Here is a 53,655-nt window from a genome sequence, read left to right on the forward strand (position 1 = left end):
CTTCCATCGTTACGAACATAGCCGGTCAACCGATCCGAACCGCCGTGTACGGACCCGTACGCACGGTGGTGTGGGAGGGGTCGGGCCGCGAGGCCTGCCCCTATCCCGATCGTTTCATGCGACCGCGACTGGCCGGCTCCGGGTGCGCCTTTTTCTGTCAGGATGAGACTGCCGCTGTGCCCGCCCATGCTGGTGAGACTGTTACGACATGCCCTTCACATGATGATCCGCCCGTACGGCCACCAGCAAAAAAGCCGACCCTTTCGAGGCCGGCTTCAGTGCCGTCTTTCAGGCATGCCGGTTCTTGCTGCTGCGAAGATGCACGGCACTACCGGCCCCGTGCGGTGAGTACTGCTTTTGACGAAGTTGCCGCCCCGTCAGGGTTCGCGGGCACACGATACCGCACGATCCGTTGCCCGCTCCAGCCATGACCGCAAGGCGCAATGCGCGCCGAACGCGTCTTCCCGTCGCCGGCTTCGGCCCGTTCGCAGTATCACCTTCGCCATTCCGAAGGGACTGCTGTTCGCGCCACAGCGCGTGAGCGGTTTGCCGTACATTTTGCCTGCAATCAGTCCGTCAATCATCACGTTGTTTCGCTGCCAGGCCCATTGCCCTCAGCAACGGGCCGATACGTGTGCTTCAGCATCGCGCCGATTTCTTCCACGGAAATGAAAGTCATCGCCTCATGGGCCAGCGCAACCGCGTGCGCCGACCGGTCGCCCCTCGCAAGCAGCGTTCGCAACGTGTCGGTCCGCGTGAAGCCGTTGGCACTTGCGGCAGCCAGCAGTTCATCGAGCATGGCCACAGCCTGCGCACGCTCGTCCGCCGTCATTTCGTTGTCGTGCGTCCTGTCACCGCTCAGCAGCAGTAGCGGCATCGTGGTCGGCGTGCTTCCAATGGTTTCGGGATGGCAGCGCCGGCGCATCAACAGTTTTCGTTTCAGTATCAATGCGCGTCTCATAATTTCCTCCTGTCCCGGGCACTCGGTTTCGGGGCGGCGCTTCGATTGAGGGGCGTATGGTGCGCCCGGCGCACCGATATCGGCGCCCTGCATGGCAGCAAAATCCGCTCGTCGATGGCGAGCTGCGTCGAGACCGGCCGCGTGCCCCGCGTCGACCACGGGAGCCAGGTGTCGCGCTGCACGTGAAACAGGGCAAGCAGCACGCCTGTGGCGACCACCGTTTCGACCAGCACATCCAACTTCTGTTTTTTCTCCAGCCGGCAGCAGTATGCCGACGCGGAACGGTTAAGTACGACGAACATCCTGTGTACGTTCGCCGCCTGGTTGCGTCGGCACTACGCCGCACCGAATCGAGCAAAGTCAGCCAGAGTCAAGGGCAGCCCCCAGCGAAAGCCGGGAAGAAGGTCACCCCCATCCGATCACACGACTTGCCGGAAGAACGGCGTGATGTCGTGGTGAACGCCACGGCGACGCTGTTTGACGGCACGACGTACTTCCGCCTGCGATGGAAGCTGACAGGCGCTATGCGGTCCCCCGCTTGAACGCGACCGACGCGAGCCTTGCGTAGCAGTTCGACCAGTATCGTCGGCGCAACCGTTCGAGAGCAATGGAAGCCCGTCTGCCGATCATCCACCTGACGGCTTTAGCGCGAAGCATTAGCGACGCGCGCATGAAGCGGCGAGTGGACTCAGGTCGGCCAGCTTTCATTGCATGTCCTCCCGCCGGCCAGGTAGCCCGTCGCTGCCCATTCCACCCTGCACGATTTGCAGCTCGCGAGTGCGTAGTGGCAACCCACATTGCGCGTCGGTCAGCGTTTTCCGCACTTTTCGGGCGAGGTCCCAGCGCATGTCCCAGAACACGTCGATGTTCGCCCACACGCGGACATTCAGCACCGCAATGCTGTCGTCGAAGCGGCTGACCATCACCCGCGGCACGGGGTCTTTGAGTGCACGCGGATCACCGGCAGCGAGCGTATGCAGCGCAGCGAGTGCGCGATCCACGTCGTCGCGCATGGAGATTTCCACTTCGAGATCGAGACGGCGCGTCGGATTACTGCTGTAGTTGCGGATCGAATTGCTCCACAGCGCACTGTTCGGCACGTATTCGCAGATGCCATCCGGCTTGGTGAGGCGCGTCGTGAACAGGCTGACTTCCTCGACCGTGCCCGCACCGCCGTCGATATAGTCGCCGACCTTGAACGGCCGCAGCAGCAACAGCATGATACCGGCTGCGATGTTCTGCATCGTGCCTTGCAGCGCGAGACCGATCGCGAGGCCGGCGGCGCCGAACACGGCGACAATGCTCGCGGTCTGGATGCCCACTTGCGACAAGGCTCCTACGATCGCGATGACGCGAATAGCCCACAGGCTTGTGTCGCGCAGGATCGGGCCCAGTGTGGCGTCGACACGCGATTGACGGGTGAGCAAGCGGCTCAGCCAGCGTGAGACGCGGCGTGACACCCACCAGCCTGCTGCCAGTACCAATATCGCAGCAAGCAGGCGCATCGAGAATGACGCCAGCGCATCCCAGAGGAAATTCCACTGAGGTGTCGGGACTTCGGAGAAAAGCTTTTGCATGGTCTGGACAATCATTGAGACACGCGTCGTACACCCCATGGGGTGGCACCAGGCCGGGCGGCCTCCTGATGCTCAGGGTCGCACATACCCGCGCACCAGCTCCGGCAGATTTGCGGCACACACGTGCAGCGCGAACATTTCATGTATCCCGCCGATCATGCCCATGGCAACCCCCGCTCATCAAACCCTTCCCCGGGTCATGTCATTCCTGATCCCGCGCGACGTCGGGATCGTCTTCGGGGACCGGTCCCAGACCGGTGAGCTGGTCGAGGGCCTCGTCAGCTCGCAGCCACCAGACGGCGATTGCAGCGATCACGATGACAATTAGCGCTGCCATGAGCAGCAGCCCAACGACGATCAGAACGAAGGGGTTCACGTCCGGATTTCCAGGGCGCATGCAATGATCATATTGTCAGATCAACACGGCTGATGCTATTGGACCTTGGTCCCATGAAAGCACCGGACGGCGGTGCTAGAGCATCCCGCAAAAGCTCACGATGAAGTCAGTATGACTTACGCTATGGTAGCCGCCGCTTCGCAGCCGGGCATCGCAGCGCGTTCAAACGGTTACTTCGTATTCAGAAATAATTCGTTTCGGATTGCGATCAGGTTCGAAGCGAGTATCCCATGAAGGACTATCTGGCTTCGGGCGAACTGGCTACCCGGCAGCGTCCCCAGCCTTGCGAAGCTGATCGAGAAAAATGTAGCCCGCCCAGGTTAGCCGCTCGATGGAAACATTCACCTCAGACCGGGCGTCCACATGCGCGACAATGAATCCGGCTTCGCGTAACAGCACAATGTGCAGCACGACCACACCCTGGTCATAGCCGTCGAACGTCTTGAACTCCAGCTTCGGCGGAATCTGGATCGAGGTGTTGGCCTCGACGTGCTCGAGGATCTTGCGGATCAGGACAAGGTCACGTTTGCCATTCACGTTAGCGCTTCCTTCAAAAAGGCCCACCCGCAACAGAGGGCGGTCCACGCGGCTCGATACCCAATTCCTCGACCGGTACTTCAGCCGACGCGCCTCAGATCACCTGACAGGTAGGTCCGGGCATCGTGAAGCGGTGAAGGTGCGCCATTGCCGCGACGATCCGCCGCCGGCTCGCGATGCTCCTGTGCGAACCGCCTGATGGCCTCGTCAGCGGGCTGTGGAACCGGCGCCGTCGACACGTTCCTGACCGCCCTCGTCCCGGCGCGCTGGGCGAGGGTGGCGCACTCGCGGTCGATCCATTGACGTGCCCAGTCGAGCGCGTACCGTTCTGCCGCTTCCGTGTCAGCAAAGCGCGGGCCGATCAGTCCGGAACGCTCGACGCGCTGGCCGTCCTTCACGATCTGCACGCACGCGCGATACATCTGCTGCGGTACGGGCTGCGCCGATGCGTGGATCGTGTGGTCCCGGTACGCTTCGATCTGCGCGCTGCTCCATGCAGGATTGGTCCACAACGCACCGCAGCGAGGGTCTGGCTGGCAGGGCGCGGACAGGTTTGCGCGCGCGCAGGCGGGTGAGTTGCGCGGGATCAGATCGTCCTGATCCGTCGTTCCGGACAGTTGCCGGGTCATCGCGGAAATCGCATCGGCCGGCTGGCAGGCGTTGGCATCAACAGCTGAGGTCCGCCAACTTTCGGGACTCGTCCAGACGATGCCATGCGGGCCGTCCGCGTCGTGCACCCGCCCAGACCGTGCGGCGCGTGCCACCGACGCCTGCGGAATGCAGGCGAACGTGCGCCCGAAGCCCGACAGCACGCTGATCATCTGCGCGAGCGTACCGGCACCCAGCCACTCCTCGAAGCGGTGCCGGCACGTCGGACCGGAAGGATAGCGGCCGGGTAACCTGGACCAGGGTTCACCCGTCGTCATGATCCACAACACCGCATTGGCCACTGGCCGGGCCTGGGCACGAGGCCGCCCCCGCCGGTTCAGGGAGCCGGGTTCGTCAGCCAGGAGTGTCGCGAGGCAGGACCATTCGTCATTACTCAGTTCATCGAAGCACATGAGTGTCTCCACGCAGCCAGGCCGGGCCGCGACCAGGGCGAATCACGAACCGGTCATTCGTGTTGCGCCACTTCGGTTGCACAGTTCTGCTGTACGCCCTTGGGGAACATCCGCGAACACTGCACATCGGCAGGGCGGATTTGCCCACGAATTGACGCACGCAACGGGGTCTCACTCGTGCATGGAGATTTTGTGCCGGCAGCCTACCATTGCCAATAGCCTGGCCGAATATCCATTTCCATATACTGGGTTTGGATACAAATATGCGTGGCAAGTCATGACAGATTTATGACTTCAATTTTTATTCCATCTTTACGATTCGTAATGAAAAGCAGTATAGCGTGGCATAACACGGCCGACTGGAGAGACGTTTACATGTCCTTGCATGAATCTCCCCCCAAAAAACGAAAGCATCCTGAAATATTGATCTGTAATTTCGAATCGCTACGTGGCTCGCGCGACGTCGCCCCTGATACCGGGTCGTAAGCAGCAATCGGGGCGCGACGCCCATCCGCCCCGTCATGGTGAAACCCGTCTTCCAGAATTACCTGCGATTTTTTGCCGATTTATTGAGCATTTTCTTTTTGCTTTTTCGTCTACTTTCCTGCATGTGGCAGTGTGCATTGCATTCGCAGAACGCACCGGCTGCCGTGCCCCTCCCCAGCATCGAGGCGAAGTCATGACGACACCCTGCAAGGTCTCCATCTGTTTACCAACCTGTAATCGCCCGGAACTGATCGTCCAGTGTCTCGAATCGTGCCTCGCGCAAACGCACGCGAACATCGAGATTGTGGTTGGCGACGATTCGAAGGATGACCGGACGCAGCGGCTGATGGCCGCGCGATACCCGCATGATCCGCGCATCCGCTACGTCAGAAACGAGCCGCCGCTCGGCCAGGCGCGCAATGTCGCCAGCCTGTTCGCGCGCGCCAGTGGCGACAGGATCCTGCTGATCCACGACGACGATTACCTGGTTGAAGACGGTGTCGAGCGGCTGGTTTCGCTATGGGAGCGTCATCCCGATCTGGACGTCGCGTTTGCCGACCAGTACGAGGTCGATCAGGCGGGTCATGTCGACCGTGCGGTCAGCGACCGGCTCAACGCCGATTTCCATCGCACGAAAAGCGCGGAGGGACTGCAGAACCTCCCCGGCCGGACAGGCCTGATCCAGATGTTCCCGAACAACGGCTGGCTCGCGAAGGCGGAGCTCGTCAAGCGGATCAGCTACAGGGAACAGTTCGGGACGTGCTGCGATTTCGTGTTCGGCACCGAGCTGTGTCTCGCAGCGCAGCAGGTTTACTACCTGAACGAATATGTCTCGTACTACCGCAAGACGGACATCTCGATCTCGACGGACACGCGCGGCTCGACCCGTGCCGCCTCGGTGTCCGCCTATGCATTTGTCACCAGCCTGGCACTGGACCGTCAGCTGGAGCCCGCCCGCACGCTCGCGTTGCGGCGCCTCGTGCCGATCGTCGTCTCGGTCCACTCGAAGAATCACGCGCCGCTGAAGGGATTGCGGATCGCGCTCGGGCACCTGTCAGCGTACAACTACGGATTCAGTGCGCGCCTTTATTACCACCTGATGCTGATTGCCCGATCGCTGTTCGGTCTCATGGTGCGCTGAGCTGCGGCTGCAAAAACGCAACCCCCGATCCGCCAGCGAAGAAGCGTGATCGGAAATGTTGCTGCCGGCAAAGCTGTAGCGAGACGCCGGCGGCAGGTTGTCCTCTCCAGATGTGTTCAATAACCTGACGTTCACGAGGTGTCTCATGACCAGTGCACCCTTCCACTCCAGACTTGCAGGACTCGTCGCCGCAGTGACTTTCGTCATTTCAGCCGGTCCAGGCGCCCGGGCGCAAACCCCGGCGGAGACCGCGCCAGTGGAGGATGCGCCGTTGCTGGCTCCAGTGGCTGTGAGCGCCGCGACACGCGCGATGACGCCCGGCGCAGCTCTCGCCCCGTCCTTCACTGCGACTGACTGGCCCACGTTCGGCATGAATGCCCAACGGACCGGGAACAATCCCGTCGAGACCGTCCTGGCGACATCCAATGTGGCGAGTTTGCGGACCCACTGGACGACGGATCTCGGTGGGCCCATGCTGACCCAGCCGACACTGGCGGCAGGCGTCAGCATCAACGGGGTGCTGACCGATGTTGTCTATGCAGCGACGCTGCAGGGGGACATGTTCGCGCTGAACGCATCCACCGGGGCTACCATCTGGAAGCAGCACGTCGTGCCCGTGCATACCACCTGCAGCGACTTCGCCGCATCAGGCGGCAACATCGGTTTCATCGGAACGCCGACCATCGACCGCAGCCGGAACCAGATGTACATCGTGAGCGGGGACGGTTTTCTGCACGCGTACAATCTGGCCACCGGCGCGGACCTGCCCGCGCTGCACGTGATGATCCCCGATCCAGCGAATGTGGCTCCGAAGACCTACGTCTACGGCAGCCCGACCCTCAGCGTGAGTACGCAGTTCGGCACCTCGCTGTACCTCACGACGGCCAGCACCTGTGATACCACGCCGTACCACGGACAGGTCGTGCGCGTATCGATCCCCGACGGCGCGATCCTGCAGCGCTGGTACCCGGATGGGGCCAGCGGGCCCAACGGCGGCGGCATCTGGGGACCGGGCGGCGTCTCGGTCGTGCGCGGTGGATCAGCGGTCTATGCGCTCACGGGAAACGCATTCGCCAATCCGCAGAACGCGGCGTTTGCCGAACACGTCGTCGCACTCACCAGCAGCCTGGCCGTGACCGCATCCAACTCGCCGATGGCCCCCACAACACAGGACGCGGACTTCGGTGCGACCGCGCCGCTGTTCCAGCCCCGAGGCTGCCCGCCCATGCTCGCAGCGTTCCAGAAGACCGGCAACCTGTTTATCTATGACCAGGCCACCATCCAGTCAGGCCCGACGCAGACGCTGAATATCAGTCAGCCCAGGGATTCCGGGACCAACATCGGCCTGCCTGCGTATGATCCGGTGCTGAAACAGCTGTACATGGCGGCGCCGTCCCATTCGCCCACCGGTTTCGACAACCACGGGCTCCTCGCGCTCGGCATCAGCAGCACCTGTTCCGTCAGTCTGGCCTGGCAGCAGCCGGTCGGCAAGGATTCGATTTCTGACAACCCGGCCATTTCCCCGGTCGTTGCAAACGGCGTGGTGTACTACGCCGACGGAATCGCCGACCAGGTGTTCGCTGTGGACGCAAAAAGCGGCCAGATACTCTGGAGCACGGATAGCCTTCCGGTCGCCGAGCGCCCCGCAGGGCCCATCCTCACGTCGCCGACGGTCGTGAACGGGCAGCTTTTTGTGGCAGGCATGGACCACAAGCTTCGCGCCTTTGGCCTGTAGCCCATCCGGTCGAGCAGAACCATGAGGAGACGACCGATGTATTGCGCGACACTTACCCGACGGAACCCGTTTCACGATTCGATTCGTGAAACAGTCAGGGCAGAGCCGCGCGCTTTGTCCGAGGCTGACATCGACGCCCTGGCCCGGGTAATGGATACGTTCGGGGTCGCCGTCCTGCGTAATGTCGTTCCGGCGGCGGTGCTCGCCCAGATGCGGGATTTCATCGAGAACGAAATGCGGCAGAACGGCCAGGGTTCTGGCCTTGCAGGCAGTGACTGGGTCAGCGCAAGCCCACTGGCGGCGCTGGGCTGCTCGCCCGCATTTCACGATATCCTCCTCGCTTTATGGGAAAGGGCGATGCAGCGTCTGGCACCTGACGTTGAAGTCGCCGCGTCTCTCAGGGTGCTGGGCGGAACGGTCAGACTCCGGCATCCATGGCGTTTCCACTACGATTCATGTGTCGTCACGGCCCTCATACCGCTGCCGGGTCGAGATCGTCCTGACGAGCCATACGGAGTCGTGCTGGACCCCGGCTGGCGTCCTGTGCGCCGCCGGTCAAGTGCCACTACTCCTGAGAATGCGGTGGTCAATCATCCTCTGGTTCGCCCGATCTGGCGGACGCCGACTGTTCGGGACCGGCTGTCCCCGCACGTAATTCCAGTTCACCCGGGGAACATCTACTTCTTCCGGGGCATGCAGTCGTTACACGGCCACCCGCCGCGCCTGCCTGAGCGCGTGCGCAGCATCGCGCTGTTCCACTTCGGAGACCCGCATGCAGCCAGTTTCCTGAAACGGCTCAGCGCGCGATACCTTCAGCCCAACCTCAGGCGCAAAAACAGCGCTCCATGAATTCGGGTCCCATCGCACTCAGGAGCGCAAAGCGAACGGAATCAACATTATCAGGAATGCTTCTATAACTAATCAGGATTACATGACAAATGAAATTTACATCAACGTGGTGCTGGCCGAGGTAAGGGGCAGCCTGCATGGTCCTTGCGTCTGGCGTCCGGTAACGCCTCACGTCACTATCCCGCCGCAACCACCGGGAGTGGCATCGACGCCCGTTGTGGTGGATCGAAACCCGATATGATCGACCGGATCTGACCGGTGGCCCTTCAGAATTCTGGCCTTCGCCGACAGGAGCGTGTCACTCATGATCAGGAAACGAATCTCTGTCGCATTTCTCGCCGCTGTACTGATCGCGACGATTGCGCCGGCATGTCGGGCCCAATACACCACCGACTGGCTGGCGAACACATACGGGACCCTTGCCGCTCACGTGGGTAACGCCGCCCGTTCCATGTGGGTCGCGCCCGAAGGCGTCATCTATACGGCGTCGATGTGGGACGAAAACGAGGGCGGAGTCGCCATGTACCGGAATGGCCAGAGCGCAGGTTCCATAGGACTTCACAACGAGTTTCAGGGCGGCGCCATTACGGGTAATGCCACGTCGATCTTCGCGGCGTTGCAATTCAGCACCAGCTACGGCAGTGGTGCGGTGGGACGATACGACAGGACCAGTCAAAAACGCGACATTCTCATCTCCGTCAGCGCAACCACGACCGAGCGGCGGGCTGATGTCATCACAGGACTCGCGACGTCGGGCTCACTCCTTTACGCGAGCGACTTTCCCGGCAACCGGGTCCGGGTCTTCACCACCGCCGGTGTCTGGCAGCGGGATATCAACGTCCCGGGTCCGGGCGCGCTCGCCGTGGACGGCGCAGGAAATATCTGGGTGGCGCAGAAGAGCGCGGGCACGATCGTCGGATTCAGTCCGGCCGGCACGCCGCTGAACACCATCCAGATGTCCGCAGCCTCCCGACCATCCGCGCTGTATTTCGATGCGGCGATCGGGCAGCTCATGGTCGGCGACGAAGGGCCCGACATGAATATCAAGCTCTACAACATCTCGGGCATTCCACTGCTGGTCGGCACGTTTGGCATTCAGGGCGGATATCTCGACACCACGGCCGGAATCAAAGGCCAGGTGGGTGCGAAGCGGTTCACCCGCATCGCCGGCATCGGCAAGGACTCCGCCGGCAACCTGTATGTGCTCAACAATCCGTGGGGCGGAGGCTGGGATCTCGGTCGCAACGGCGGCACCGACCTTCACGCGTACGACACTGCCGGCAACCTGCAATGGACGCTTCAGTCCCTCAACTTCGAGGGGGTCGCCGCGCCAGACCCGGCTACGGATGGCACCTGGTTCTATGGCGGCACCAACATCTACACCGGTACCGCAGGAGGCACCTTCGTCGCGAACACCGCCGATCCGTTCGACTACCCATCCGATCCACGACTCGACATCAACGATATCCAGCGCGACGAGCACTTCGGCCAACTCGCCACCGTCGGCGCCAACCGGATCCTTGTGGCGTCCGGCCAGAACCCGCCAATCTTCTACTTCTTCCATTTCAATGCCGCGCATGGCTACATCGCCATTCCGGACGCGTCGATTCCGGGCCCCGCGTTCAATACAAACCGGCAGGTCACGGGCGGATTCTGCCTCGACGGCAGGGGCGATGTCTGGGCCGATCTGGACAGGACCAACCACATCTACCACTATCCGTTGACCAGCTTTGATGCGAACGGCAAGCCGACATGGGGAGCAGCAATTGCAACGCCCACTCCGGGGACAATCCGGCCATTGGCGCGGATCATCTACCTGGCGGATAGCGACACCATGATCCTCGCACAGGGCATCGCCGGGAGCTGGGACTGGACGGCGATGAAAACAAGGATCGAGGTGTATCACGGCTGGCTCGCAGGCAACACCACCCGGCCTGATCCGGTCATCAGCCTTAGCAGCGCCAACGCCAAGTCGATCGCGGCAGCCGGCAACTATCTCTTTGTCGGCTACGTCCACACCGTGCCCAACATCGACGCCTTCAATCTCAGCACCGGCCGCATGGACACCACGTTGACCAGCAGCAGTCCGGATAAGGTAGACGTCGGCAATGACGTGGATTCGATGTACGGCATCAGGGCGTACCTTCGATCGACCGGCGAGTACGTGGTCACGAAGGATAACTACAACGGCTCGAGCATCGTTGTTTATCGCTGGACGCCCTGATCACCCGTGCCCGTCGCGCCCGCTCAGCGACCGGACTTCCTGCCTGACGCTCTCCACGTACCGTGAGTCCAGGCTTTCAACTGTCGGGGGGAGCCCACGCGCTCCCGAGTCAGCGAGTAGCTTAAGGTGATGGCCTATGTGCCCAGTCATGATGGATGTTGCTTTCCCTGACGCGCGGTCGATCGTCGCGATTCTGGCCGTGGCGATGATCGTTACGTTCCCTGTCCGGAGGTGGCAGGCCTGCGACGGCGAATGCACGGATCGCGTATGAAAGAAATCATTCTGACTGTCGGCCGCGTGCTGCTGTTCGCCGCGATCATGATCCTGATCACCGGGGTCGGGGCCGTGATGATCCCGTGGTTAACGCGAGTCCTGTATTCCATTTTCCAGACCGGATGATGATTCCACGGCGAGCCGGGCGCTGATTCCGCGCAGGGAATCGCCTTTTCGCGCGTGCTCCTGCGTGCCGCGATGCGCGGTTCACCGGATCAGTGACTCGTTTTCGGGGGTGATAACAGGACCGTCGGCTGAATTTCCAGCCCGCCGGATCCCGGTGAGCACTTATCGTGGCCTTCGATATGCGTGGCGACTGCGGCCTCGTTCTTCCGCGCTGCACGGTGCCGCGCCGCCGCGCTCTTCATGCCAGGCACAGGGCGTGCGCAGCTCCCGCCGGTTCCATCCTCGCATTCTCGATTCGCGAAGCGACCCGGTTCAATGTCAGGATCCTGATCGCTGGCGACCAGCAGCGGCTTGCAGTGCGTAACCGTTACGCACTGCAAGCCGCTCGCCACCTGCGATGACCCGGTTCCATCAGTCGAAGTTCGAGCGTGTCGATGGCGCGCCGGACGATCTGCATAACGAGCCTTGCTGTCCCTGCAAAACAGCCGTTGGCGAGACGTGAGTGCAGGTTGATAGAACTAGGGTGCGCGAGCCGTTTCTGCGTGCCTGCATCAACTGGAAATTCACCTTCCTGCTCGCAAGGGACGTCCGGTTTCGGACCGCGCCCGCGTTTGCGCCGTCGTCCAGAACCCAGCCTGGTTTACGGTCATGCTGAAATACTCGCCGCAGGTCGGGCTCGGGTTGCGCTCGCCTGCCAGTTTTCGCTTCACGCTGTACACCTTCACGCTGTGTGCGCCTCGGCGGCTTCAACGACTTCCGTCGCAGGAGCGTCAGTTGCGGTATCGGCAACGGGACCGGTCACCGGGTCGCCGACGATCCCGGTCTCGCGCAAGGACACGTCGATGCGCGCGAGCGCATGGTCGAACGCGCCGCCCTGATGCCGGGTGCCCATCAGCGCGGTAGCGAGGATCGCCGTGTGTTCGGCCACCGTTTGCCGGTTCACGCCGCAGCGCTGCGCGAGGTCCGTCTGGGTCTCGGCGGTACGGGTGAGCAGGTTGTCCACGATCGCCGTGCGCAGCCGGATATCGGGCCGGTGGCCGCTCAGCAGCGGCGCGGTGTGCGCCACCACTGCCTCCAGCGCGCGTGCCCATTCGGGGTTCGGATAATGGCCGCTGCAGCAGGGGCGGCGGCACGGGCACGAGATGTTGCGCGGCGCGAAGGCGACCGTGAGCAGCGCCTGCTGCTCAGGTGGCAGCTGTTCGAGCCGGCGCCGGATGAAGCCGACCTGCGCGCTCGCTTCACCGGACGAAGTGCCCCCAGCGGGCGGCGCATGGGCGAGCGCTGCCTTCAGCGCATCGTCGGGGCACCGGTAGCGGGTTTTCATGGCAGTGGGGTGTGTTGCGCGGGAAAAAGCCACGCAGATACGACAAAATCCGCCGGAGGTTGACTCGGGCGGATTTCGGAGATACGGATTCGATGGCCATGTTAGACGCGTTTTGCCGGCTGTCAAGCGGCAGGACTGCGTCATCGCGAAAAATTCCGGATTCCCGGGCGTTGCAGCGCCAGGGCGATCCGCCCGGGTGCGGTCTTGGACGACCGCCCACGCGACCATCACCGTCCCGCAAAACAGCCGCTCGCGCGGCCCGGACGTAGGTTGATACCCGCCAGGGGCCGCGAGCGGCTTCTATGCGTCGGCGGAGGACCGCAAAACGCCTTTCTGGCCGGGAGGCTCCCCCCGATTTGCGACCGTCGGCACCTGTTCGCTGATCCGCAACCATGCCGGGATCGTGGCGCTCATGCAGCCCGACGAGTCCCGCATTCGAGCGCCAACACAGAATTTTACAATTTCGGACCGATCTGATTTTCTGGCAGGGGGGGCGCAGTTCAGAATCGCGTCCTGGACCAACTGCCCGGACATCACTCATGCGTATCGCCATCCTTCAGCGCGACCCCGTTCAGGGCAGGCTGCTCGAAAAAATCCTCGTGCAGGCGGGGCACGGCTGTGTCGTCTACGACGACGGCCTGAGCCTGTCGAAAGCGCTCGCCGGTTCGACAGTCGATCTGCTCGTGCTCGACTGGCGCGGGATGCGGCTCCCGTGTGCCGACATGCTCAAGGCAGTCCGCGCGGCGGGCGGTGACCGGACGCCGGTGATCTTCGCGTCGGCGGACGTTTCCGAAGTGAGCGTCGTGCGCGCGTTCGCCTGGGGCGCCGACGACTACATCGCGTTGCCCGTGGGTCACGCCGAATTCCAGGCGCGGGTCGCAGCACTCCTGCGCCGCGCGTATCCTGCGGACTACGGCGATGAAAGTTTCAACGCCGGACCGTATCACTTCGACCGGCGTCGTCAGATTGTCACGCTGCGCGGCACGCCGGTGCACCTGTCGGTTACGCAGTTTCGCCTGGCGTCACTGTTCTTCTCGAATACCGGTCGCGTGCTGTCGCGCGATCATATCTTCGCGATGGTGTGGGGCCGCGAGTGCCGCGAAGTGACGCGCACGATCGACAGCCATGTGTCGAGTCTGCGGCGACTGCTTGAGATCGGCCGGCACAACGGCTTCCGTCTGCAGGCCGTTTACAGGAGCGGCTATCGCCTGTTGCAGTTGCACATAGACGATGTCATCTGCGCGCCCAGGGCTGCAGCAGCGTGAGAGGCCGGTAGCGAACCGTTCAGGCCGTGTCTTCGGCCGCTGCATTTTTTTCGTGGGCCGTCGCGGTTGTGACGCCAACTGTGGCTGTATCGGCTTCCGGCGATAAGTCTTCGCAGCACCTGCTGCGATCACCGTCCCGCAAAACAGCTGCTCGCGTGGCACGGACGAGCGTCAGGCCTGTTGAGCGGTAGTCCGCAATCAGATCCTGTCCTTCCGTTGGTGCCGTTAGCGCCGGCGTGTCTTCCTCGCGCGCGGTGGCGCGCAACAGATCTTTGTCCGGCACCGCAGCGACCGCTTCCCACAACGCCTTGCGCCGATCGCCGGCAAGCTCCTTGAGCGCATTGGCGGCCGCGAGCACCTGAAGGTCATGACGGTCAAGTTGCGCGCGGTTCGCAAGATCCGCGACATCGCGGAACGGCCTGACAGTGCGTGCGGCTTCGATGCGGCGCGCCGTTTCTTCCCGCATGCCACGGATGACAGACAGGCCGAGACGGACGGGCGCCATGCTGCCATCGCCTTCCATCGTGGAGTCCCAGCCGCTGATCGTCACGTCAACGACAAGCACGCCGACGCCGTGACGCTTTGCGTCCTGCACCAGTTGCGACGGCGAATAGAAGCCCATAGGCTGGCTGTTGAGCATCGCGCACAGGAACGCAGCAGGCTCGTGGCGCTTAAGCCAACAGCTTGCGTAGACGAGTAGCGCAAAGCTCGCCGCATGACTTTCAGGAAAGCCGTACTCGCCGAAGCCCTGAATCTGCGCAAAGATCGACTCCGCGAAGTCGCGGTCGTAGCCGCGCTGGAGCATGCCTTCAACGATGCGGTCGTGATAATGCTGCAGGCCGCCCTTGCGCTTCCATGCCGCCATTGCGCGGCGCAACTGGTCGGCCTCGCCGGCGCTGAAGCCCGCCGCGAGCATGGCGACCTACATGACCTGCTCCTGAAAGATCAGCACGCTGAGCGTGCGCTGGAGCGCCTGTTCGACGTCCGGACCGGGGTAGCTGACCGGCTCGAGACCCTGTCGCCGGCGCAGGTACGGATGCACCATGCCACCCTGAACCGGGCCCGGTCGCACAATCGCGACTTCGATCACGAGATCGTAGAACTCTCGCGGCCGCAAACGGGGGAGCATGCTCATCTGCGCTCGTGACTCGATCTGGAACACGCCAACCGTGTCTGCCGCGCAGATCATGTCATACGTGGCTCCATCTTCGGGCGGGATATCTTGCATCTCGAACGGCTCGCCGCGCTGCCGCGACACGAGATCGAGCGTGCGCTGGATGGCCGACAGCATGCCGAGTGCGAGCACATCGACTTTCAGCAGGCCGAGCGCTTCAAGATCGTCCTTGTCCCACTGGATGACGCTGCGATCAGCCATCGACGCGTTCTCGATCGGCACCAGCCGGGACAGCTTGCCGCGCGCGATTACAAAGCCCCCGGTGTGCTGCGACAGGTGGCGAGGAAAGCCAAGCAGCTGCGCGGCGAGCGTCGCCCACTGCTGGATCATCGGCGTCTTGGGATCAAGGCCGCTATCGACGAAGCGACAGATCAGATCTGCGCTCGAGTCGAACCAGTGATGCTCCTTTGCAACCCGATCAACGATGACGGGATCAACCCCGTATCAGAGAATGGACGATCGAATGAACGGCTTGATGTTACAGAAACAGTTGTTGATTTCCTCGCTTATCGCGCATGCGGATCACCATCATGGCGATACGGAAATCGTGTCAGGCCGGGTAGAGGGTGACATCCATCGCTACACCTTCCGCGATTGTCACCGCCGTGCCCGTCAGATGGCCAATGCGCTCGTCAGCCTGGGCGTCAGGGCGTCCGATCGCATCGGCACGCTGGCGTGGAACGGCTATCGCCACATGGAGCTGTACTACGGCATTTCCGGCATGGGCGCGGTGATGCATACGATTAATCCGCGCCTGCACGTGGATCAGATCGCCTACATTGTCGACCATGCGCAGGACCAGCACCTGTTCTTCGACCTGACCTTCCTGCCGTTGGTGAAGGCCATTGCCAGCCGCTGCAGGTCGATTAAAGTGTTTATCGCCATGAGCGACCGCACGCACATGCCACCCGATTCAGGCATTGCCAACCTGCTGTGCTACGAAGACCTGATCGAAGGGCATTCCCCCGACTACGTGTGGCCGAATTTCGACGAGGATACCGCCTGCACGCTGTGCTACACGTCGGGCACGACCGGCAACCCGAAGGGCGTGCTGTACTCCCATCGCTCGTCGCTGCTGCATACCTTTGCGGCCGCGCTTCCAGACGCGCTGAACTGCTCGGCACGCGATGTGATCCTGCCGGTGGTGCCGATGTTCCATGTCAACGCGTGGGGTCTGCCGTACGTTGCGTGCATGGTCGGGGCCAAGCTGGTTTTCCCCGGTCCCGCGCTGGACGGCAAATCGCTGTACGAGCTCTTCGAAGCCGAACAGGTCACCTTCTCGGCCGGTGTGCCGACCGTATGGCAGGGCCTGCTGACCTGGCTCGAACAAGGCAGCCTGAAATTCTCGAGCATGAAGCGCACCGTCATTGGCGGTGCGGCCTGTTCGCCCGCGATGCTGCGCAAGTTCCAGGACGGGTACGGCGTTGAAGTATTGCACGCATGGGGCATGACCGAACTGAGTCCGCTTGGGACCGTCGGCGCGATGAAAGCCAGACACCTGGCCATGCGTCCGGAGGACCGTTGCGCCGTGCAAGCCAGGCAGGGCCGCGCGGTGTTTGGCGTCGATATGAAGATCGTCGGCGCGGACGGTCAGGAACTGGCCTGGGACGGTGTGACCTCAGGGGAACTGCTCGTACGCGGACCATGGGTTGTGCGCAACTACTTCCGGAACGAAGGGGGAAACCCCTTGCAGATCGATGCCGATGCACATGGCTGGTTTCCGACCGGCGATGTCGCGACCATCGACGCCGACGGCTTCATGCAGATCACCGATCGCAGCAAGGACGTGATCAAGTCCGGTGGTGAGTGGATCAGCTCGATCGAAATCGAGCACATCGCAAGCTCGCACCCCGCGATAGCGACCGCGGCGTGCATTGCGGCAAAGCATCCGAAGTGGGATGAGCGCCCGCTGCTGCTCGCCGTGAAGCAGCCCGATGCACAGGTGTCCGTTGAGGAATTGCTGGCCTTCTTCGAAGGAAAAATTGCGACGTGGTGGACCCCCGACGCCGTCGTGTTCGTCGAAGCAATGCCTCTCGGCGCCACCGGCAAGGTGCTGAAGAACCAGCTGCGCGAAGCGTTTCAGGACTACCTGCTGGCGTGATAAGCCAGCTCGCGATCTTTTGGGTTGTATAGCGACGTATGTCGTTACGGGTTGTTTAAAGCACAAAAACTGGAGACGCAATGAAATTGAAATGCATCGCGGCGGCCGCATTGGTTGCTACAGGAGGCGCGGCATACGCGCAATCGTCAGTCACGCTGTATGGCACCATCGATTCTGGATTGCTGTATCAGAGCACGTCGGCGGCTTCGTTCTCGCCGAAGGCGCCGAATACCGGGAAGGTGTACGCGTTCAAGGACGGCGGCATCTATGCGAGCACCTGGGGTCTCAAGGGCGTCGAAGACATCGGGGGCGGCTACAAGATCAACTTCAAGCTGCAGGGGGTGTTCAACAGCGGTACCGGGAAACTGGGACTGGCCGACGCACCGGGCGCTTCCGCGGTCTTCAATCAGCAAACGACAGTTGGCGTGTCGGGTCCGTTCGGCACCTTCGACGCGGGCCGGCAGATCGTGCCGATGATCTATGCGATGTATGACACCGACGTACGTGGCGCCCAATATTTTGGCAGCATCCTGACCGCGTGGCTTGGCATGAACCAGGCGGCGGGCTGGCCGGGCACCAGCACGAACGGCCCGATCGGCGCGCTGTATGACGACAACGCGCTGGTCTACCAGTCGCCGAAGTTCTATGGTGCAGCCTTACAGCGCTTCGGAAGCTGCTTCCTGACATCGCCGCTGGCCAGCCGGTCGACCTGTCGATGCGGCGTCCCAACCCTATCGCTGCCCGCGAGCGTCTGCGAGCCAGCGGGAATGATGCTGCGGCAACGCCGAAAGCGACGCTGGGGTTCCTTTCAGAAAAGCGCGTCATGGCAAAGGGCAAAACTGGATCAACGTGTCGGGCCTTCGTCGTCGGTCGCCGTCACTCGGCGGCCGTGCCGGGCGTACGCGTTGATTGAATGACGATCAGCATATCGCCCTTATCGATCGTGCAGGGCGCGTCCTCATAGAACGACATCATGGTCCCGTCGCGCACCAGTCCGACCACAAGCGCGCCTGCGACCGCGTTTGTCGCGCAGCCGATCTCGTGCGTCGCAGCTGGTCGCTCGACCAGGGTCACGCGACCGCGCGCCGACAGCAGGTCGTTGATGAACGGGACGAGGTAGCGGCTCTGTACCGCGTCGGCGAGCAGCAGCCCGCCGATCTTCGTTGACGATACGATGACGTCCGCCCCCGCCTGCCGCAACTGCCGCTGAAAGGTGTGCTCCTGAATCCGCACGACGACCTTCGTCGTCGGCGCGACGTTGCGAACGCTGAGGGTCAGGAGGATCGCGGTCGGATCGTCCGATACCGCGATGATCACCGCTTTCGCCGCGCGCACCTGAGCTTGTTGCAGCATGTCTTCGCGCGATGGATCGCCGAGTAGACCGGCGACCCCGAGCGCGGTCGCCGCTTCAAGGGCCGCCTGGTGCTGATCGATTACGACGATCGATTCGGGATTGACGCCGCTTTCCAGCAACTCGCGCACAGCGACTGAGCCACTCAGCCCATAGCCGCACACGACCACGTGATCGTGCAACTGTTTTTGCAGACGACTCATGTGGAACTCCTCGATCGCGCGTTGAATGACGAACTGATAGGCGGTGCCCAGAAAGACGAACCAGATGATGATGCGAATCGGTCCGATGAAGAACGCAACGATCAGCCGTGCGCGGGCTGTGATCGGCACAATGTCGCCGTAGCCGATGGTCATGACCGTGACCATCGTGAAGTACGCCACGTCGATGACCCCGAGTGCTTGTTTCGTCGCGTCTTGCAGACCATTGCGGTCGAAGTACAGCACGAGAAATGCGAGCGCGCACAGCCCAGCCACGAAGTAAAGACGCTGCAGCAGCACGCGATGCGGCGGATTGGTCGGCCGCGTGAACAATATCCTGGCGCGCGGCGGCTGCCATGGCGGACGGGTGCGCCGCGGCAGGCGAAAACGACGAGCCAGATTGCGGCGCCCGGTTGGCACGCGCACCTCCTCAATGAATTGCGCACGCATGGGATCCATGCGGTGGGCAGTAATGGCATTTCTACCGCGATATCGGGTGCGTTCAGGGGGCCTTCGGGATTCGGCAATTGAACCACGACAGCCGCATCGCACGATCAATATAGTCGATGGATGAAGCTTCGGTGGAATAGTGCGGTTGGACATCTGACAGCATGATGTGCACCATGGCTTACGCGACAAGGTCGAACCCACGCGTCACCGCCACTCGATGATTGCGGTCTCCTCGGCGCTGACGTTGCTGACTAATGCAGTCATTGCGTGGGATACGCAGCACATACAACGCGCACTCGACAGGATCGAGAAGCCCGGCTACCAGCCTGTGTTAACTGAACACCTGCGCAGCATCGCCCCGATATCGCTGGAAGATATCAATCTGCGCGGCACCTTCGACTTTCCGATCGCCGACTATGTGCATCGGCTTATGCCGAGTCTCGTGGTGGGTGTGGCGTCACCTTCGCAGCGCACGGGCTGAAACTTCGTCGACGACCCAGCCGGGCCGTCCTGCCGACCTGATTGTCGAGGCTCTCAGGAAACAGCTGCGACAGACTGTCGAAGTCGTCGTTATCCTTGAGGGTTGCGCCTTGCGTGCGTTCGCCATGATGGTTTCCGGAGATTAGTCGACGCAATGAGCACGCGGTGCGGACCACTATCGGCGAAAGCCGCCGCCACCGCCACCACGGCGCTCGCCTTGGGCATAGCGTTGGTTCTGGGCGGCACCTCGCTGCCGATTCTGCATTTGCTGGTTCAGTTCACCGGAGGGCGCCTGTCCGCTGGCCCGGTTAAAGCCACCCGCAGGACTTTGGGGAGAGCCGCCGCCCGGCCCGTTCGCAGCCGATGGAGTTTGACGCTGCTGTTGAGCGCTCTGCGCTCTTTGCTGAGCGGCCGCTGAATTGGCAGGCTGGGTTCCGGTAGGACGCTGCTGCTGGGCGATCTGTGCTCTTTGCTGGGCAGTAGCGGAATTCGCGGTCTGGGCCGCGGTGGGACGCTGCTGCTGGGCGCTCTGTGCCCTTTGCTGGGCAGCGGCGGAATTCGCGGTCTGGGCACTGGTGGGGCGCTGCTGCTGGGCGCTCTGTGCCCTTTGCTGGGCAGTGGCGGAATTAGCAGTCTGGGCACTGGTGGGGCGCTGCTGCTGGGCGCTCTGTGTCCTTTGCTGGGCAGTGGCGGAATTGGCGGTCTGGGCCGCGGTGGGACGCTGCTGCTGGGCGATCTGTGCCCTTTGCTGGGCAGTGGCGGAATTAGCAGCCTGGGCACTGGTGGGGCGCTGCTGTTGAGCGCTCTGTGCTAGCGGTTGCGTGCCCTGTGGCGTGGGCTTGTTGACCGAAGACCAGGAGCCATTTTCGTATTTCTGCCAGCTACCATTGGTGTTTTTGTAGACATTCCCGTCACGGCCCGCATACAGGTCGCCACTCGCGGTTTTGCCTGCCACCGCACGGCCATTGGCGGTCGTGCCAGCAATGGCCTTGCCACCTGCGGAATTCTGATAGGTACCAACCGAGCCCCTGGCCGTTGTCGAATGCTGCGTCGCCGCCCACTGGTTGCCCTTCACGACGACGGAACTTCCCCATTGGCCATACGCATTCGAGCCCTGACGCGTAGCCGCATAGGTGCCGGTGTAGGGATTGTAGGCCTGCGCAATACTTCCGCTGCCGTACCTCCCTGAAGCCGTCGCGCCACGTGCGTAGGTACCTGTAGAGGGATTGTACGAGGTCCCCCATTGCGCGCTGCCGTTCGGGCCGTAAGCGACGCCTCTCACGCCGCTGGCTCCCGTATAAGGGTTGTAGGTGCGATAACCGTAGGGTGCGGGACGCGGATAGTAAACCGGGTAACGCCCTGGACCCACGCCCACGTAGGGCGGATAGTAGTACCCATTGCCCTGCGCGATGATTGCGCCGACTGCCGCGCCTGCGATGAACACACCGAGATACCCGGCTGTGTAGCTCGCCTGGACGGTGCCGGCCGGCGTCACCTGTTGCGTGACGTAGGTCACGTTATAGACCGGCGAACTCGGCGGGATCGTATAGATGACCTGGGGCACGGACGTACTGGTTTGCCATGGCCCCGTTGGCGACGGAGAATCGAACCACACGCCCTGAGAGCAGGCGTAGTAGCGATTTTCCACCTTGATCACCTTGTCAGGCGTGTTCGCAGCGTATGAGAGCGGCGTACCCTGGATTGGCTGAAACTTGGGTTCGCCGCTGTACGAAACCTTGACGGCGGCCGCGGCCGCAGTGGGATTGACCTCGACGGTCGTCGGGACCTGCGCGAGCAGCACCGCATCTTCCGCTTCCGGCGTCCCAGGCACGGAGCTCAGGACTCTCGCAGCCACGCTATCGCGCGGAATCTTCGCGAAATCCGCCGGCAGATCATTGGTCGCGAACGTCCACGGCCCGCTTGGTCCGGGTGCGGAAAACCACCGGCCGCCGGTCAGATAGTAGTAAGCCCTGGTCGGTGAATAGACGAATACATCGCTATCGGTATTCTTTGCGAAGACCAGCTGGGTGCCAGGAATCGTTGCATAGACCGGTTGCCCGTCGAAGACGATCAGCTCAGCGGGGGTATTGCTGAAGAACACGCCCGGAGCCTTGCCCTTGTTCCCTTTGGACGGGGGGATAAAGGGCTTCAGGTCTGCCCAGGTGGGATCGGCAGGAACCTTCGACATCTTCGCAGGGAGCGTTTTCGTTTCTGCCCATCCGCTTTTCAGGTCGGTCGACGCCATCCACGACTGCCCGGTGAACAGGTAGTACTGGTGGCCGGCGCTATCGAAGAAGAGGGGCCAGCTCGCGTTGACGACAAACGCGAGGTCCGAGTTCTGAACCGGCGCGAGGACCGGTTCACCGTCGACAAATAGCAGGATCGCCGGTCCGAAACTGGCAAAGATGGCGGGCGGGTCATTCTTGACCGCCGCAACCGGGGGAGGGTTCTTTTTCTCCACGCTTGCGACGAGGCGGTCGACCGATATGGTCAGCGAAGCCTCAGGATTGAGGAATTTGCGTACGAGCTGATCCAGCCTTTTGGCCGTTTCCGGGTCTGTGTCAGGAAAGGTCGTACCGGTAATTTGCGGATTGCTCAGGAGCACGTTACGGCTATCGACATCAACATCCGTGTGCATCTGCACCGTGATAATGCCTACCTGCGGCTTGCCACCACGTGGCGTTACGCTAATGGCCATTCGACCGGTCACTTCCCTGAAGTCTTTCCAGTCGTCGATCTGTGGCTGGTAATAGACGAGTGTTGCGTCGTCTCTCGTTAGCTCACGCGGCCAACCCGGGTCTTGTGTCGCGGCGCGGATTGGCTGGATGGCCGACAACGCCAGTACCAGCGTCAACACGCGGATGGGCAGTCTGGAAGTCACGATGCTTTGCTCCTGTCCGCCTCACGGCACTTCCGCAGCGCGACCCGTGCCAGGGACGGAAGGCGAATGAGCAGACACGGGGTACCGATGTTGGCGGCCGGGTCGCTGTTGTCGTCAGTGGTGCAGCTAAAATGATAGGTTCACTACGGCGCGCATGCAATTGGACCTTGGTCCAATGCAACGGCTATCCAGTACAGAGTCATCGAGTTGAAAGGTAAAAAGAATACGAGTGCACGTCATTTACTATTTTCTCACTGCGTACTAGGATTACTTTGCAATTCAGTCTTATCCGGTCCTGGAAGTTTTTATCGGGATTTCTATCTGGCCGGCGGTGTCCACGTCCAGCCCTGCCATCTGCCACGCCAGCAAATCTCCGGACGGGCGGCGCATAACAAAGATGACGACTCGAAAGCTTGCCCATGACGCGGGCTTGGAGCACGCTCTGACGAGCGAACCACGATGCCGAGTTTCCGGCCCGCTTCGCAACATCTGGCGGCGGTAACATGCGGCGGGGTCAAGGGGCCTTGCCCTTGTCGAAATCCAGAGCGAATTTTTTGTCAGCCCATCTTTCGGTGCCGACATTTGAGAGGCAGTTCGGCCATGAGCATCTTCGTGCCAACTATTGTTGTTCTGGAAACGGCAATCATTTTGTGGTTAGGGATGGCGCTGGTGCGACGCCGACGGGCGGGGGCATTGATCGCTAGTCACAATCCGTCACGTCTGTCAGCGCGTTACGCTGCGCGCGCCATGCTCGGCCTGCGTGTAGTGCGGGCACGCTTATCGAGGATGGCCAGGAGAGCCAGTCCTTTCGACGCGTTGGCGAGAGCAGGCTCGTCAGGAGAGACATGCGAGACACGCGCGGAGAACCTTCGCGTCGCGGAAGCTTCCCGTGTGCCGGAAGCGGGTCAACGTGGGGCGCGCGCCGGGCATCCATTTGCGGAGCGACTCCTCAGGACGGCTTCCGCAAGATTCGTTCACCGGGGGCCCTCTGATAGTGGCGGACGAGCGGTGGGCCTGGCGGGTTCACACGCCGGCGCGGTCGAGCGAGGGAGCGGTGAGCGTTACTTTCGCGAGGCACTGGCGCTATTGCCGTTTGCGATTCTGATGCTCGGCGAGCATGGCCTCATGGTGATGGTCAACCCGCAAACTGCGAAGCTGTTTGGATACGAATCCGACGAAATCATGGGGAGATCTGTAGAACTGCTGGTGCCTGAGTTGCACTTCGACAGCAGTGCCGGCTTCTGGGCAGGCCCGTCCGCGTTACGGCAATCCCGCGGCATGGAGCCTTTGCACGAACTGTCTGCGCGGCGCAAGGACGGCACGGAGTTTCCCGTGGAAATCGGGCTTAGTGCATTTCGCTTCGATGACGACAACGTAACGCTCGCATTCATGATCGACCGGACGGATCGATATGAATTACACCGCAACCGCCAGGAGCTTGCGCATCTGACGCGGGTGTCCACCATGGGCCAGTTGGCCTCATCGCTAGCCCACGAATTGAACCAGCCGCTTACCGCCATCCTGAGTAACGTGCAGGCCGCGCAGCGGTTTATCGCTATTGATCCGATCGATCTGGGTGAGGTTCGGGAGATCCTGAATGACATCGTTCAGGATGACTACCGCGCAAGCGAAGTGATTCGGCGCATTCGCGCAGTCGTCAAGAAGGGCGATCTGGAGGTCGCGCCACTCCACCTCGCGGGCGTGATCCGTGACGTGATCCTTCTGGTGCACAGCGACGCGATTGTGCGCGGAATGCGCGTAACACTCGATATCGACGGTGATCTGCCTCCGGTGCGTGGCGACAGGGTGCAGCTGCAGCAGGTCATCCTCAATCTCCTGCTCAACGCATTCGATGCGATGAGCAATGTATCGCCGCTTGATCGTGTGGTCTCGGTGACGCTCCGGTCCGAGAGCAATGGCATGGCCTGTATCGCCGTTCGCGATCGGGGCCATGGACTGACTTCCGACAAGCTCGACAAGATTTTCAAGCCATTCTTTACATCAAAACCTCAAGGGCTCGGTCTGGGACTGTCGATTAGCCGCTCCATCATCGACATGCACCGTGGGCGACTCTGGGCCGAAAACAACATCGATCGAGGCGAGACGTTCTATGTCACTCTGCCCGCGGAGGATACGACTGCGACGGGGCAGGACGAGTCGCGATACTGGCCATGACAGACTCTGATTCGCTCGTCTTCGTCGTCGACGACGACGATTCTGTGCGTCGTGCGCTGGCGCGTCTGATCCAGTCCGCCGGCTATCGGGTCGAGACATTCGATTCGGCGCGCGCATTTCTCGACAGGATGCGCGCCGATACCTGTCCTGCGTGCCTGGTATTAGATATTCAATTGCCGGATCTCAGCGGTCTGGAACTGCAGCGCGAGCTTAATGAGGCGCTGCCGATCATTTTCATCACCGGGTACGGGGACATCCCCATGACCGTAGGCGCCATGAAGGCGGGGGCAACCGATTTCCTGCCAAAACCGGTGCGTGATACCGATCTGCTGCATGCGATCGGACAGGCGTTCGAGCGCCTGGAGAAAACGTACGCCGTTCACCGCGAACTGGATGCAATCCGTGTGCGTCTCGGACGGCTGACACCTCGCGAGCGGGAAGTGATGGCGCTCGTCGTGACCGGACGTCTGAACAAGCAGGTCGCCGGCGATCTGGGTACCGTCGAAAAAACGATCAAGGCCCATCGCGCGCGCGTGATGTCGAAGATGGAAGTCACGTCGCTGGCCGAGCTTGTCCGCGTCGCAGACAAGGTCGGTCTCGGTGGTGCTGCCGAAACCCACGCATCGCACTAGGCAGCAGCAATCTGGCGCGAACGGCAATCAGTGCTGGCGCGCTTTTCGCTCTCGGGTGTCCACCCGGGACTAAGGTCCAATATCGGCAAACCTGTCTGACTCGTACGCTGTCGTATGGGGGAATGCACTTGCGCGTGCATTCCCGGATACCGGGCTACTCACAATGGGAAAACTCAAACCATTTGTTGTCGTCGTGGATGACGATGAATCGGTGAGCCGCGCGATCAGGAGACTGTTGCGCTCAATCGGGATTGCATCCGAAACGTTCGCAAGCGGCGACGCGTTCCTCGAGGTCCTGTCGTCCATGCCGTCCTATCACCCCGACTGCGTGATTCTCGATGTGCAGATGCCCGGGTTGAACGGGCTGGAAGTCCAGCAGCGTCTGGCCGGGAGTGGCATGCCTGTCATTTTCATCACCGCCCACGACGACATTGGCGTGCGCGAGCAGGCACTCGCGGCCGGCGCGGTCGCCTATTTGCGTAAACCCTTCAACGACGAACTTTTTGTCAGGACGGTACGCGCTGCCCTTGAAGGCAATCAGCCGCCATAGCGCAAGCCCGTGCGCTTGCGTATTGAGGCGATATGGGACCAAAGGCCAATTGTTTTAACGGGACGCAAACACCACTATTCACTTGGCCTGCGAAGAAATCGAGGCGGAAACGCGTTTCATACCGTGGTGTCAATTTATGAATGGAGCACGCATCATGATCAAGTACTTTCGGCTGATTCTCGCGGTTCCCCTCTTTCTGTTTGCCGTGGCGTGTTCGACGAACCCGACTGTTGCCAATGGTGGGGACCCCGAGTTAGACGCGCAAGCACGTCAGGCCCTGCAGCAACTATTCGACAGCACGCCGAAGGCGAAGGATCTCCAATACCAGGCGAAAGCCGTCGTCGTGTTCCCGAGCATCGTCAAGGCTGGGTTGATAGTCGGTGCGCAAGGTGGAAAGGGCGTGGCGTTTAGTCCGGATGGCAGGATCATTGGGTACTACAGGGCGCGCGGGGTTTCATATGGGATGCAGGCAGGCGCACAAACCTTTTCGGAGGCGATGTTTTTCATGACCGACGCGGCACTCACTGACCTCACGAGTGGCACCGGAATGTCCGTTGGTGTGGGACCGAGCGTCGTGGTGGTGGATGCAGGGATGGCGAAGTCGATGACAACTACGACATTGAAGTCAGATGTCTATGCGTTCATTTTTGGCCAGCAGGGTTTGATGGCTGGTCTGGGCGTTCAGGGGCAGAGAATTGTCAAGTTTGACCAGTGAAGTGCGCAATATCCCCGTGCGGTCATGGCCACCGATGCTCTTACGCGAAGCGCTTCGGTAATGCACGCCGCGCCGGGCGCGCGATCGGGAAACCTGCTTGGGAGAACCGGGAAATCGTTTGCGTGTCGCGCAGACATTGACCGCCGGTAGCCAGTGAACAGGTCGACCGTAGAACATTGAGGGCCTCAAGTCATGCAACGAATGCAGCGAGTCGCAATCGGCCTGGTGGTGTGCGCGCTGAGCTTCGCAGCCTCCGCGCAGCAGCCCATCATCTATCCGGCCAACGGGCAGAGTCTCCAGAAGCAGAACACGGATACCGCCGAATGCCAGCTGTGGGCGAAGCAGACGACGGGCGTCGATCCGGTCGCGATTGCGCAGCAGTCCGGTCAACCGGGTGCTCCGCAGCAGCAAGGGGGAGCGATCAAGGGTGCAGCCGGCGGCGCCGCCCTTGGCGCAGCGGTCGGTGCGATCGCAGGCAACGCAGGCAAGGGCGCCGCGATTGGTGCGGTCACCGGGACGGCAGCTGGCGGCCTGCGGCAGCACCGCATGAATCAGGCCGCGGCCGGACAGCAGCAAGGCGGCCAGCAACAGGTCGCCCAGCAGATGGCGACGTTCAACCGCGCAGTCGCCGCGTGCATGACCGGCCGTGGGTACACGGTCCAGTAGACATCGATAGAGGCGGGAGAGACAGCCGTGAAAAAGAAATGCCTGCGTCTCGCGTTTGCCGCGCTCTGCTGGCTCGGATCGGCCTCGTTGTGGGCGGCCGACTTTGACGGCAGCAAGCCCCTGCTGTGCGCGACAGTAGATGCGCACGGGTGTGACGCTGGCGAGACTTGTCTGCGGGGCCTGCCGGCCGAACTCGGCATGCCGCAATTCCTGCGCATCGATTTCACCAGGAAGACGATAGCCGGGCCGCAGCGTACCACTCCCATCCGCTTTATCGAAACAGGCCAGAGCCAGATTTTCCTGCAGGGCACGGAGCGTGGCTTCGCGTGGACGATTGCGCTCGACAGGACAGACGGGACGATGACTGGCTCGCTCGTCAACAGTGAAGATGCCTATGTGCTGTTCGGTGCCTGCACGCCTGATAAGCCATGACGGGTGATGTCATGAAATGCACGCCGATGAATGCCTGCCTGAAACCATTGTCACTGGATGATTTGAGACTCGTGCTCGCCTGTGCAATGCTCGTACTTTGCGCTGGCTGCAGCAAACCGGCGACGCTGCCACCCGTTGGTGCCATCGAGGTGACCGTGATGAAGGTCGAGCCGCACGATACGCCGGTCGACTTCGAATTCACCGCGCAGACGCAGAGCTCACGCGAAGTCGAGATTCGGGCACGGGTTGACGGCTTTCTCGACAAGCGGGTCTACACCGAGGGGCAACTGGTCCATGCGGGGCAGACGCTTTTCCTGATGGACACCAAGCCGTTCGAAGCAGCGCTCCAGACTGCAAAGGGCGAACTCGCGCAGCAGCAGGCGAGGCTCTACGTGACGAAAGCCAATCTTGCTCGTGTGATACCGCTTGCCGCGCAGAACGCATTGAGCAAGAAGGATCTCGACGACGCGACCGGCAATGAAAAGCAGGCGGAAGCCGCGGTGATCGCCGCGCAAGGACAGGTGCAGACCGCGCAGCTCAACCTCGGCTATACGACGATCAAATCTCCGCTCGCGGGGTTGTCCAGTTTCGCCAGGCAGCAGGACGGCAGCTACGTGACCGCCGCCGCAACGGGCCTGCTCACCTACGTCTACCAGCTCGATCCGATGTGGGTCAACTTCAGCGTCTCTGAAAACGAGCTGCTCCGGTATCGCGACCAGATCCAGAAAAAGCAGCTGGTGTTTCCCGCCAGCAACGATTTCGAGGTCACCGTCGTGCTGGCCGATGGCACGGTGTTTCCTGCCCGCGGTCACATCAACTTCACGAACCCGGCCTTCAGCACGGAAACCGGCACGTTCCTCGTTCGTGCGTCGTTCGCGAATCCTGAGGGCAGTCTGCGCCCGGGGCAATTCGTCCGTGCGCGGGTCTCGGGCGCCGTGCGTCCGAATGCGATCCTCGTGCCGCAGCGCGCGGTGTTGCAGGGCGCGAAGAGCCACTTCGTGTGGGTGGTCGACAACGACTCGAAAGCGCATCAACGCGTGGTCGAAGTCGGCGAATGGCACGGTGACGACTGGTTCATCACCGAAGGGCTGAAACCAGGGGAGCGCGTCGTGGTCGATGGCGCCATCCGGGTCATCGCGGACGCGCCGCTGAAAATCACCGGGACGCCCAGTCCGCATCCTGGCGCCGGTGCGTTGCAGAGCGAAGCGCAGCATCTCGCCGCGCGCCAGTCCGAACGGACCATGACGAAGTAACCGGGCGCGCGAAATGAACATCTCCCATTTCTGCATCGAGCGCCCGATCTTTGCGTCTGTCATCTCGATCGTCATCACGCTGGGGGGCGCGCTGGCGATGCTGGCTCTGCCGATTGCGCAGTACCCCGACATCACGCCGCCGCAGATCACGATTTCCGCCACTTACCCGGGTGCGAGCGCGGACGTGGTCGCGAACAATGTGGCCGCGCCGATCGAGCAGCAGGTCAACGGCGCGGACAACATGATCTACATGAACTCGTCGAGTTCATCGACGGGCAATCTGACGATCAACGCCTTCTTCCAGATCGGCACCAACCCCGATCTTGCGCAGGTCGACGTGCAGAACCGCGTGAATCTGGCCTTGCCGCAACTGCCTTCGTCGGTGCAGTCGCAGGGCATCCAGGTTCAGAAGAAGTCGTCGGCGTTCATGATGGTCATCGCCATCTATTCGCCGAGCAACCGCTACGACGCTACCTATATTGCCAACTACGCGAACATCTATGTGCTCGATGCGCTCAAGCGCATTCCCGGTGCCAACCAGTCGAGTATCTTCGGCACGCCCGACTACGCGATGCGCATCTGGCTGAAACCCGATCGTATGGCACAACTGGGCATCACGGCGGGCGACGTGCAGAGAGCGGTGGCCAACCAGAACCAGCAGTTCGCCGTCGGCCGCCTCGGCCAGTCGCCGACCGGTACGCCGGTCGAGCAGTCGTTTGCGGTCACCACCACCGGTCGGCTGAGCGATCCGGCGCAGTTTGAAAACATCATTATCCGCGCGGCCAGCGGTGCCGCGGCGATCGTGCGGCTCAAGGACATCGGCCGCGCAGAACTCGGCCAGAAGGATTACTCGATCCGCAGCAAGTACCAGGGCAAGCCGGCCACGGTCATTGCGGTTTACCAGCAGCCGGGCGCTAACGCCCTTGACGTATCGAAGCAGGTGCACGCGACGCTTGCCAAGATGAAGAAGTCGTTCCCCGAAGGCATCGACTACAGCATCGCGATGGACACGACCGACTTCACCCGTGCGTCCATCTCCGACGTCGTCAAGACCTTTTTTGAAGCGCTCCTGCTCGTCGTGATCGTCGTGTTTGTGTTCCTGCAGAGCCTGCGCGCCACCGTGATTCCAGTGCTCGCGGTGCCCGTGTCGATTGTCGGCACCTTCATGGGAATGCTGGCAATGGGTTTCTCGATCAACATGCTGACGCTGTTCGGCATGGTGCTGGCGATCGGCATCGTGGTGGACGACGCCATTGTCGTGATTGAAATCGTCGAACGGAACATGAACGTGCACAAGCTGAGTCCGAGGGACGCCGCGAAACGCGCGATGGATGAGATCTCTGGTCCGATCGTGGCGATTACGCTCGTCCTGTGCGCGGTGTTCGTGCCAGTGGCGTTTCTCGGTGGGATTACCGGCCAGTTGTACAAGCAGTTCGCGATCACGATTGCGATTTCGGTTGTGTTCTCCACCATCGTCGCGCTCACGCTGTCGCCTGCGCTTGCCGCATTGCTGCTAAAACCCGTGCACCACGAAAAGCGTGGCTTCTTCAGGTGGTTCGATAACGCGTTTGGAAGGATCACGACCGGCTATTCGAATCTGGTGAAACTGGTCATCAAACGTTTCGCGGTCGCGCTATTACTGTTCGCCGGGATGATCGCGCTTGCGGTCGTCATGATGAGGACGATTCCCACGTCGTTCCTGCCGCCCGAGGACCAGGGTTATCTGCTGGGTGCAGTCATCATGCCGGACGCCGCGAGTCTCGATCGAACCGGCGAGGTCTCGCAGCACGTCACTGATTACTTCATGAAGCAGCCCGCGGTGAGCAGCGTGACGATCGTCGACGGTTTCAGCCTGCTCGACAGCCAGAACAAGAACAATGCAGGCGCGTTTTTTATCGGCTTCAAGAGCTTCGATGAACGCTACAAGTTTGCCAACATCAAGACGCAGAATGCGCGGGCCGTGCTGATCGATGCGTACGAAAACCTCTCGAAAGTGAAGGAGGGGATCATCCTGCCGGTCAACCCGCCGTCGATTCCGGGACTTGGAACCACTGGTGGTACCGAGATGTGGATTCAGGCCCAGGGCGACGCCACCATCGCGCAACTGGCCCAGGTGGTGGACGATTTTGTCACGAAGGCTAAAACGCGGCCCGAACTGGCGCGCGTGACGTCGACCTTCAATGCGTCGTCCCAGCAGTTGCTGGTCGACGTGGACCGCGACAGGTCAGAGACACTGGGTGTGCCGATCGAGGAGGTGTACAGCGCGATGCAGACGATGTTCGGCTCGCTGTACGTGTCGCAGTTCAACCGTTCGAGCCGGCTGTGGCAGGTCATCCTGCAGGCCGAGCCGTCGTACCGGCTCACGCCGCAGGATCTCGACCAGATCTTCGTGCGCAGCAAGACCGGCAGCATGGTGCCGCTCAAGGCAGTGGTGACGTCCCGCTTTGTCACCGGCCCCGATCTGGTGACGCGGTTCAACAATTTCCCGGCGGTGAAGGTCACCGCCAATGCGGCGCCCGGCTACAGCTCGGGGCAGGTGATCGCCGCGCTTGATGAAGTCGCCCAACAGGTGCTGCCCGACGACTATGGCGTGGGGTGGAGCGGCGAGGCCTACGAAGCAAAACAGGCCGGCGGTACCTCAGGGCTGGTGTTCGTGTTCGGTCTGGTGATGGTGTTCCTGATCCTTGCCGCGCAATACGAGAAGTGGAGTTTGCCATTTGGCGTGCTGTTGGCGGTGCCTTTCGCGCTGTTCGGTGCGCTGCTCGCCATCCTGCTGCGCGGCCTCCAGAACGATGTCTACTTCCAGATCGGGCTGACGATGCTGATCGCGCTGGCGGCGAAGAATGCGATCCTGATTTTCGAGTTCGCGGTGCTGAACCGCGAGGCGGGGAAATCGGTGTACGACTCCGCCGTCATGGCTGCGAGCGAGCGGCTGCGCCCGATCGTGATGACGTCGTTCTCGTTCATCCTTGGCTGCGTCCCGCTCGCGATCGCGCTCGGCGCGTCGGCGAACAGTCGGCATTCGATTGGCACGGGTGTGATCGGCGGCATGCTCGGCGCAACCGTGATCGCGGTGTTCTTCATCCCGATGTTCTTTTACGTGCTTGAGTCGATTTCGGAGAAGATGGGCGGCAAGAAGACACCTGGGGCAAGCAGCGGAGCCGGGGGACAGGAGCCGGCGCCCGTTGTGCAACCGGGCCCGGGCGGCCCGTCGATCACGCCGTCCGCGCGGCATGGGGATGACTGACATGCGCGGCCGAGCGTCCCTGCTGCGTCTGGGGCCTGCATTGCCCTTAGTGCTGGCACTGGGCGGCTGTCTGCTCGGCCCCGACTACGTGCGGCCCAACGTGGCGACGCCCGCAACCTATCGTTTCGCAACCAGCGAAGCGGTCGACGTCGCCAATACGCGCTGGTGGGAACAATTTCAGGATCCGGTGTTGAACGATCTGATCCTGGCCGCGCTTGCGGACAACAAGGATGTGAAGATCGCCGCCGCTCGCGTCGACCAGTTTCTCGGACAGTTCGTCACGACCCGCTCGGCGCTGTTTCCGCAGCTCAGCGCCGGCTTCGACGCGTCCCGCCAGCGTGCCTCGCAGGCCGGCCCCACACCGTTGCCGCCCGGTGTCGGGCCGGTGTTCAACGAGTTTCAGGCGCCGTTGATGGTCGCGTGGGAAATCGACCTGTTCGGCCGGGTGCGGCGTGAGACCGAATCGGCGCGCGCGAGCCTGCTTGCGAGCGAGGAGGGGCGTCGCGCGACGATCCTGTCGCTGGTTGCCTCAGTTGCCACCGCCTACATCAATCTGCGCGATCTCGATGCGCAACTGGTGATCGCCAAGGCGACGACAGACAGCCGCGCCGGCTCGGTGAAAGTCTTCCAGGCACGGTTTTCAGGTGGCGACGTCTCGCAGATGGAGCTCGCGCAAAGCCAGTCGGAATACGAGGCGTCGCTCGCGACGATTCCGCAGATCGAGACGCAGATTGCCCAGCAGGAGGACGCCCTCTCGGTCCTGCTCGGCCGCAATCCCGGCCCGATCCTGCGCGGCCGCGAACTGACCGAACTAGCGGTGCCCGCTGTACCTGCGGGTCTGCCGTCCGACCTGCTCGAGCGCCGCCCCGATCTGCTGCAGGCCGAGCAAAACCTGATCGCCGCGAATGCATTGATCGGCGCCGCGCGCGCGCTGTACTTTCCGTCAATTTCGCTGACGGGTCTGTTTGGATCGGTCAGCGGGCAGTTCTCGAAACTGTTCACCAGTCCCGCTCGCGTCTGGTCGTATGCCGGCTCGCTGACGGTGCCGATCTTTACCGCGGGCAGTATCAGCGGTCAGGTAAAGCAGGCGGAAGCGCAGCAGCAACAGGCGCTGGTCCAGTATCAGCAGTCGATCCAGGTAGCGTTCCAGGAAGTCGACGATGCACTGATCGCCCTGCAAAAGTCACGCGAGCAACTCGTCGTGCAAGGGCGTCAGATGGATGCATTGCGCACCTATTCACGGCTCGCGCGGCTGCGTTACGAAGGGGGCTACACAAGCTACATCGAGGTGCTGGACGCGGAGCGCAGTCTCTTCAACGCGCAACTCAGCTATACGCAAACCAATGGCGTGGTGTTCAACTCCCTGATTGGTCTCTACAAGGCAATGGGAGGCGGGTGGGTTGTACAGGCCGAGGGCATGACAGGCCAGGTGATGCAACAGGGCGCTGTGGTGCGTGGAAAGAATGAAGCCGCGACGGAGCAGCCGCAATGACAACCGAGCGCCTCATCGCCTGCCACGAATGCGATCTGCTGCAACGTGAAGCGCCGTTGACAGGTGAGGGCGTGCTGCGATGCTGCCGCTGTCGCGCGGAGCTGTACCGCAACCATCCGGACAGCCTCGACCGGGCGCTGGCCTTCACGCTCACATCGATCGTGCTGTTCGTGATCGCCAATGTGTATCCGGTCGTCGGCCTGTCGGTCAATGGCGATCTGGTCGAGACGACCTTGCTGGGCGCCGTTCGCGTGCTGTACAGCGACGGCATGTGGCCGATCGCGGGGCTCGTGCTCGCGACGACATTCCTGATGCCGCTGCTGCAGATGACCAGCATGGCGTACATGCTGGTGCCACTGCGGCTTCATCGCACGCCGTATCGGGCCGACGTCGTGTTTCGCCTCATGCATCTGGCGCAGCCGTGGGGCATGACGGAGGTCCTGATCCTCGGCATGCTGGTGGCGCTGGTCAAGCTGGCGCATATCGCCAGTGTCGTGCCGGGTGTGGCGCTCTGGTCGTTCGGCACGCTCATGCTGCTGCTCGCGGCCGCCAGCTCCGCATTCGATCCCCACGAGCTCTGGCAGCGAATGGGTGACCGCCACAGCGGCGCACCGGATCCCGATCAGCTCGCGGCGCCGTCCGCACGCACGGCAATGGCTAGCGGTCTGATGACATGCCACAGTTGCGGGTTGCTGGTGAAGTCGGACGCGCATGTGTACGACGCCAGCTGTCCGCGGTGCGGTTCGCATCTTCACGCGCGCAAACCGGCGAGCTACGCACGCACGTGGGCGTTCCTGATCGCTGCGATGGTGCTTTACATCCCGGCAAACATGCTGCCTGTCATGAATACGAGTTCGCTGTTCGGTGCGCAAAAAGACACGATTCTGAGCGGCGTGGTCTACCTCTGGACGTCCGGATCGTGGCCGCTCGCCGTCATTGTGTTTATCGCGAGCATCGCTGTTCCGATGCTCAAGATCATGGCGATCATGTACCTCGTCGTCTCGACGCAGCGGCGCTCAGTCGCGCTACTGCAGCAGAGAACGCGTATCTACCGGCTGGTGGAGCTCGTCGGGCGCTGGTCCATGCTCGATATCTATGTGATCACCATTCTCGTCGCACTCGTCCAGTTCAATGCGCTAGCGACCATCCAGGCTGGGCCGGCCGCCGTTGCGTTTGGCGCGGTGGTCGTGCTGACGATGTTCGCGGCCATGTCGTTCGACCCGCGTCTGATCTGGGACGCGAAGGAGGCTCATCATGGCTAACCCTCCCGACCGGCCAGAGCCGCCCGATCTCCCCGAAGCGGTGGCCACGCCCCGCTCGCGCTGGCGCATGCAGATCGTCTGGCTGGTGCCGATCATTGCGGTGCTGATCGGCGGCTGGCTGGCCGTGAAGGCCGTCCTCGAGCAGGGGCCGACGGTCACCATCAGCTTCGCGACCGGTGAAGGTCTCGAAGCCGGCAAGACCAAGATCAAGTTCAAGAACGTGGACGTCGGCGTAATCAAGAGCGTGACCTTGTCGAGCGACCACCGCAGCGTCATCGCAACGGCTGAGCTTGTCAAGGACGCCTCGAACATGCTGGTCGACGATACGCGCTTCTGGGTCGTGCGCCCGCGCATTTCCGGGGGCACGGTTTCGGGCATCAGCACGCTGCTGTCCGGTTCGTTCATCGGCATGGATCTGGGCGCCTCGACGAAGTCGCGGCGCGACTATGTCGGACTCGAGTCGCCGCCGGTTTTTGCCAGCGGCGTACCGGGACGAGAGTTCGTGCTGAAGAGCGAGGATATGGGCTCGCTCGATATCGGCTCTCCCGTCTTCTTCAGACGCCTGCAGGTCGGACAGATCACCTCGTATTCGCTCGACGCAGACGGCAAGGGCGTCACGCTGCGGGTCTTCATCAACGCCCCCTATGACAAGTACGTGCAGAGCGATACACGCTTCTGGCATGCAAGCGGCGTCGACGTGTCGCTGGGTACCGATGGCGTCAAGGTCAACACGCAATCGGCGGTCGCGATCCTGATCGGCGGCCTTGCGTTCCAGACGCCGGATGAGACAACCAGTCAGCCCGAGGCTGCCGTTCGTACCGAATTTATGCTGTTCCACGATCGTACGGAGGCGATGAAGCGTCACGATCGCATCGTCGATACCTATGTATTCAATTTCAACGACTCGGTGCGCGGGTTGACGGTCGGGGCACCGGTCGATTTCCGCGGCATCGTGGTGGGCGAGGTGGCGGCAATCTATACGCGCTTCGATCCCGTCAACAAGCTGTTCAGTATTCCGGTCGAGGTGCGTCTTTATCCGGAGCGCTTCACGTCGCGTTACAAGTCGGGTGCGACCGGAGGCAGGCTCGCATCGGATCCCCACCAGATGGCGGAATGGCTGGTCGAGCACGGCTTGCGCGCGCAGCTGCGAACCGGAAACCTGCTGACCGGACAACTGTATGTCGCGCTCGACTTTTTCCCCGCCGCGCCCAAAGCCGAGGTTAACTGGAACACGACGCCGCCGGAAATTCCGACCGTGCCAGGCGGGCTGCAATCGCTGCAGGATTCGGTGACCAGTCTGGTCGCCAAGCTGAACAAGATCCCGTTCGAAGGGATCGGCAAGGACGCACAAAAGACGCTGGCCGACGCGGATGTACTCCTCAAACAGTTGAACACCGAGGTGATGCCGCAGGCGAAGGACACGCTCGCGGCCGCGCAGACGGCGCTGAACTCGGCGAACGGTGCGTTGCAACCGAACTCGCAGTTGCAGCAGGGCACCGCCGATGCGATGCGTGAACTCGCGCGCACTGCGGCGGCATTCCGCACGCTGGCGGATTACCTCGAACGTCATCCTGAGGCGCTGATTCGAGGCAAACCGGGGGATAACAAGTGATGCGCTTATTCTTACTCCTCGCAATCGCGCTGGCTGTCGTTGCGCTGGCTGGTTGTGCCTCGCCAAAGGCGGACTTCTACACATTGAGTCCGGAGGCACCGCGCGAAAGTGCGGACCCTGTCACGTCGATTGCTGTGCTGATCGTGTCTGTCACTGTGCCCGAACTCGTCGACCGGCCGCAGATCGTGGTGCGCGCCGGCGCCAATCAGGTGACGATCGACGAATTCGCCCGCTGGGCAGACTCATTGAAGAGCCAGATCCCGCGTGTGATTGCCGCCGATGTCGCGCAGGATCTGAATAGCCCGCGCGTGTCGGCCTACCCGATGGCCGGAGATCAGGCCGCGGTTTATCGTGTGCAGATCGACGTCCAGCGCTTTGACGCCACGCTCGGCGATGCGGTGACGGTGGATGCGTTGTGGTCGGTTTCGCCGCCCGGCAAACGTGCGCCGCTCAGCGGTCGCAGCACCGTGCGCGAGCCCTGTGCCGGCGCCGGCTACGATGCGGTGGCGGCCGCCTACAGCCGGGCCTTCGCCACAATCAGCCGCGATATCTCCACTTCGATCCGCTCGGCGGCATCGCCCTGAAACACCGCAGGGGCGATGCAGTCGGAGACGCATTGCGTCCAGGAGGACGCCGCATGGCAAAGTTGCTGATCGATGTGGTCATTTTTCTGGCGGCGGCGCTGATTGCCGTGCCGCTGGCGATCCGGCTTGGCTTCGGCTCCGTGCTCGGCTATCTGGTCGCGGGTGTCATGATCGGTCCGTGGGTGTTGAAGCTGGTGACCGACGTTGACGCGATCCTCCATTTCTCCGAACTGGGCATCGTGCTGATGATGTTCGTCATCGGGCTTGAAATGCATGTCGCAAAGCTCTGGGCGATGCGCCGCACGATCTTCGGCTATGGCGGGATCCAGATGGCGCTTTGCGCCGCGCTCCTGACGACAATTTTTATCGCGTTCGGCTCGTCATGGCGGATCGGGTTGACGGGTGGCCTTGCGCTTGCGTTGTCGTCGACCGCGATGGTGATCGCCGAGCTCCAGCAACGCAAGTTGATGGATACGCCGGCCGGGCGTGCCGGCTTTGGCATCCTGCTGTTCCAGGACATGGCAGCGATCCCGCTGATAGCGCTGTTGCCTTTGCTCGGACCGGCTACGGCCGATGGCACCGCGGAACCAGGGTGGCTCGTGACTGTGAAAGCACTGGCCATGCTTGCTGCGGTGGCGCTCGCCGGCCGCTTTCTGCTGCGCTATGCCCTTCGTGCGATCGCGCGTACCGGCGTGCCTGAGATCTTCACCGCATTTGCGCTGCTCTGGGTGATCGGCATTGCGCTGCTCATGGAGGGCGTCCATCTGTCGATGTCGCTGGGCGCGTTTCTCGCGGGCGTGCTGCTTGCCGATTCTGAGTACCGTCACGAGGTCGAGTCCGACATGGCGCCTTTCAAGGGACTGCTGCTTGGACTGTTCTTCATCGCCGTCGGCATGTCGATCGATTTCGGCGTGCTGACGCGCGAACCGCTGCGAATCGTGGTTCTGGTGGTAGCGCTGGTCTTCATCAAGACGGCGGCAATGTGGCTTCTGGCGACCCGGTTTCAGGTACCGGGCACGCAACGCGCGTACTTTGCGATCCTGCTGTCGCAGGGTGGCGAGTTCGCGTTCGTGGTGCTGGCCGCTTCATTCGCGGCGCGCGTGATCGATCAGCGCCTGTCATCGCTCGTCACGCTCGTGGTCGCGCTGTCGATGGTCACCACCCCGGTGCTGCTCCTTGCCCACAACCGGCTATGGTTGCCACGTGTTGAAAGGCATGCGAAGGCCTCTGCGTCGCGCAAGCCTTAGTTTTACCAGCCGCTTGTTCCGGATCGTCCGGAACAGGCGCACCGATGCAAAGTAGTCGGTTCAAAAGGAGCCGTTCAATAGACACCGCCTTTCCGACGGGCAGGAAACTGGCAGAAATCGTCTGCCATGTCGTCGTGTTCGCGGCCTGCGCAACGATTTTGTGCCGACCACATCAGGAGGTGACCGTGAGAATTCTGGTCATGCTGGCGTGCGTAATGCTCTCATCGAGCGCATTCGCCGAGTGCAGCACTAGCGCAACTGGCCGGACCGTTTGCAACAACGGACAGACGGCCGGCGGCTATAACCCGAACACTGGTAACGCCTTTAAGGCTCAGAAGAATCAGGCCGGAGTAACTACGACCCAGACAAGCAAGGGCGGAGAAGCGAAGACCAGGAACGGAAAGGGCATATACAGGAGCCCGGGTGGCAAAACATGCATCAAAACGGCTAATCATCAGGGCTGCAATTGAAAACCTGCGATTGGGAACGGGCCCAATGCGGTGGCTACAGGCATAAATACGGAGAGACTCTTGCGAGACCCGGTGCAAGCGCAAAATTGTCGAACTGGCGAGTGCGGGGGAACGGGACGACACGTCCGATTGCCAGCACGCCTCAAGGCGGAATGGCGAGCGGCATGTTTTTGTCGCTCTTTGCTGGGCAGGAGCGTGACGGCCGACCTGTCGCTGGCCGCGACGGTCTACGCTCAGGGGCTGGAACCGCATGCCTGGTCATCTTCTCCTGTAGGAACCGACTACGTCGTCGGCACGTGTGGGCACGTGAAAGGCCAGGGTTGTGGACACATCTAACCGGTTGAGAGGGTTGCAGTGCTTAGCGATACAGAGGGATCGTCCGAAAACCTGTCGTCGCCCCGGCTTCCTGCAAGACGGAGTGCGACGCTGCGCGGATGTCATTGGGCGTCAACGGCGTGGGGGCAGCGGCGCTTTCTGACCCAAAAGGCGGACATCGATGAGTAGCTCGACGTGCCGGCTAGTCCTGGCTGTCAACGCTCTGCTGGGCAAAGCGATGGCGCGCTGCGGGCGGCCCATCCTGGACAAGGTCTGTCTTATCGCGCGACTGTTGCTGGTCGGAGCAACCATGACGGCTATAGTCGCGCAGGCGGAACCTCCCGTTGTTCGTTCGAACGCTGACCTGACCGTCGAACAGGTGCGGCGCACGGCCCGGGAAGCAGAGGTCCGCAAGGATATCGATGTGCCCACCAAGGCACGCATCGCGGAACTGTCCCGCGCGGCGCTCGCGGATCTGGAGCGAGTTCCCGAGCTGCGTGCCCAGGCGGAGACCTATCGTCAGTTGATGCGCGATACGCCGGACCAGATTCGTGACCTGGAGCGGACGCTGGAAAGGCTGCGCTCTGAGTCGGACCAGGTGATTTCCGCCCCTTCGAGTTCGGGCAGCACGCTTAATGAACTGGAGCAGGTGCTGGCCCAGACCGAGACTCGCCAGGCTGCGGCGCGCGCCGAACTCGCGGGGCTCGACTTCGAAATCGATCGTATCGATACGGAGCCCGCGGAGTTGCGCAACACGCAGCGCGAGGCGCAGGCCGGTCTGGAGCGGTTGCGCGAAGAGATTCAGACTGCTGCAGGTGCATCACGTCAGTCGTTGCTCGCGCAGACAGAGTTACAGGCGAAGCGGGCCACGCTGCTGGTTCGCCAGGCTGAGGCTGAAGTCTTGCGCGACCGCATCGATGCGCAACCTGTGTTAGCGCGTCTGACGCAACTGCGGCAGGCTGTTATTCGGGCACAATTGCAGCGCGGCGATACTGACCTGAAGCAGCTGGTGGCGCTGGTCGACCAGCGTCGGGTAGATGACGCACGGCGGGCCGAGGAGGACGCGGCCGGGCGCCAACGGCAGTTGGTGAGCCGCAGTCCCTCCTTGAGTCGATTGGCGGCAGCCAATGTGCAAACCTCTGCACAGCTTGCCGGGACGGCCAAGGAAATCGAGTCATTACGGCAAGCTCGCGATCAGCGCGCTGCAGAGGCGCAGAACCTGGAGGTCGATTTTCAGCGCGCACGCCTGCGTCTGGAGCGCAGCAAGCTCACGGAATCAATGGCACGGGTTCTCGCGGAGCGCGCTGCCGCGCTGCCTGAAGCGGAGCAGTTCCGTCGCGCGCGCGGCGAACGGGCGCGCGCCGCCGAGTCGATCGCCGCGGCTGCCTTCCAGGTCGAGCGTGAGCAACGTCACCTCGCAAACCCGGACCAGGAGATCGACACCATCATGCGCAACGAGGCTGCGCGCACGCAGCCGGCCGAAGTGGTGACCCTGCGCGACGAGGCTGGTGTCCTGATTGCTGACCGCAAGGAACTGCTTGATCGGCTATCGACTTCGCAGCGAACCTATCTGAACACGCTGGACGAACTTGTCACTGCGGAGGACCAGCTCCTGAACACGGCGCAAGACTATCGCAGCCTGATCGACAAAGCGTTGTTCTGGGTGCCTGTGGCCCCCTTGTCCGTACGGTCCTTCAGTGATCTACCGCAGGCGCTGCTGCTGCTGGCCTCGCCAGAGGGCTGGCGCGAGGTGGGCGAAACCATTGAGGCCCAGGCGCAGCAACGCTCGCTGCAAGTGCTGGTCCTGTCTGGCGCGGTACTCGCCGCCCTTGTCGCGCGAAAGCGGCTGCTTGTGCGGCTGCAGCGCCTGGATGAGTGCAAGGATGCGGCGGGCGATCGCAACGTTGCTGCCACTGTGCAGGCCCTTGGCACAACCCTGCTCGTCGTCGCGCCGCTGCCGCTGGCGATCTGGACGATCGGCAACCTGATCGTCGCCTCGTCCACGGCTTCGGAATTTGCCAATGCCATCGGCGAGGGGCTCGGCCTGACTGCGTGGGGGGTACTCGTAGGGATGTTCTTCTCGAGGCTGTTTCGTCGAGATGGCATTGCCGAGCGGCATTTCGGACGCGACGCCCGGTCAGTGCGGGTGTTGCGCCGTGCATCACGCGTGTTCACGTTCCTCGTGGTACCGCTTGGCTTCGTTAACCTGAGCGCGTCCCACTTCGATGATCCCATCGTGCGGGCCTCGCTGGGGCGGCTAAGCCATATGCTGGCGCTTATCGTATGCACTGCAGTGATCAGCCTGACCTTCCGGCCGGGTGGCCCCGTTCTCACGCAGCACTTCAGTCCAGGCGCAGAGGACCGGGGCGCGATAGTGAAATATGCCGCCTACGTGTTCGCCTGTATGGTGCCGCTATCCCTTGCGGTACTGTCAGCGGTTGGCTTTTACAATGCTGCGCAGGTCTTCGGCCGGCTCACGCTGATCAGTTGCCTGACTGTGGCAGCGATCGCGCTGTTCCATACGCTGACAGCGCGCTGGCTGCACGACCGGCGCGACGAGCTTGAGCGCGCGCGGACGCAGGGCATGGATCGGGAGGCAGAAGTCCTCATCGACGGGGCGCGCAAGAACCTGGAGCGCCCCGACCTGGCCTCGATCGGAGCCCAGGCGACGCGGCTGTTGCGTGCGTTATCCGCCGTACTGCTGGTGGTTGCCGTGCTGGTGGTCTGGCACGGAGCATTGCCGGGTCTGAGCCTGCTGAACGAAATTTCTCTCTGGACCTATGCCGATGTCGAGGAGGGGCAAACGGTTGAGCGCGCCGTCACCCTCGGGGGCGTGATGCTCGCCCTGACGATAGGATTTATCGCAGTCATTGCGGTCAAAAACATCGGCGGCTTCCTTGATATCGCGTTCCCAGAACGGGCACGGCTCTCGGGCGGCAGCCGCTATGCCATCAGAACCGTGGCCCGCTACGTCATTGTGGGTGGAGCGGTGATGACGGTGTTTAGTGTGCTGGGCGGCAGTTGGTCCCGGATTCAATGGCTGGTCGCGGCCATGGGCGTGGGCCTCGGCTTCGGTCTGCAGGAGATCTTTGCAAATTTCGTCTCTGGTTTGATCATATTGTTCGAGCGGCCGATCCGCATCGGCGATACCGTGACCGTCGCAGACGTGACCGGCGTCGTGACCCGTGTGCAGGCACGCGCCACGACAGTGACCGACTTCGATCGCAAGGAAGTGGTGATACCGAACAAGACCGTGATCACGGAGCGCGTCACCAACTGGACGCTGAGTGATCACATCACGCGGGTGGTGCTGAAGGTCGGCGTCGCCTACGGATCCGACACTGCGGCTACGTGCGAATCGATCCTGAACGCAGTGCGCTCAGTGCCCTATGTTCTCACCAATCCCGCCCCTAGCGCATTCTTCCACGCTTTCGGTGACAGTTCCCTCGATTTTGAGGCGCGTTTCTTTGTCGAGGGCGTGAATCAACGAATTCCCGCCACCCACGATGTGCTCACGGCGATCGAACGTGAGTTGCGGCAGGCGGGAATTGAAATTCCGTTCCCGCAGCGCGATGTGCATCTCAAGTCCGCACTCCCGGCGCTGACGGCGCGCGACGCGGTACAGGCGAAAGAGAATGCTGCTGCAGCGGGTGCGACTGGCTCCGGAAAATCAGTGATTCATAAACCTTAGTTATGCTTATTATTTTACGATATCAAACAAGTCCACATGCAAACCGGGTATCCCCCTGGTGTGGTCCCGTTGGATGCCGGCGAGGGAAGACTGGCAGTGATCATTTAGGGCGTCCGAGGCAACGTGACGGGCTGGGGGCGGATCGCATTACTCTGGCCCGAATCACAGCTTCTCGCGACAGAGAGCAAGGAGGTAGCAACGCTGCGCCGAAATACAAGCATCACTGATTGAAATACGGCTGGCATAGCCAGCCTGTTTCAGGCCGATCGGGCGATTGCCCGTGACGTTCCCGCAGTCCCCTGTGATATCAAGAGGAGGTAGTCATGGAATCGGGTTCTGATTGCTGCAAGACATGTCATCCAGATGACAATGGCCGGCGAGTGTGGCTGAGGAGAGGGCTGAGCGCGGGCGCGATTGCATTGCTGGCCGGGATTGGATGTGGGCCGGGTGTTGCGGAGGCTGCCCTCACCCAGGCGCAACGTGATGCGCTGACGCCTGATCAGATCATCGAGATAATGAAGAAAGGCAATGAGCGGTTCCGTTCAGGCAGGATGAAGCCGCAGGATTTCCTCGCGCAGAAGCGGGCAAGTGCGTCCGGCCAGTATCCCGCCGCTGTCATCCTGAGCTGCATTGATTCTCGTGCACCCGCGGAGATCATTCTCGACATTGGCATCGGGGATACCTTCAATGCACGGGTCGCCGGTAACGTCTCCAATCCGGATATGCTCGGCAGCATGGAGTTCGCCTGCGCGGTAGCCGGTGCGAAAGTCATCCTGGTGATGGGGCACACGGCGTGCGGAGCCATCAAGGGCGCCATCGATAACGTGCAGCTGGGAAATCTCACGGGGTTGCTCGAAAGCATCAAGCCTGCCATCGAGATGACGCAGTATGGAGGTGAGCGCACCAGCAAGAACGCCGGATTTGTCGATGCGGTGGCTCAGTCGAACGTACGCCATACCATCGACGTCGTCCGTAGCAATAGCTCGATCCTGGCGGATCTCGAGAAGAACGGGAAACTCAGAATCGTCGGGGCGATGTACGACCTGAACAACGGGAAGGTGAGTTTCATGAGCTGACGGGTTCGCGTGCCACGCCGGTCGCGGGCCGCTCATCGCCTCGACCGCGAGGAGTGAAAAATCGATGCCTCGATTGCCAACGCCACCGCTGGACGATGTGGGTGCCCATAGCGATCGCATCGTCCCGGGCGTGATCTCCGCCTTGGGGGAAGTCTCTCGCATGCATCAGGAGAACGCCATGAGCCCTACCAATGATGCCGCGAGTGTCATACTGAGGTAGACTGAAGAAAGTGGAGATCAATGTTTCGTAGAATGAGCGAAACGGAGATCAGATGAATCGAGTACCGAAGGGCAGCTACACGAAGGAGTTTCGCGAACAGGCGGTGAAGCTGGTTCTTGTCGATGGGCTATCGCAGCGGGAAGCGGCGGCCCGACTATCTTTGTCGGTAAAAACGCTGAGCGCAAAGGGACTCTGGTGAAGGTAGGCGAGACGCAAAAGCCGCCGAGCGAGCTGGAAGCGGAATTGGCGCGTGTCAAACGTGAGCTGGCAACGGTCACGATGGAACGCGACATTTGAAAAAGCGACGGTCTATTTCGCGAAGGAGTCCCGGTGAAATACGACCGGATCGAAGCGATGCGACAGGACTACCCAATCGCCGTGCTGTGCCGGGTGTTTGAGCTAGGGGTCAGCAGCTATTACGCCTGGCGCCGGCGCTCCGAATCGCCGCGTGCATGGGAGAACGCCCGCCTTGAAGTCGAGATTGCAGCGGCTCACGAACGAACCCGGCGGACATATGGACGCGAGCGATTGCAGGCAGATCTGCTCGATCAAGGCGTGCCCGTTGGCCTTCACTGCATCAGGCGCATTCATACCAAACTGGGACTTCGTTGCAAGCCTGGTTGTATCTTGCCGGCATCAAGGATCGGACCCGTTTGAACGCCTGCTTCAGGTTCTCTCTCGTCAGCGCTGCTTCCAGCAGCGTTGACCCTGTGTCCCCGGATTCATGACGCGGGCAGCAGGCTTCGTCGCTCACGTGTACACGCGCAGCTTCACCGCGTGCTACTCCCACTCGCCCCGCTTGCACGGGCATCTGACGCATTACCTGTCGCATCGACATGACGTTGAACACTCCTTCCCGTTTGGCCCTTCGCCACCAGCCTCAGCCTCATCTGCCTGTCCTGTGACTACTACGACCTCTGCTGACTTCTCGCTCCGGCTCGACGCCGCTGCCCTTTCAGGCATGAGGCGAGATCTCCCCATACATGGACGCCCCCGGTATGCCAAGCTTTCGATTCGTGATGGTTTGAAGGTAAGGATTGCACCCGTACATCCGGACTTCAAATGCAGCTTGCGCCGCTGTCCCTGATGGGTTTTGCTGGTTGACGCCTCAATCGGGTAAGCGCACCCGAGGTGCCTTGGGGAGAGCGGGCTTTGCCAACCACGGTCCGACCTGTCTTGCCATCACTTCATGATTGCCTGAGCAATCGGTAAAGAGAATTGTCCTGTGTGTTGTCCGTCGCTACTACGATTCTCTAAAGCCGACCCGATTACGCCGCCGCATCAGCTTGTGCAGCCAGCTGCTTTCGTCAGCTCTCTGCTGTGCCCTGAAGAGCAACGACCTGGCACCATGGATCAGCATCGTGCGCAGGTATGAATCGCCTCTTTTACTCATGCCCAGCAATACGTTTTTGCCGCCGCTTGAATGTTGCCGGGGTACCAGTCCAAGCCACGCCGCGAGCTGTCGTCCGTTGTCGAAGTTCTTCGCGTCCCCGATAGTGGCAACCAGCGCACTTGCCGTGATCGGCCCGATGCCCGGAATCTTTTCAAGTTTGCAACTCGCCTCATTGGCCCGGTGCCATGCCCTGATTTGAACCTCCAGTTCGCCAGCCTGCCTGTCGAGCTCCTTAAGATGATCCATAAGCCGCTCCACGAGCAGCCGGAACGAGCCGGTAAGCTCATTCGAGGCATCTTCGATCAACTCCGGCACGCGCTTGGCAAGGTTGGCGATTCCTTGCGGGATCACAAGGCCGAACTCGGCAAGCAGGCCGCAGATGTGGTTGGCTTGCGCAGTACGCGCCTTTACAAAGCTCTGGCGCACACGGTGCAATGCCAGTACCGATTGCTGCTCGGCATTCTTGATCGGCACAACCCGCATGTTCGGTCGCGCCACGGCCTCGCAAATTGCTTCAGCATCTGCGGCATCGTTTTTGTTGGTCTTGACGTAGGGCTTCACGAATTGCGGCGCCATCAGGCGCACCGTGTGACCCTTCGTCTGCAGCTTGCGTGCCCAATGGTGGGCACTACCGCAGGCCTCCATCCCGATCAGGCAAGGCGGCAGGTTGACGAAGAAAGTGGCCAACTGGTCGCGCTTGACCTGCCTCTTCAGTACTGCGTGGCCATGCCCGTCAACCCCGTGAACCTGAAACACGTTTTTTGCCAGGTCGATACCAACGGTTGTAATCTTCATGATGGGCGCCCCTCTCGGTTCAAGTGGTTGACTAACGCTTCCACTTTGGCACATCGATGCCGTGACGGGTGGGGGCTTCCATCCCATTGGGTAAGAACGCACTCCTTCACTGCACAACCGCCGGATCTACGTCACCGTCCCTTGATCACGGGAGCTTTGCGGTTACATGCCGGCTTGCCCTGATCGGTAATGCCTTCTATCCGGTTCTTGTCCATCGGCTCGCAGTTTCGCTCCACGCTTCCTCCCCACGCCCGGTCGCCCTCACGCAGTTGCGCTTCGCTTCGCTCGCTGTGATCAACTCGCGATGGGACTTGCACCCACTGGAGTGCGCCCATGCTGCGTATTCCACGCAAAGAGAACAGCCATTCCAGGGCAAAGTGAATCGTGATTCCACGGCAAAGCGAACAAGGATTCCACGCCATCGCGAACAAGCGGAGCGCAGCGACGCGGGACCTTTACCTTTTTACTCGGACTGCGGCTTTGCAGTCAATCGACTGCGCGTCTTGCGCAGCGATTCGCCCGCGAGGGTGATGCGATGAGCGTTGTGCACCAGCCGGTCAAGGATCGCGCCGGCGACGGTGGGTTCGCCGATTGCCTCATGCCAGTGGTCCACCGGGATCTGGGAGGTAGCGAGCGTGGATCGGTGTCCGTGCCGGTCATCGAGCACCTCCAGCAGGTCGCGCCGCGCGGAATCGGTCAGCGGCGCCATGGCCAGATCGTCGAGAATCACGAGAGCGGTCTTGGCAAGTTGTGCGAGCCATCGCGCGTAGCGCCCGCTACCGTGTGCGATCGCCAGTTCCTCGTTCAGTTTCGGCATGCGCAGATAGCAGGCGGAGAACCCCTGGCGGCACGTCTGGATGGCGAAGGCGCAACCCAACCAACTCTTGCCGAGCCCAGTCGGGCCAACCAGGATCAGGTTCTGCCTCTCCCGAAGCCACTCACCGGTCAGCAGTCGGGCGGTGAGCGCCCGGTCCAGGCCGCGGGCGGTGCGATAGTCGATGTCCTCGGGCGACGCGTCGGGCACCTTCAGTCTGGCCCGGCGCAGCCGGGCCGCCGTTTGTCGCGAGTCACGTTCACTGGATTCACGCTCGACCAGCAGCCCCAGACGTTCTTCAAAGCCCAGCCGGTCAATGCCGTCCTGGGACTGTTGCTCGGCAAGCGCCGCCGCCATGCCGGGCAGGCGCAGCGCGTGCAGTTTGTCGACAGTGGGATGATGCAGCATATAGACTCCCTTTCAGCTTCAGTGGTAGTACGAAGGCCCGCGCACATTGGCATGCACAAGCGGCAGGTCGGCCTGCCCGGTAGCGGGTTCGGGCTCCCGGTCCAGGCCGTTCTTCAGCGTCGAGTCAATGAACTTGTAGGTCGGCGCTTTCAGATCGATAGCGCGGCGGCAGGCAGCTTCGAGCCGGTCGCGCCCGTAGTCCTTGCCCATGCGCAGCACGCCCAGACAGGTGCGATACGACTGCTGGGGGTGCTTGCGGGCACCCAGCAGGTGCTGGATGACGGCCGCCGTATGCGGGCCGATGTCGGCGGCCCAGTTGCGCAGCCGCTCCGGGTCCCAGCCCTTGGCGAGCGCCAGGTGCTCCGGCGGCATGTGCGCGTCGATCGTGGTGTGGTAGCGACGGCGAGCGCTTTTGCCGTGAGCGGCAATGCGTTGCCCGCGATGGAAGATCTCGACGGTGTTGGTCGTGTGGCGCACGTCGACCTGTTCGCGCGCGTAGCGATACGGCACCGAGTAATAGTGCTGCTCAAGCTCGACGTGATAGTCCGGCCCGATACGCGCGACCTTCCACTCCGCGTACTGATAGGGCTGCTCGGGCAACGGCCTGAGTGCCGGGCGATCGATTTCGTCGAAGACACTACGGCGGGAGCCGGGCAATTTCTTGAAGGGCCGGTTGTTCAGATCGCTCAGCAATGCGGCGACTGCCCGGTTGGCCTCGTCCAGGCTGAAGAAGCGCTGGTTGCGCAGGCGGGCGAGGACCCATCTCTGCACCAGGAGGACCGATAACTCTGCTTTCGGCTTGTCCCTCGGTTTCTTCTGCGAGCCGGGATCACAGCCACGGAGTAATGCCGGGCCATTTCCTGGTAGGTTGGATTGATGTCCGGATCGTAGAACCCCGGCTTGTGGACGCCCGATTTCAGGTTGTCAGGGACCAGTATCTCGACTAATGAGCAGGTTCCGCTAATGCGAAGGAACGCAGCGGAATCCGCGCCATTGCTGGCGCCAGGTTGCCGGTTCCTTCACATTATCTCGATGGTGCGATCCTAGAGGGTGCGACCAGTCGTTTAAGGAGGCGCACCATGTCCGATCTGCAAACAAAGCACGATACGTTGCTCGACAAACTCAAGCAGCATCTGGTAGCCGAGCGATATTGTGTCCACATCCGCAATCGCTATCTGGCAGTCGCGGCAAACTTCCTCCGCTTTCTCGACAGGCGTCGAATTTGCGTTGACGCTACGCAGCCGTCACACATATCGGCGTACCTTCAATGTGAACTGCGGCGTTTCCGGCACCGCCACGGTCATTCGCCCCTCTCCGCTCGGGGCTGGAGAGCCTCGCATACCACCGGCATTCATCAATTACTGCGTTTGGCGATTGGCAAGTGGCCACCCGATCCGCCGACTTCCAGCGTAAATGCGAAGTTTGATCGGGCACTGTGCATGGAATACGGTCAATGGCTTCGGGAGTGGCGAGGGCTTGCAACCGAAACGGTCGACGGCCATCTTGCCGAAGCACAACGATTCCTGTGCCAGCATGGGCGGTGCAAAGGTGCCGACACGTTGATGCATATGACGATCACAGACATCGATGTCTACCTGCAAAGCCGTGTTTCGTCACTGCGTCGCGTATCACGTAAAGATATCGCATTACGGCTTCGCAGCTTCGTTCGCTATCTGTATGACACGGGGCGTACCGGGCATGATCTTTCTCAATTCATCATTGTTCCAAGGATATATGCGCGTGAGTCCATTCCGTCGACACTACGCCCCGCTGACATCAGCGCAGTCTTGCGCTTCACACGCGAGGACCGGTCCCCAACGGGGCTACGTGACTACGCCATTCTGATGATGCTGTCGAAGTATGGAATACGTGCAGGAGAAATCGCACGACTGCGTCTGGAAGATATCGATTGGAGAGCTGATCGATTTTGCATTCGCCATACCAAGACCGGATCGCAGTCCATTTTACCGTTGCTTCCGAGTGTGGGTGAAGCTCTGCTTGACTACTTGCGACGAGGACGACCAATCACAAATGTGCGCGAGATATTTGTTCGCGCACGTGCTCCTTATCGCGGATTTCGCAATGGTTCCAGCTTATACACACCAGTGCGCCGGCGACTTGAATCGGCCGGCGTGCATCCAACAGGCAAACGCGGGCCGCACGCATTTCGACATGCACGTGCTGTCAGCCTGCTTCGTGCCGACGTTTCAGTAAAAACGATCGGGGACCTATTGGGACACCGCTCAGCGGAATCTACGGGGGCTTATCTGAAGTTGGCGACGGAGCATCTGCGAGCTGTAGCTCTTGAGGTTCCGAACATGGAGAAGCAGCCATGAAGCCAATCTGGCCTGATACTGACCGTCGTTGCGTCGACCGCTTTATCTGGGGGTTGGGAACCCGAAACGCAACGACCACGAAGGTTTACCGATGCATCCTATCGGGCTTCCAGCGGTTTGTCATGCAGCGCGCGTGTGCGCGATCGATGAACAAACAAATGATCAGTGCATGGTTGCACGAACGGGCTACACAATGGCCTATGCACATAGTTTTTCATCGCGCACGTCTCGTCGACCGGTTCCTCGATTTCCTCGTAAGTGAGGGCTCGATTGCGAATAATCCGTTGCGTGAACTGCGAATCGAATATGGGCAACGAACGACTACGCCCGTAGTACGAGCGCTACTATCATCCTCCCCAGAAACGGCGCTCGATGCATTACGTCTACCTCAACGCTTTGGAAGCTTTCTCGGGCCACTCATGCGCGATCACGTCACGTTAATGCGAGCCATGGGCTACCGTTACGAGACGCAAGCAAACCGCTTCGCATATTTCGATCGCTATTTGCAGAAGAACCCGGGACTGGAGGGGCAACCGCTGGCCGTCCTTCTACGAGATTGGCATGCCATACGGCCGACGCCCGAGCATGCGTGGCTGTGCCAGGAGCTGGGTCGCGATCTCGCCAAGGCGTTGCGCCGCTTCGATCCAATGCTTGTCATACCCAAGCCCGACCTTCGCCTTCGCCAGCAATTGAAACAACAGCGACGAGGTCCCTACATCTATACGGAACAGGAAGTACAACGCATCCTCGAAACCGCGCAGCAGTACCCCTCGCCGTGCGCACCTCTTCGCCCCATGAGCCTGTATACAATGCTCGTTCTTGCATATTGCACCGGTCTACGTCTGGGCGAGATCGTAGGTCTCAACCTCGGTGACGTTCATCTCGATGTGGGCGAGATCGATATTCGCGAGACGAAGTTTTTTAAATCGAGGACACTACCGGTTTCAAACAGCGTCGCAGTTGTACTGCACGAGTATGTGAATGCCCGGCGACGGGCGGGCGCGCCGCAGCAAGCCGAGTCAGGACTGTTCTGGCATCAACAACGAGCCGGACGCTACTCCTATGTGATGACCGAGAAGCTTCTGACACGTGTACTGCGCCTCTCTCGTGTAAAGCCTGATAGAGGCGGGCTTGGGCCACGCATCCATGATCTTCGCCACACATTTGTCGCAAATCGGATGCTTGCATGGTATCGCGAGGGCATCAATCCCCAGGCACGGCTTCCTTATCTCGCCACATATCTCGGTCACAGGGACATTAATTCCACCTTGGTCTATTTGACCATCACCCAGGAGCTCCTGCAACAGGCAGGGGCTCGCTTTCGTTCTTTCGGCGCGCACAGTCTGCACGTCGATGAAGGAGTGGACGATGAAACCGATTGATCCGTTGCCTGGATTGCTGCAAGAATTTTTTTGCAGATACATGCTGGAACAGCGCAACCTCTCAACACACACGGTGCGATCCTATCGGGATACCTGGAGATTGTTCCTGCGTTTTTCGGCTACAAGACACAATCGTGCAGTAGCCAAACTTGTGTTCGATGACCTTACTGCCGCCATGGTAGGAGCCTTCTTGCAGCAATGCGAGCAGGAGCGCAAGGTGACGATCGGTACTCGAAACTGCCGACTGGCAGCTTTGCACGCCTTCTTTTCTTTTGCCGCTGAACGGGAGCCCGTATACGCTGCGCAGTGCAACGCAGTACTGCGCATTCCCACCAAGCGTGCAGCAGTTCGCGCGCCATGCTACCTTGATCCGGATGAAGTTGATGCCATTATTTTGCAGCCTGATCGCACAGTACTCGAGGGCCAACGCGATCATGCTCTGCTTTGCTTTCTCTACAACACGGGCGCACGGATCCAGGAAGCGCTCGATGTTTGCCCGCAAAGCATCCGCTTCGATCCACCGTCGTACGTGCGGCTGATCGGCAAAGGAAATAAAGAGCGGCTTTGTCCACTATGGCCAGAAACCGTTCTCGTACTTAAAGCACTGCTCAAGCGACAACCCTGTCCGGATAACGAACCTATTTTCGTCAATCGCTATGGCACTCCTCTGGGTGCGTCCGGGGTTCGCTACAAGCTTGCGCAGTACGTTCAGGCGGCCGCCAAGACAGTCCCAACTTTGTCTTCGAAGCACGTTTCTCCGCACAGTTTCCGACATGCGGCGGCCGTCCACCTCGTAGCGGCGGGCGTCGACGTCACCGTGATCCGCAGCTGGCTCGGCCACGTGAGCCTCGACACCACCAATCACTATGCACAGGCAAATCTGGCTACGAAACGCGCTGCGCTTGAGCGTCTCGAACCCGCTTCAAAGATGCATAGACCACCGCGATGGCAACGCGACGCAGATCTACTCGCGTGGCTAGATTCACTTTGAGCCGCTGAGTAATGTGAAGGAACCGGCAACCTGGCGCCAGCAACGGCGCGGATTCCGCTGCGTTCCTTCGCATTAGCGGAACCTGCTCATTAGTCGAGAAATCACCAGCTGGTGATTTCTCGACCAGACCGTTATAGAACGCGAAGGCGCGCACGTGGGAGCCGATCCAGTCTGGAAGCTGCGGGGTCCAGGTGAGCGCCGCAAACGTAAGCCCGGACACGCCGAGCGCAGCGACGAACAGCTCGGCCTCGCGGATTTCACTAGTGTTCGGGTTGATGATGCCCAGCTTCTTGCCCGAGTAGTCGACGAACAGCTTCTGACCCGGCACGTGCGTTTGCCGCATCGTGACCGGAAGCCGCTGCGCCCATTCCTGGTATGCCTTGCAGAACCAGCTGTAGCCGCAGCCGTCCGGATGCTGCGCCTTGTATTCCTGCCACAGCAGATCGAGCGTGACGCCTTTCCTGCCGATCTCGCGATGCACAGTCGGCCAGTCCGGCATGCCGCGCGTTGGCTCGCGCCGCGCCGGCGGCGGATACAGTCTCGCCTCGAGCGCCGCGTCGTCCGTCAGCAGTTCCGGTGGCAGCGGCCAGCTCAGCCCTGCCAGCCGCGTGCGGCGCAGGTAATGCCACACCGTCGTTGTCGAGGTACCGACCGCGTCGGCGATTTCCCTCTGATTGCGGTCACACTCGAAATGCAACCGCAGCACTTCCCTGATTTTGCGCATGGTCAACCTGACATTTGCCATTCGGCACTCCCGACAAAACTGTCGATCGTGCCACCGTTGACCCGCGTCGCCGCCACCTCAAATTCCTGTTCGCGATGGCGTGGAAACCCTGTTCTTTTTGCCGTGGAATCGGCGTTCACTTTGCCGTGGAAACCCTGTTCACTTTGGCGTGGAATATTCACCCATGCTGGGCGCGCATGCAAAAATCGGAGAGAGATGAACTCTCTCCGATTATTTTTTACCACTGGTAACCTGCGCCCACGGTGACACCTACATTGCCGTTGCTGTTGGTGTTGCCAGAGATTTTTGTGACCCACTTATTGTCGCGTGTCACGTACGAGATGCCGAGCGCCATGCCAGTCTGTCCGCTGTAACGTGAACCCGCCATGGCGACCATCGCCTTGCCAGGTTGCGTAGGCTGCGGCAGCCCGGCGACGGCCATTGCCGCGGCAGTGCCGGCGGAAGCACTCTTCGCGACGTCGTTGATCTGATTCTGTACGCCGGCAATCTGCTGATTGGTGTAGCTGTTAGCCTGCTGTACGCCCTGTGCAACCGAACTGTTCAGCTGGCCAACGTTGAC

Annotated in this window: 39 protein-coding genes and 7 pseudogenes; 30 read left to right on the top strand and 16 right to left on the bottom strand. The window is 61.5% G+C overall.

Annotated features, from left to right (window positions below):
• Positions 1 to 583: 583 nt before the first annotated feature.
• The gene (locus tag KHO33_RS36660) at positions 584 to 1,054 is read right to left on the bottom strand and encodes a hypothetical protein (RefSeq protein WP_211629273.1); all 471 of its coding nucleotides are present in this window, start codon (positions 1,052 to 1,054) and stop codon (positions 584 to 586) included.
• Positions 1,055 to 1,143: 89 nt separating this feature from the next.
• Between KHO33_RS36660 and KHO33_RS36665 the strand changes: the two genes are divergently transcribed.
• On the top strand, positions 1,144 to 1,503 hold the full coding sequence (locus tag KHO33_RS36665) for a hypothetical protein (protein WP_211629275.1): 360 nt from the start codon (positions 1,144 to 1,146) through the stop codon (positions 1,501 to 1,503).
• Positions 1,504 to 1,665: 162 nt separating this feature from the next.
• On the opposite strand, the gene KHO33_RS36670 is transcribed toward KHO33_RS36665, so the two are convergent.
• The 4 genes from KHO33_RS36670 to KHO33_RS36685 form a co-directional block, all read right to left on the bottom strand.
• Positions 1,666 to 2,538 (bottom strand): mechanosensitive ion channel family protein, encoded by an 873-nt coding sequence (locus KHO33_RS36670; RefSeq protein ID WP_200567655.1) that lies wholly within the window; start codon positions 2,536 to 2,538, stop codon positions 1,666 to 1,668.
• 202 nt (positions 2,539 to 2,740) lie between these two features.
• On the bottom strand, positions 2,741 to 2,914 hold the full coding sequence (locus tag KHO33_RS36675; RefSeq protein ID WP_200567656.1) for a hypothetical protein: 174 nt from the start codon (positions 2,912 to 2,914) through the stop codon (positions 2,741 to 2,743).
• A gap of 282 nt (positions 2,915 to 3,196) precedes the next feature.
• Entirely contained in the window at positions 3,197 to 3,472 is a 276-nt protein-coding gene (locus KHO33_RS36680) for a DUF2513 domain-containing protein (protein WP_200567657.1), read from the bottom strand.
• Positions 3,473 to 3,552: 80 nt separating this feature from the next.
• Positions 3,553 to 4,533: a transposase gene (locus KHO33_RS36685; RefSeq protein ID WP_200567658.1), complete on the bottom strand. Its 981-nt coding sequence runs from the start codon at positions 4,531 to 4,533 to the stop codon at positions 3,553 to 3,555.
• A gap of 679 nt (positions 4,534 to 5,212) precedes the next feature.
• On the opposite strand from KHO33_RS36685, the gene KHO33_RS36690 reads away from it, so the two are divergent.
• The 5 genes from KHO33_RS36690 (at position 5,213) to KHO33_RS42715 (ending at position 11,367) form a co-directional block, all read left to right on the top strand.
• Positions 5,213 to 6,160, top strand: coding sequence for a glycosyltransferase family 2 protein (locus tag KHO33_RS36690; RefSeq protein WP_200567659.1), 948 nt, complete (start codon positions 5,213 to 5,215; stop codon positions 6,158 to 6,160).
• A 145-nt stretch (positions 6,161 to 6,305) separates the two neighbouring features.
• Complete coding sequence (locus KHO33_RS36695) at positions 6,306 to 7,895, top strand: outer membrane protein assembly factor BamB family protein (RefSeq protein ID WP_200567660.1); 1,590 nt, start codon at positions 6,306 to 6,308, stop codon at positions 7,893 to 7,895.
• A gap of 36 nt (positions 7,896 to 7,931) precedes the next feature.
• On the top strand, positions 7,932 to 8,744 hold the full coding sequence (locus tag KHO33_RS36700; protein ID WP_200567661.1) for a hypothetical protein: 813 nt from the start codon (positions 7,932 to 7,934) through the stop codon (positions 8,742 to 8,744).
• A 304-nt stretch (positions 8,745 to 9,048) separates the two neighbouring features.
• Positions 9,049 to 10,968 carry an SMP-30/gluconolactonase/LRE family protein gene (locus KHO33_RS36705; protein ID WP_200567662.1) on the top strand — a complete coding sequence of 640 codons (1,920 nt, stop codon included), beginning with the start codon at positions 9,049 to 9,051 and terminating at the stop codon, positions 10,966 to 10,968.
• A 267-nt stretch (positions 10,969 to 11,235) separates the two neighbouring features.
• Complete coding sequence (locus KHO33_RS42715; RefSeq protein ID WP_267915786.1) at positions 11,236 to 11,367, top strand: hypothetical protein; 132 nt, start codon at positions 11,236 to 11,238, stop codon at positions 11,365 to 11,367.
• Between the two features lie 721 nt (positions 11,368 to 12,088).
• Here KHO33_RS42715 and KHO33_RS36710 read toward each other — a convergent pair.
• Positions 12,089 to 12,691, bottom strand: a complete 603-nt coding sequence (locus KHO33_RS36710; RefSeq protein ID WP_200567663.1) for a hypothetical protein — start codon at positions 12,689 to 12,691, stop codon at positions 12,089 to 12,091.
• A gap of 539 nt (positions 12,692 to 13,230) precedes the next feature.
• Here KHO33_RS36710 and KHO33_RS36715 point away from each other — a divergent pair.
• Positions 13,231 to 13,956, top strand: a complete 726-nt coding sequence (locus KHO33_RS36715) for a response regulator transcription factor (RefSeq protein ID WP_200567664.1) — start codon at positions 13,231 to 13,233, stop codon at positions 13,954 to 13,956.
• Between the two features lie 160 nt (positions 13,957 to 14,116).
• Here KHO33_RS36715 and KHO33_RS36720 read toward each other — a convergent pair.
• Positions 14,117 to 15,571: pseudogene (locus tag KHO33_RS36720) on the bottom strand (helix-hairpin-helix domain-containing protein); the annotation flags it as partial.
• Positions 15,572 to 15,593: 22 nt separating this feature from the next.
• Between KHO33_RS36720 and KHO33_RS36725 the strand changes: the two are divergent.
• Entirely contained in the window at positions 15,594 to 17,231 is a 1,638-nt protein-coding gene (locus KHO33_RS36725) for a 3-(methylthio)propionyl-CoA ligase (RefSeq protein ID WP_200567665.1), read from the top strand.
• Positions 17,232 to 17,311: 80 nt separating this feature from the next.
• A pseudogene (locus tag KHO33_RS36730) lies at positions 17,312 to 17,890 on the top strand (porin); the annotation flags it as partial.
• Positions 17,891 to 18,107: 217 nt separating this feature from the next.
• Here KHO33_RS36730 and KHO33_RS36735 read toward each other — a convergent pair.
• On the bottom strand, positions 18,108 to 19,232 hold the full coding sequence (locus KHO33_RS36735) for a potassium channel family protein (RefSeq protein WP_200567666.1): 1,125 nt from the start codon (positions 19,230 to 19,232) through the stop codon (positions 18,108 to 18,110).
• 157 nt (positions 19,233 to 19,389) lie between these two features.
• On the opposite strand from KHO33_RS36735, the pseudogene KHO33_RS36740 reads away from it, so the two are divergent.
• Positions 19,390 to 19,713, top strand: a pseudogene (locus KHO33_RS36740) (Tn3 family transposase); the annotation flags it as partial.
• Between the two features lie 174 nt (positions 19,714 to 19,887).
• On the opposite strand, the gene KHO33_RS36745 reads toward KHO33_RS36740, so the two are convergent.
• Positions 19,888 to 22,593, bottom strand: coding sequence for a hypothetical protein (locus KHO33_RS36745; RefSeq protein WP_200567667.1), 2,706 nt, complete (start codon positions 22,591 to 22,593; stop codon positions 19,888 to 19,890).
• Positions 22,594 to 23,193: 600 nt separating this feature from the next.
• On the opposite strand from KHO33_RS36745, the gene KHO33_RS36750 reads away from it, so the two are divergent.
• The 17 genes from KHO33_RS36750 to KHO33_RS36830 all read left to right on the top strand — a co-directional run bounded on the left by KHO33_RS36750 (position 23,194) and on the right by KHO33_RS36830 (position 44,889).
• Entirely contained in the window at positions 23,194 to 24,768 is a 1,575-nt protein-coding gene (locus KHO33_RS36750) for a sensor histidine kinase (protein ID WP_234480841.1), read from the top strand.
• Complete coding sequence (locus KHO33_RS36755) at positions 24,765 to 25,400, top strand: response regulator transcription factor (RefSeq protein WP_200567668.1); 636 nt, start codon at positions 24,765 to 24,767, stop codon at positions 25,398 to 25,400. The genes KHO33_RS36750 and KHO33_RS36755 overlap by 4 nt, the downstream gene beginning before the upstream one ends.
• Before the next feature lie 163 nt (positions 25,401 to 25,563).
• Positions 25,564 to 25,950 (top strand): response regulator transcription factor, encoded by a 387-nt coding sequence (locus tag KHO33_RS36760; protein WP_200567669.1) that lies wholly within the window; start codon positions 25,564 to 25,566, stop codon positions 25,948 to 25,950.
• A 154-nt stretch (positions 25,951 to 26,104) separates the two neighbouring features.
• Positions 26,105 to 26,665, top strand: coding sequence for a lipid-binding SYLF domain-containing protein (locus KHO33_RS36765; RefSeq protein ID WP_200567670.1), 561 nt, complete (start codon positions 26,105 to 26,107; stop codon positions 26,663 to 26,665).
• A 192-nt stretch (positions 26,666 to 26,857) separates the two neighbouring features.
• On the top strand, positions 26,858 to 27,331 hold the full coding sequence (locus KHO33_RS36770) for a YMGG-like glycine zipper-containing protein (RefSeq protein ID WP_200567671.1): 474 nt from the start codon (positions 26,858 to 26,860) through the stop codon (positions 27,329 to 27,331).
• Positions 27,332 to 27,358: 27 nt separating this feature from the next.
• On the top strand, positions 27,359 to 27,763 hold the full coding sequence (locus tag KHO33_RS36775; RefSeq protein WP_200567672.1) for a hypothetical protein: 405 nt from the start codon (positions 27,359 to 27,361) through the stop codon (positions 27,761 to 27,763).
• Positions 27,764 to 27,774: 11 nt separating this feature from the next.
• Positions 27,775 to 29,016: an efflux RND transporter periplasmic adaptor subunit gene (locus tag KHO33_RS36780; protein ID WP_200567692.1), complete on the top strand. Its 1,242-nt coding sequence runs from the start codon at positions 27,775 to 27,777 to the stop codon at positions 29,014 to 29,016.
• Between the two features lie 13 nt (positions 29,017 to 29,029).
• Positions 29,030 to 32,263, top strand: a complete 3,234-nt coding sequence (locus tag KHO33_RS36785) for an efflux RND transporter permease subunit (RefSeq protein WP_200567673.1) — start codon at positions 29,030 to 29,032, stop codon at positions 32,261 to 32,263.
• A 1-nt stretch (position 32,264) separates the two neighbouring features.
• Positions 32,265 to 33,755 (top strand): efflux transporter outer membrane subunit, encoded by a 1,491-nt coding sequence (locus KHO33_RS36790; RefSeq protein WP_200567674.1) that lies wholly within the window; start codon positions 32,265 to 32,267, stop codon positions 33,753 to 33,755.
• Positions 33,752 to 35,017: a paraquat-inducible protein A gene (locus KHO33_RS36795; RefSeq protein ID WP_200567675.1), complete on the top strand. Its 1,266-nt coding sequence runs from the start codon at positions 33,752 to 33,754 to the stop codon at positions 35,015 to 35,017. Before KHO33_RS36790 ends, KHO33_RS36795 begins: the two co-directional genes overlap by 4 nt.
• Positions 35,010 to 36,629, top strand: coding sequence for a PqiB family protein (locus KHO33_RS36800; protein WP_200567676.1), 1,620 nt, complete (start codon positions 35,010 to 35,012; stop codon positions 36,627 to 36,629). The genes KHO33_RS36795 and KHO33_RS36800 overlap by 8 nt, the downstream gene beginning before the upstream one ends.
• Positions 36,629 to 37,213, top strand: a complete 585-nt coding sequence (locus tag KHO33_RS36805; protein ID WP_234480842.1) for a PqiC family protein — start codon at positions 36,629 to 36,631, stop codon at positions 37,211 to 37,213. Before KHO33_RS36800 ends, KHO33_RS36805 begins: the two co-directional genes overlap by 1 nt.
• A 53-nt stretch (positions 37,214 to 37,266) precedes the next feature.
• Positions 37,267 to 38,460 carry a monovalent cation:proton antiporter-2 (CPA2) family protein gene (locus KHO33_RS36810; RefSeq protein ID WP_200567678.1) on the top strand — a complete coding sequence of 398 codons (1,194 nt, stop codon included), beginning with the start codon at positions 37,267 to 37,269 and terminating at the stop codon, positions 38,458 to 38,460.
• Between the two features lie 966 nt (positions 38,461 to 39,426).
• Positions 39,427 to 42,936 (top strand): mechanosensitive ion channel domain-containing protein, encoded by a 3,510-nt coding sequence (locus KHO33_RS36815; RefSeq protein ID WP_200567679.1) that lies wholly within the window; start codon positions 39,427 to 39,429, stop codon positions 42,934 to 42,936.
• Positions 42,937 to 43,259: 323 nt separating this feature from the next.
• Entirely contained in the window at positions 43,260 to 44,012 is a 753-nt protein-coding gene (locus tag KHO33_RS36820) for a carbonic anhydrase family protein (RefSeq protein ID WP_200567680.1), read from the top strand.
• 272 nt (positions 44,013 to 44,284) lie between these two features.
• Entirely contained in the window at positions 44,285 to 44,431 is a 147-nt protein-coding gene (locus KHO33_RS36825; RefSeq protein ID WP_200567681.1) for a response regulator transcription factor, read from the top strand.
• A 155-nt stretch (positions 44,432 to 44,586) separates the two neighbouring features.
• Positions 44,587 to 44,889 carry an IS3 family transposase gene (locus tag KHO33_RS36830; protein WP_234480847.1) on the top strand — a complete coding sequence of 101 codons (303 nt, stop codon included), beginning with the start codon at positions 44,587 to 44,589 and terminating at the stop codon, positions 44,887 to 44,889.
• Here KHO33_RS36830 and KHO33_RS42370 read toward each other — a convergent pair.
• The 4 genes and pseudogenes from KHO33_RS42370 to KHO33_RS36845 form a co-directional block, all read right to left on the bottom strand.
• Positions 44,873 to 45,070, bottom strand: a pseudogene (locus KHO33_RS42370) (group II intron reverse transcriptase/maturase); the annotation flags it as partial. The gene KHO33_RS36830 and the pseudogene KHO33_RS42370 sit on opposite strands and share 17 nt — an antisense overlap.
• A gap of 429 nt (positions 45,071 to 45,499) precedes the next feature.
• Positions 45,500 to 46,420 (bottom strand): annotated as a pseudogene (locus KHO33_RS36835) (IS110 family RNA-guided transposase); the annotation flags it as partial.
• A 463-nt stretch (positions 46,421 to 46,883) separates the two neighbouring features.
• Positions 46,884 to 47,642: an IS21-like element helper ATPase IstB gene (gene istB / locus KHO33_RS36840; RefSeq protein WP_200567684.1), complete on the bottom strand. Its 759-nt coding sequence runs from the start codon at positions 47,640 to 47,642 to the stop codon at positions 46,884 to 46,886.
• Positions 47,643 to 47,660: 18 nt separating this feature from the next.
• Positions 47,661 to 48,580 (bottom strand): annotated as a pseudogene (locus tag KHO33_RS36845) (Mu transposase domain-containing protein); the annotation flags it as partial.
• A gap of 141 nt (positions 48,581 to 48,721) precedes the next feature.
• Here KHO33_RS36845 and KHO33_RS36850 point away from each other — a divergent pair.
• The 3 genes from KHO33_RS36850 to KHO33_RS36860 are packed head-to-tail and all read left to right on the top strand — an operon-like array spanning position 48,722 to position 52,351.
• The gene (locus KHO33_RS36850; protein ID WP_200567685.1) at positions 48,722 to 49,978 is read left to right on the top strand and encodes a site-specific integrase; all 1,257 of its coding nucleotides are present in this window, start codon (positions 48,722 to 48,724) and stop codon (positions 49,976 to 49,978) included.
• Positions 49,975 to 51,360 carry a tyrosine-type recombinase/integrase gene (locus tag KHO33_RS36855; RefSeq protein ID WP_200567686.1) on the top strand — a complete coding sequence of 462 codons (1,386 nt, stop codon included), beginning with the start codon at positions 49,975 to 49,977 and terminating at the stop codon, positions 51,358 to 51,360. Before KHO33_RS36850 ends, KHO33_RS36855 begins: the two co-directional genes overlap by 4 nt.
• Positions 51,347 to 52,351, top strand: a complete 1,005-nt coding sequence (locus tag KHO33_RS36860; RefSeq protein WP_200567687.1) for a tyrosine-type recombinase/integrase — start codon at positions 51,347 to 51,349, stop codon at positions 52,349 to 52,351. Before KHO33_RS36855 ends, KHO33_RS36860 begins: the two co-directional genes overlap by 14 nt.
• 124 nt (positions 52,352 to 52,475) lie before the next feature.
• On the opposite strand, the pseudogene KHO33_RS36865 reads toward KHO33_RS36860, so the two are convergent.
• The 3 genes and pseudogenes from KHO33_RS36865 to KHO33_RS36875 form a co-directional block, all read right to left on the bottom strand.
• Positions 52,476 to 53,096 (bottom strand): annotated as a pseudogene (locus KHO33_RS36865) (IS21 family transposase); the annotation flags it as partial.
• Positions 53,078 to 53,320 carry a hypothetical protein gene (locus KHO33_RS36870; protein WP_200567689.1) on the bottom strand — a complete coding sequence of 81 codons (243 nt, stop codon included), beginning with the start codon at positions 53,318 to 53,320 and terminating at the stop codon, positions 53,078 to 53,080. The gene KHO33_RS36870 and the pseudogene KHO33_RS36865, both read right to left, overlap by 19 nt.
• The coding region (locus KHO33_RS36875) for a YadA C-terminal domain-containing protein (RefSeq protein ID WP_200567690.1) at positions 53,314 to 53,655 on the bottom strand (342 nt) is incomplete at its 5' end. The genes KHO33_RS36870 and KHO33_RS36875, both read right to left, overlap by 7 nt.

The organism is Paraburkholderia nemoris (genome assembly GCF_905221015.1).
Classification (GTDB): Bacteria; Pseudomonadota; Gammaproteobacteria; order Burkholderiales; family Burkholderiaceae; genus Paraburkholderia; species Paraburkholderia nemoris.

What these genes read in the sequence shown, in the direction of transcription:
- KHO33_RS36660 (WP_211629273.1), bottom strand. Translation starts at nt 1,054, where the DNA reads ATGCAGGGCGCCGATATCGGTGCGCCGGGCGCACCATACGCCCCTCAA.
- KHO33_RS36670 (WP_200567655.1), bottom strand. Translation starts at nt 2,538, where the DNA reads ATGCAAAAGCTTTTCTCCGAAGTCCCGACACCTCAGTGGAATTTCCTC.
- KHO33_RS36685 (WP_200567658.1), bottom strand. Translation starts at nt 4,533, where the DNA reads ATGTGCTTCGATGAACTGAGTAATGACGAATGGTCCTGCCTCGCGACA.
- KHO33_RS36690 (WP_200567659.1), top strand. Translation starts at nt 5,213, where the DNA reads ATGACGACACCCTGCAAGGTCTCCATCTGTTTACCAACCTGTAATCGC.
- KHO33_RS36695 (WP_200567660.1), top strand. Translation starts at nt 6,306, where the DNA reads ATGACCAGTGCACCCTTCCACTCCAGACTTGCAGGACTCGTCGCCGCA.
- KHO33_RS36700 (WP_200567661.1), top strand. Translation starts at nt 7,932, where the DNA reads ATGTATTGCGCGACACTTACCCGACGGAACCCGTTTCACGATTCGATT.
- KHO33_RS36705 (WP_200567662.1), top strand. Translation starts at nt 9,049, where the DNA reads ATGATCAGGAAACGAATCTCTGTCGCATTTCTCGCCGCTGTACTGATC.
- KHO33_RS42715 (WP_267915786.1), top strand. Translation starts at nt 11,236, where the DNA reads ATGAAAGAAATCATTCTGACTGTCGGCCGCGTGCTGCTGTTCGCCGCG.
- KHO33_RS36710 (WP_200567663.1), bottom strand. Translation starts at nt 12,691, where the DNA reads ATGAAAACCCGCTACCGGTGCCCCGACGATGCGCTGAAGGCAGCGCTC.
- KHO33_RS36715 (WP_200567664.1), top strand. Translation starts at nt 13,231, where the DNA reads ATGCGTATCGCCATCCTTCAGCGCGACCCCGTTCAGGGCAGGCTGCTC.
- KHO33_RS36725 (WP_200567665.1), top strand. Translation starts at nt 15,594, where the DNA reads ATGAACGGCTTGATGTTACAGAAACAGTTGTTGATTTCCTCGCTTATC.
- KHO33_RS36735 (WP_200567666.1), bottom strand. Translation starts at nt 19,232, where the DNA reads ATGCGTGCGCAATTCATTGAGGAGGTGCGCGTGCCAACCGGGCGCCGC.
- KHO33_RS36750 (WP_234480841.1), top strand. Translation starts at nt 23,194, where the DNA reads ATGAGCATCTTCGTGCCAACTATTGTTGTTCTGGAAACGGCAATCATT.
- KHO33_RS36755 (WP_200567668.1), top strand. Translation starts at nt 24,765, where the DNA reads ATGACAGACTCTGATTCGCTCGTCTTCGTCGTCGACGACGACGATTCT.
- KHO33_RS36760 (WP_200567669.1), top strand. Translation starts at nt 25,564, where the DNA reads ATGGGAAAACTCAAACCATTTGTTGTCGTCGTGGATGACGATGAATCG.
- KHO33_RS36765 (WP_200567670.1), top strand. Translation starts at nt 26,105, where the DNA reads ATGATCAAGTACTTTCGGCTGATTCTCGCGGTTCCCCTCTTTCTGTTT.
- KHO33_RS36770 (WP_200567671.1), top strand. Translation starts at nt 26,858, where the DNA reads ATGCAACGAATGCAGCGAGTCGCAATCGGCCTGGTGGTGTGCGCGCTG.
- KHO33_RS36780 (WP_200567692.1), top strand. Translation starts at nt 27,775, where the DNA reads ATGAAATGCACGCCGATGAATGCCTGCCTGAAACCATTGTCACTGGAT.
- KHO33_RS36785 (WP_200567673.1), top strand. Translation starts at nt 29,030, where the DNA reads ATGAACATCTCCCATTTCTGCATCGAGCGCCCGATCTTTGCGTCTGTC.
- KHO33_RS36790 (WP_200567674.1), top strand. Translation starts at nt 32,265, where the DNA reads ATGCGCGGCCGAGCGTCCCTGCTGCGTCTGGGGCCTGCATTGCCCTTA.
- KHO33_RS36795 (WP_200567675.1), top strand. Translation starts at nt 33,752, where the DNA reads ATGACAACCGAGCGCCTCATCGCCTGCCACGAATGCGATCTGCTGCAA.
- KHO33_RS36800 (WP_200567676.1), top strand. Translation starts at nt 35,010, where the DNA reads ATGGCTAACCCTCCCGACCGGCCAGAGCCGCCCGATCTCCCCGAAGCG.
- KHO33_RS36805 (WP_234480842.1), top strand. Translation starts at nt 36,629, where the DNA reads ATGCGCTTATTCTTACTCCTCGCAATCGCGCTGGCTGTCGTTGCGCTG.
- KHO33_RS36810 (WP_200567678.1), top strand. Translation starts at nt 37,267, where the DNA reads ATGGCAAAGTTGCTGATCGATGTGGTCATTTTTCTGGCGGCGGCGCTG.
- KHO33_RS36815 (WP_200567679.1), top strand. Translation starts at nt 39,427, where the DNA reads ATGAGTAGCTCGACGTGCCGGCTAGTCCTGGCTGTCAACGCTCTGCTG.
- KHO33_RS36820 (WP_200567680.1), top strand. Translation starts at nt 43,260, where the DNA reads ATGGAATCGGGTTCTGATTGCTGCAAGACATGTCATCCAGATGACAAT.
- KHO33_RS36825 (WP_200567681.1), top strand. Translation starts at nt 44,285, where the DNA reads ATGAATCGAGTACCGAAGGGCAGCTACACGAAGGAGTTTCGCGAACAG.
- KHO33_RS36830 (WP_234480847.1), top strand. Translation starts at nt 44,587, where the DNA reads ATGCGACAGGACTACCCAATCGCCGTGCTGTGCCGGGTGTTTGAGCTA.
- istB (WP_200567684.1), bottom strand. Translation starts at nt 47,642, where the DNA reads ATGCTGCATCATCCCACTGTCGACAAACTGCACGCGCTGCGCCTGCCC.
- KHO33_RS36850 (WP_200567685.1), top strand. Translation starts at nt 48,722, where the DNA reads ATGTCCGATCTGCAAACAAAGCACGATACGTTGCTCGACAAACTCAAG.
- KHO33_RS36855 (WP_200567686.1), top strand. Translation starts at nt 49,975, where the DNA reads ATGAAGCCAATCTGGCCTGATACTGACCGTCGTTGCGTCGACCGCTTT.
- KHO33_RS36860 (WP_200567687.1), top strand. Translation starts at nt 51,347, where the DNA reads ATGAAACCGATTGATCCGTTGCCTGGATTGCTGCAAGAATTTTTTTGC.